This window comes from Polaribacter gangjinensis, assembly GCF_038024125.1.
Classification (GTDB): Bacteria; Bacteroidota; Bacteroidia; order Flavobacteriales; family Flavobacteriaceae; genus Polaribacter; species Polaribacter gangjinensis.
The window spans coordinates 2,035,839-2,093,509 of record NZ_CP150662.1 but is presented as its reverse complement, the minus strand read 5'-3'; the positions used below and the strand labels follow the sequence as shown (position 1 = coordinate 2,093,509).

At 32.1% G+C, this 57,671-nt stretch carries 43 protein-coding genes and 1 tRNA gene (2 of these 44 cut by a window edge); 17 read left to right on the top strand and 27 right to left on the bottom strand.

Going from position 1 to position 57,671, the window contains the following annotated elements; all coding sequences use genetic code 11:
• On the bottom strand, positions 1 to 1,501 hold the beginning of the coding sequence (locus WHA43_RS09410; RefSeq protein ID WP_105046801.1) for a TAT-variant-translocated molybdopterin oxidoreductase. It extends 1,556 nt beyond the left edge of the window; only the first 1,501 of its 3,057 coding nucleotides appear in the window; the start codon lies at positions 1,499 to 1,501; the stop codon falls past the left edge of the window.
• 72 nt (positions 1,502 to 1,573) lie between these two features.
• Entirely contained in the window at positions 1,574 to 2,881 is a 1,308-nt protein-coding gene (locus tag WHA43_RS09405; protein WP_105046800.1) for a cytochrome c3 family protein, read from the bottom strand.
• A gap of 198 nt (positions 2,882 to 3,079) precedes the next feature.
• Here WHA43_RS09405 and WHA43_RS09400 point away from each other — a divergent pair, with 198 nt between their 5' ends.
• On the top strand, positions 3,080 to 3,448 hold the full coding sequence (locus WHA43_RS09400) for an SPOR domain-containing protein (protein ID WP_105046799.1): 369 nt from the start codon (positions 3,080 to 3,082) through the stop codon (positions 3,446 to 3,448).
• Between the two features lie 77 nt (positions 3,449 to 3,525).
• On the opposite strand, the gene infB is transcribed toward WHA43_RS09400, so the two are convergent.
• The 3 genes from infB to rimP form a co-directional block, all read right to left on the bottom strand.
• The gene (gene infB / locus WHA43_RS09395; protein WP_105046798.1) at positions 3,526 to 6,339 is read right to left on the bottom strand and encodes a translation initiation factor IF-2; all 2,814 of its coding nucleotides are present in this window, start codon (positions 6,337 to 6,339) and stop codon (positions 3,526 to 3,528) included.
• 63 nt (positions 6,340 to 6,402) lie between these two features.
• Positions 6,403 to 7,656: a transcription termination factor NusA gene (gene nusA, locus WHA43_RS09390; RefSeq protein ID WP_105046797.1), complete on the bottom strand. Its 1,254-nt coding sequence runs from the start codon at positions 7,654 to 7,656 to the stop codon at positions 6,403 to 6,405.
• Positions 7,657 to 7,668: 12 nt separating this feature from the next.
• A complete protein-coding gene (gene rimP / locus WHA43_RS09385) occupies positions 7,669 to 8,133 on the bottom strand; it encodes a ribosome assembly cofactor RimP (protein WP_105046796.1) in 465 nt (154 codons plus the stop codon).
• 197 nt (positions 8,134 to 8,330) lie between these two features.
• Here rimP and WHA43_RS09380 point away from each other — a divergent pair, with 197 nt between their 5' ends.
• Positions 8,331 to 9,161, top strand: coding sequence for a universal stress protein (locus WHA43_RS09380; protein ID WP_105046795.1), 831 nt, complete (start codon positions 8,331 to 8,333; stop codon positions 9,159 to 9,161).
• A 2-nt stretch (positions 9,162 to 9,163) separates the two neighbouring features.
• Here WHA43_RS09380 and WHA43_RS09375 read toward each other — a convergent pair whose 3' ends face one another.
• The 8 genes from WHA43_RS09375 to WHA43_RS09340 form a co-directional block, all read right to left on the bottom strand.
• Complete coding sequence (locus tag WHA43_RS09375) at positions 9,164 to 9,769, bottom strand: MCP four helix bundle domain-containing protein (protein ID WP_105046794.1); 606 nt, start codon at positions 9,767 to 9,769, stop codon at positions 9,164 to 9,166.
• Between the two features lie 94 nt (positions 9,770 to 9,863).
• A complete protein-coding gene (locus tag WHA43_RS09370; RefSeq protein WP_105047362.1) occupies positions 9,864 to 11,456 on the bottom strand; it encodes an NADP-dependent glyceraldehyde-3-phosphate dehydrogenase in 1,593 nt (530 codons plus the stop codon).
• A 169-nt stretch (positions 11,457 to 11,625) separates the two neighbouring features.
• Complete coding sequence (gene ilvC / locus WHA43_RS09365) at positions 11,626 to 13,101, bottom strand: ketol-acid reductoisomerase (RefSeq protein ID WP_105046793.1); 1,476 nt, start codon at positions 13,099 to 13,101, stop codon at positions 11,626 to 11,628.
• Between the two features lie 11 nt (positions 13,102 to 13,112).
• Positions 13,113 to 13,646 (bottom strand): acetolactate synthase small subunit, encoded by a 534-nt coding sequence (gene ilvN, locus WHA43_RS09360; RefSeq protein WP_105046792.1) that lies wholly within the window; start codon positions 13,644 to 13,646, stop codon positions 13,113 to 13,115.
• Positions 13,647 to 13,727: 81 nt separating this feature from the next.
• Entirely contained in the window at positions 13,728 to 15,461 is a 1,734-nt protein-coding gene (ilvB, locus tag WHA43_RS09355) for a biosynthetic-type acetolactate synthase large subunit (protein ID WP_105046791.1), read from the bottom strand.
• A gap of 94 nt (positions 15,462 to 15,555) precedes the next feature.
• A complete protein-coding gene (ilvD, locus tag WHA43_RS09350) occupies positions 15,556 to 17,232 on the bottom strand; it encodes a dihydroxy-acid dehydratase (RefSeq protein ID WP_105046790.1) in 1,677 nt (558 codons plus the stop codon).
• A 229-nt stretch (positions 17,233 to 17,461) separates the two neighbouring features.
• Positions 17,462 to 18,583 carry a 3-isopropylmalate dehydrogenase gene (gene leuB, locus WHA43_RS09345; protein WP_105046789.1) on the bottom strand — a complete coding sequence of 374 codons (1,122 nt, stop codon included), beginning with the start codon at positions 18,581 to 18,583 and terminating at the stop codon, positions 17,462 to 17,464.
• A 115-nt stretch (positions 18,584 to 18,698) separates the two neighbouring features.
• The gene (locus tag WHA43_RS09340) at positions 18,699 to 19,874 is read right to left on the bottom strand and encodes a 2-isopropylmalate synthase (protein ID WP_105046788.1); all 1,176 of its coding nucleotides are present in this window, start codon (positions 19,872 to 19,874) and stop codon (positions 18,699 to 18,701) included.
• A 133-nt stretch (positions 19,875 to 20,007) separates the two neighbouring features.
• Here WHA43_RS09340 and WHA43_RS09335 point away from each other — a divergent pair, with 133 nt between their 5' ends.
• From WHA43_RS09335 to thrC, 4 genes are all read left to right on the top strand, one after another.
• Positions 20,008 to 21,573 (top strand): hypothetical protein, encoded by a 1,566-nt coding sequence (locus tag WHA43_RS09335; protein WP_105046787.1) that lies wholly within the window; start codon positions 20,008 to 20,010, stop codon positions 21,571 to 21,573.
• A gap of 316 nt (positions 21,574 to 21,889) precedes the next feature.
• Positions 21,890 to 24,328: a bifunctional aspartate kinase/homoserine dehydrogenase I gene (thrA, locus tag WHA43_RS09330; protein WP_105046786.1), complete on the top strand. Its 2,439-nt coding sequence runs from the start codon at positions 21,890 to 21,892 to the stop codon at positions 24,326 to 24,328.
• Between the two features lie 91 nt (positions 24,329 to 24,419).
• Positions 24,420 to 25,349 carry a homoserine kinase gene (locus WHA43_RS09325; RefSeq protein WP_105046785.1) on the top strand — a complete coding sequence of 310 codons (930 nt, stop codon included), beginning with the start codon at positions 24,420 to 24,422 and terminating at the stop codon, positions 25,347 to 25,349.
• Position 25,350: 1 nt separating this feature from the next.
• Entirely contained in the window at positions 25,351 to 26,634 is a 1,284-nt protein-coding gene (thrC, locus tag WHA43_RS09320) for a threonine synthase (protein WP_105047361.1), read from the top strand.
• Between the two features lie 30 nt (positions 26,635 to 26,664).
• Here the strand turns inward: thrC and WHA43_RS09315 are convergent, their stop codons facing one another.
• Both WHA43_RS09315 and WHA43_RS09310 read right to left on the bottom strand, forming a co-directional pair.
• On the bottom strand, positions 26,665 to 29,331 hold the full coding sequence (locus WHA43_RS09315; protein ID WP_226742880.1) for an outer membrane beta-barrel protein: 2,667 nt from the start codon (positions 29,329 to 29,331) through the stop codon (positions 26,665 to 26,667).
• A 393-nt stretch (positions 29,332 to 29,724) separates the two neighbouring features.
• A tRNA-Gln gene (locus WHA43_RS09310) sits at positions 29,725 to 29,795 on the bottom strand.
• Between the two features lie 171 nt (positions 29,796 to 29,966).
• Here WHA43_RS09310 and WHA43_RS09305 point away from each other — a divergent pair.
• A complete protein-coding gene (locus WHA43_RS09305; RefSeq protein WP_105046783.1) occupies positions 29,967 to 33,089 on the top strand; it encodes a DUF2723 domain-containing protein in 3,123 nt (1,040 codons plus the stop codon).
• Positions 33,090 to 33,205: 116 nt separating this feature from the next.
• On the opposite strand, the gene WHA43_RS09300 is transcribed toward WHA43_RS09305, so the two are convergent.
• Positions 33,206 to 33,499: a thioredoxin family protein gene (locus tag WHA43_RS09300; RefSeq protein ID WP_105046782.1), complete on the bottom strand. Its 294-nt coding sequence runs from the start codon at positions 33,497 to 33,499 to the stop codon at positions 33,206 to 33,208.
• Positions 33,500 to 33,584: 85 nt separating this feature from the next.
• On the bottom strand, positions 33,585 to 34,805 hold the full coding sequence (locus WHA43_RS09295) for a metallophosphoesterase (protein ID WP_105046781.1): 1,221 nt from the start codon (positions 34,803 to 34,805) through the stop codon (positions 33,585 to 33,587).
• Positions 34,806 to 34,915: 110 nt separating this feature from the next.
• On the opposite strand from WHA43_RS09295, the gene polA reads away from it, so the two are divergent.
• Genes polA through WHA43_RS09280 form a run of 3 tightly spaced genes read left to right on the top strand, consistent with a single transcriptional unit; the run spans position 34,916 to position 40,454 of the window.
• Positions 34,916 to 37,756 (top strand): DNA polymerase I, encoded by a 2,841-nt coding sequence (gene polA / locus WHA43_RS09290; RefSeq protein ID WP_105046780.1) that lies wholly within the window; start codon positions 34,916 to 34,918, stop codon positions 37,754 to 37,756.
• A gap of 38 nt (positions 37,757 to 37,794) precedes the next feature.
• Entirely contained in the window at positions 37,795 to 39,465 is a 1,671-nt protein-coding gene (locus tag WHA43_RS09285; protein ID WP_105046779.1) for an RluA family pseudouridine synthase, read from the top strand.
• 26 nt (positions 39,466 to 39,491) lie between these two features.
• On the top strand, positions 39,492 to 40,454 hold the full coding sequence (locus WHA43_RS09280) for an L-threonylcarbamoyladenylate synthase (RefSeq protein ID WP_105046778.1): 963 nt from the start codon (positions 39,492 to 39,494) through the stop codon (positions 40,452 to 40,454).
• An 11-nt stretch (positions 40,455 to 40,465) separates the two neighbouring features.
• Here the strand turns inward: WHA43_RS09280 and WHA43_RS09275 are convergent, their stop codons facing one another.
• The 8 genes from WHA43_RS09275 to WHA43_RS09240 form a co-directional block, all read right to left on the bottom strand.
• A complete protein-coding gene (locus WHA43_RS09275) occupies positions 40,466 to 40,876 on the bottom strand; it encodes a response regulator (protein ID WP_105046777.1) in 411 nt (136 codons plus the stop codon).
• 177 nt (positions 40,877 to 41,053) lie between these two features.
• A complete protein-coding gene (locus WHA43_RS09270) occupies positions 41,054 to 41,431 on the bottom strand; it encodes an Hpt domain-containing protein (protein WP_105046775.1) in 378 nt (125 codons plus the stop codon).
• Positions 41,432 to 41,503: 72 nt separating this feature from the next.
• Complete coding sequence (locus WHA43_RS09265; protein ID WP_105046774.1) at positions 41,504 to 41,854, bottom strand: phage holin family protein; 351 nt, start codon at positions 41,852 to 41,854, stop codon at positions 41,504 to 41,506.
• A gap of 93 nt (positions 41,855 to 41,947) precedes the next feature.
• Entirely contained in the window at positions 41,948 to 44,296 is a 2,349-nt protein-coding gene (locus WHA43_RS09260) for a DUF2309 domain-containing protein (RefSeq protein ID WP_105046773.1), read from the bottom strand.
• Positions 44,296 to 45,783, bottom strand: a complete 1,488-nt coding sequence (locus WHA43_RS09255; RefSeq protein WP_105046772.1) for a proton-conducting transporter membrane subunit — start codon at positions 45,781 to 45,783, stop codon at positions 44,296 to 44,298. Before WHA43_RS09255 ends, WHA43_RS09260 begins: the two co-directional genes overlap by 1 nt.
• Positions 45,784 to 45,993: 210 nt before the next feature.
• Positions 45,994 to 47,799 carry a GNAT family N-acyltransferase gene (locus WHA43_RS09250; protein ID WP_105046771.1) on the bottom strand — a complete coding sequence of 602 codons (1,806 nt, stop codon included), beginning with the start codon at positions 47,797 to 47,799 and terminating at the stop codon, positions 45,994 to 45,996.
• A gap of 54 nt (positions 47,800 to 47,853) precedes the next feature.
• Entirely contained in the window at positions 47,854 to 49,107 is a 1,254-nt protein-coding gene (locus WHA43_RS09245; protein ID WP_105046770.1) for an aspartate kinase, read from the bottom strand.
• A gap of 6 nt (positions 49,108 to 49,113) precedes the next feature.
• Positions 49,114 to 49,590, bottom strand: a complete 477-nt coding sequence (locus WHA43_RS09240; protein ID WP_105046769.1) for a GNAT family N-acetyltransferase — start codon at positions 49,588 to 49,590, stop codon at positions 49,114 to 49,116.
• A gap of 195 nt (positions 49,591 to 49,785) precedes the next feature.
• On the opposite strand from WHA43_RS09240, the gene fbp reads away from it, so the two are divergent.
• Positions 49,786 to 50,796, top strand: coding sequence for a class 1 fructose-bisphosphatase (gene fbp, locus WHA43_RS09235; protein ID WP_105046768.1), 1,011 nt, complete (start codon positions 49,786 to 49,788; stop codon positions 50,794 to 50,796).
• Positions 50,797 to 50,906: 110 nt separating this feature from the next.
• On the top strand, positions 50,907 to 51,515 hold the full coding sequence (locus tag WHA43_RS09230; RefSeq protein WP_105046767.1) for a superoxide dismutase: 609 nt from the start codon (positions 50,907 to 50,909) through the stop codon (positions 51,513 to 51,515).
• Positions 51,516 to 51,623: 108 nt separating this feature from the next.
• Here the strand turns inward: WHA43_RS09230 and WHA43_RS09225 are convergent, their stop codons facing one another.
• Positions 51,624 to 53,522: an amidophosphoribosyltransferase gene (locus tag WHA43_RS09225; protein WP_105046766.1), complete on the bottom strand. Its 1,899-nt coding sequence runs from the start codon at positions 53,520 to 53,522 to the stop codon at positions 51,624 to 51,626.
• Positions 53,523 to 53,588: 66 nt separating this feature from the next.
• Positions 53,589 to 54,515: a PfkB family carbohydrate kinase gene (locus WHA43_RS09220; RefSeq protein ID WP_105046765.1), complete on the bottom strand. Its 927-nt coding sequence runs from the start codon at positions 54,513 to 54,515 to the stop codon at positions 53,589 to 53,591.
• Between the two features lie 159 nt (positions 54,516 to 54,674).
• Between WHA43_RS09220 and WHA43_RS09215 the strand changes: the two genes are divergently transcribed.
• The 5 genes from WHA43_RS09215 to WHA43_RS09195 form a co-directional block, all read left to right on the top strand.
• Complete coding sequence (locus WHA43_RS09215; RefSeq protein ID WP_105046764.1) at positions 54,675 to 55,100, top strand: SufE family protein; 426 nt, start codon at positions 54,675 to 54,677, stop codon at positions 55,098 to 55,100.
• Positions 55,101 to 55,111: 11 nt separating this feature from the next.
• Positions 55,112 to 55,432: a DUF59 domain-containing protein gene (locus WHA43_RS09210; protein WP_105046763.1), complete on the top strand. Its 321-nt coding sequence runs from the start codon at positions 55,112 to 55,114 to the stop codon at positions 55,430 to 55,432.
• Between the two features lie 78 nt (positions 55,433 to 55,510).
• Positions 55,511 to 56,020, top strand: a complete 510-nt coding sequence (locus tag WHA43_RS09205) for a DUF2480 family protein (RefSeq protein WP_105046762.1) — start codon at positions 55,511 to 55,513, stop codon at positions 56,018 to 56,020.
• Between the two features lie 70 nt (positions 56,021 to 56,090).
• On the top strand, positions 56,091 to 56,945 hold the full coding sequence (locus tag WHA43_RS09200) for a DUF3078 domain-containing protein (protein ID WP_105046761.1): 855 nt from the start codon (positions 56,091 to 56,093) through the stop codon (positions 56,943 to 56,945).
• A 33-nt stretch (positions 56,946 to 56,978) separates the two neighbouring features.
• Positions 56,979 to 57,671 carry the 5' portion of a DUF3078 domain-containing protein gene (locus WHA43_RS09195; protein ID WP_340828256.1) on the top strand. The gene runs 231 nt beyond the window's last position, so only the first 693 of its 924 coding nucleotides appear in the window; it begins with the start codon at positions 56,979 to 56,981; the stop codon falls past the right edge of the window.

Below are 57,671 nucleotides of genomic sequence, written 5' to 3'. Positions count from 1 at the left end.
CTTTTAAATAGTCATAATATTTTGTAGTATTTCCAGACCAACCTAACAACGTATCTTGTAATTGACGTGTGCTAAATAATGGCTGAATTGTTGGTTGCATTAAACCGTACGTCACTTCATCAAACTGAGTATCTCCCCAAGATTCTAAGAAATGTGAAGTTGGCAACACATAATTTGATGCATTTACTGTTTCATTATTTTCAGTTGATAATGCAACTGTTAACGAAACTTTTTTCAATCCGTTTGCAAACTCTGTAGCATTTGGTAATGAATACATTGGATTTACATTATAAGAAAGTAAGCCTCCTATTTTTCCAGCATTCATGTCTTTTATCAACTGATTTACATCAGCTTCATTTCCTTGACGAATGTTTAATGTATTGTTTACATCAACAATTTCGCTATTCAAAGCTTTATTGATTGCCAACGCAACTAATTGTGCGTTTTTATCATTGATGCCTGTCATTACAACACCTTTAGAACCTGCTTTTTTCAATTCAGATGCCATTTGTTTCACTTGTGCATCAACTGGAGTTGCTTTCGATGGAACATTAGAACCTGTTATAGCATTGAATAAATTTATCAATGCAAATAATTGGTCTGATGGTTTTGTAACAATTCTTTTATCAGCATTTGCACCTGTCAAAGACATGTTGCTTTCAAACTGCACGTGATAAGACATTGAGCCTGTTTCAGGTTTTCTACCTGCAACATATTGTTTTTCAAAACCTCCATGGAAATCACCTAAAAAGTCAGCACCAAATGAAACAATTGTTGCTGCTTTGTCTAAATGATATTTTGGTAATGCACGCTTTCCATACATTGCTAACATGGCATCAGCAGCTGCAGATTCAGAAACTGCATCATAAATAACATGTGTAACATTTGGATAAGCAACTATAAACTCTTGAATAATTCTTTCAGTTGAAGGACTTGCCAAAGTTCCTGTTAATAAAACAACAGGCGTATTTGCGTCTTTTAATTTATTTAAAACAGCACCTATTTCTTTATCAGCATCTGCCCAAGAAATTTTTTCTCCTGCTTTTGTAGGATTTTTTAAACGAAGTTTTTCGTCATATAAAGACAAAACAGCTGCTTGAACTCTAGCACTTGTTGTTCCGTTTGCATCTTTATTTGGCATGATTTGGATTGGACGACCTTCGCGAGTTTTTACCAAAATATTAGCAAAATCATATCCATCAGCCATAGAAGTTGCATACCAATCTGCAACACCAGCTATGATATCATTTGGTTTTACAACATAAGGAATTGATTTTTTTACAGGCCCTTCACAAGCAGCCAATGTTGCAGCTGCAGTAGTAAAACCAACATATTTCAAGAAATCTCTTCTTGAAGTTGATGAATTTGCCAATGTTTCTTTATCTCCTAAAAATGTATCCGTAGGAATTTCCTGAACGAATTCATTTTTACTTAACGTCTCAACAAAAGAACTATTTGTAAGTTCTTCAACACTTTTCCAGTATTTTTTGTCTGAAGCCATTTATTTTTAGTTATTAGTTCTTAGTTTTAGTCGATAATTAAATTATTTTGACTAAAGGCTATTTTTGCTTTATTAATAATGACATTTACCACACTCTAAACCTCCCAATTGCGCAACTGTAACTTGCCCAACATTGTATTTTTTAGCTAATTCTTTGTGTATTTTGTCATAGTATTCTGTACCCTTTAAATCAACTTTTGTTTCTCTGTGACAATTGATACACCATCCCATAGTTAAAGGAGAAAATTGATACATTTCGTCCATTTCTTCTACAGGACCATGACAAGTTTGGCATTCTAATCCTCCCACTGTTACGTGTTGTGAGTGATTGAAATACGCAAAATCAGGTAAGTTATGAATACGAATCCACTTGATTGGTTTAGTTTCTCCTGTATATTCTAGCGCTTCTGGATCCCAACCAGCAGCAGTGTAGATTTTTGCAATTTCTTTGTCAAGTTCTGCTTTTCCATACGTTACTCCATCCCATTCTACAACAGTTCCTTCAGCAACCTCAGCAATGTTTTTATGACAGTTCATACACACATTTACGGACGGAATCCCTGAATGCTTACTGTGCTTTGCTGATGAATGACAATATTGACAATCTATTTTATTATCTCCAGCATGAATTTTGTGCGAGAAGGCAATTGGCTGTAAAGGAGAATATCCTTGATCAACACCTACTTTAAAAAGCGTTCCAAAACCTACATAAGCTCCCATTAATAATAAAAATATTGTTGTAACAACTTTTAAGAAAGTGTTTTGTTTAACTCCTTCCCAAAGTTCTTGCAAATCTCTTTTTAAGTCTGATTTAATTTCAGGAGTTTTATTTCCTTTCAACTCGGCAACTTGTTTTAACAAGCTTGCAATCATTAAAAATGCTACTACAATAGCAGCAGCTAAAATGTAAATTAGCCATCCTGGCGCAGTTGAACCACCTCCACCAGTTGCAACAACTTCAGCAGCAGCAGGATCAACTTTTGGTTTTGGATCACCAACAGTAGTGTAGTATAAAATATCATCAATATTTTGGTCTGTCAATTGAGGAAAAGCAGACATTGCGGAACCATTATATTCTTCGAAAATAGCGATAGCATCTCTATCACCTGAAGCTCTTAATTCGGCATTATTTCTAATCCATTTAATTAACCACTCACGCTCTCTTCTTGCCTCAACACCTCCAAGAGCAGGCCCAACCAACTTTTTGTCTAATTTGTGGCAAGATGCACACAAAGATTTGAACAATTTTTTACCTTCTTGTTGACGTGCTTCATCTACTTCTTGTGAATAAGAAGAAAGACTAAATGCAAAAAACAGGATAATTGTAAAACTCTTTAGAAGAATTAGGGTTCGTTTACTGTGTAATGCTACACTTTTCATATTTACAAACTATTTTTAGTGTCTTGTATAAAATGGTTCAAAAAAACGCTTTTTGAACAGTTGCACAAAAGTAGTACTTATTAGCAAATTTTTAAAAAGGAATAGAATGTTAAACATTAATTTATAATAATTCTAAATAATGATTTTTTAAGATTATATTAAAAAGGATGTTATTACTTTTGCAAAAATTACTTTATTATGAAATATTCTTACTCTTATTGGTTTTTTGGATTTTTTTTAATACTTGGTATAGAAAGTATTAGTGCTCAAAACAGCACCAATATGAGTCCACAGATTAAAACGTTGATTGCTAAAAAAAGAGCTTTTAATAAAGATGTTGGCTTTGGATATCGTGTTCAAATTTTTTATGGTGATGAATCGAATGCAAAAAATGCACAAGCTAAGTTTGCTTCTTCCTATCCTGATGTATATACAAAACTGACATATGATCAGCCGTATTGGAAAGTTCAAGTTGGAAATTACAAGACAAAATTAGAGGCTGATAAAGCATTGCTAAATTTTTCAGAAAAGTTTTCTGGATTGATTGTTATTTCTCTTTTAAGGTAAGTTTAAAAAATCCAACGAAAATTAAAAAAGCCAAAATCAAAATTGATTTTGGCTTTTTTTATGAAATAGAAATCCTGCTATAATTTCTTTTTAACAGCAAATTCTTTATACGCTTCAATTAAATCACCCTCTTGGATATCGTTGTAATTTTTAATTTGCAATCCACAATCATATCCTTTTGCAACCTCTTTCACATCGTCTTTGAAACGTTTCAATGATGCTAAAGAACCATCATGAACAACAATTCCGTCTCTGATAATTCGGATTTGAGAGTCTCTAAATATTTTTCCAGACATTACCATACATCCTGCAATGTTTCCAACTTTAGATATTTTATAAACTTCTCTAATCTCCACATTTCCAGTAACTTCCTCTTTCATTTCTGGAGAAAGCATTCCTTCCATAGCATCTTTTAAGTCGTTGATAGCATCGTAAATGATAGAATATGTTCTGATATCCACTTCTTCTTTATCAGCAATCGCTCTTGCATTTCCTTGAGGACGAACATTAAATCCTACAATAATTGCATCAGATGCTGTTGCTAATAATACATCACTTTCCGTAATAGCTCCAACTCCTTTATGTAATATATTGATTTGAATTTCTTCGGTTGATAGTTTTTGGAACGAATCTGCTAATGCTTCTACTGAACCATCCACATCTCCTTTTAAAATGATGTTTAATTCTTTGAAATCTCCTAAAGCAATTCTTCTTCCAATCTCTGCAAGTGTCAATGTTTTTTGAGTTCTTACAGATTGTTCTCTTTGCAATTGTGATCTTTTTGCAGCAATTTGTTTTGCTTCACGTTCATCATCAAATACAACAAACTTATCTCCTGCTTGTGGTGCTCCATCCAATCCTAAAACGGAAACTGGAGTTGAAGGTCCTGCTGATTTTAATTTTACACCTTTATCATCAAACATGGCTTTAACCTTACCACTATTTTTTCCGGCTAAAATATAATCTCCCACTTTTAAAGTTCCTGCTTGAACTAAAATGGTTGTTACATATCCTCTACCTTTATCTAACTGAGCTTCAACAACAGTACCAGATGCATTTTTATTAGGATTTGCTTTCAATTCTAAAACCTCAGCTTCTAGCAAAACTTTTTCTAATAATTCTTCAATTCCTTGACCTGTTTTTGCTGAAATATCTTGAGATTGAATATTTCCTCCCCATTCTTCGATAAGTAAATTCATAGCAGATAATTGCGTTTTTACATTATCTGGGTTGGCATTCGGTTTATCAATCTTATTGATGGCAAAAATTATAGGAACTCCAGCTGCTTGAGCATGGGAAATTGCTTCTTTGGTTTGCGGCATTACATCATCGTCTGCAGCAACCACAATAATTACTAAGTCTGTAACTTGCGCTCCACGAGCACGCATTGCTGTAAATGCTTCGTGACCAGGTGTATCTAAAAATGCAATTTTTTGGTCTCCTACTTTTACCGCATATGCACCAATATGTTGCGTAATTCCTCCACTTTCACCTTCGGTAACATTTGCATTTCTGATGTAATCTAACAATGAAGTTTTTCCATGATCTACGTGACCCATTACAGTAATGATTGGCGCACGAGTAATTAAATCTTCTGGATTATCTTCAACCGATTCAATAGCTTCTTCAACTTCAGCACCCACAAACTCTACTTTGTGATCAAATTCTTCTGCAACAATAACCAATGTTTCAGCATCTAAACGCTGATTCATGGTTACCATCATTCCTAAAGACATACATGCAGAGATGATTTGTGTTACAGGAACATCCATCATGGTTGCAACCTCGCTAACTGTTACAAATTCAGTAACTTTTAGAATTTTGCTATCTAATGCTTTTGCTTCTAATTCTGCCTCAGATTGTTCTCTGTGAGCATCTCTTTTATTTCTTCTGTATTTTGCTCCTTTTCCTTTAGATGATTTTCCTTGAAGTTTCTCTAAAGTTTCTCTTACTTGTTTTTGGATGTCAGCCTCAGATGGGTCTTCTTTTTTGATAGGAGCTTGACTTCCTCTAGGTCTAAAACCTCCTTGTCTGTTATTGCCTTGTCCACCTTGATTTGGTTGATTTGGTCTGTTTCTATTGTCTTGAGGTGGTCTTGAATTAGCTCCAGGTCCTATAGCAGTTCCTGGCGCAGCACCTGGTTTGCTAATACGCTTACGTTTTTTTCTTGGGTCTGCAGCAGCGTCTTTTTTAACTTCTGGTTTTTTCTTTTTAGGTCTTTCAAACTGTTTCAAATCAATGGTTTGTCCAGTTATTTTTGGCCCATCCAATTTTTTGTATTGAGTAACAATCGACTCTGCATTTTCTGGAGTAATCTCAGTTGGCTTTTCGTCTTTTTGAACTTGCTGAACTGGTTTACTTTCTACTTTTGGAGTTTCAACTTTAGGTTCTTCAGCTTTTTTAGATTCAGCTACAACTTCAGGTTTTTTCTCTTCTTTTATTGGAGCTACTTCTTCTTTAGTAACTGGAACTTCAACTATTTCTTTTACTGGTTTTTCAACTTCTTTCTCAACTTCGGGCTTTTTTCCTAAGTTATCTATGTCGATTTTCCCAACAGTCTTAAACTCAATTTTATCTGCTTTCGCTCTTAAAATTTCTTCCTCTTTTTTAGCCTCTTCTGCTTTTTTCTTTTCAAGCTTGGCCTCAATTTCAAGACGAATTGCTTCTTTTTCTTTTCTTTTTTCCTCTCCAACTTCTTTAGATGCTGCTTTTTTATTAGCATCTGTTTCAAAGCCATCAAGAAGGACTTGATAGGTTTCTTGAGAAATTTTAGTAGTTGGTCTTGCTTCTACTTCATGACCATGCTTTCCTAAATATTCCACAGCTCTGTCAAGAGAAATATTTAATTCTCTTAACACACTACTAAGTCTCATTGTTTTGTCTACAGACATATATAATTTTTTATTCTTTAATTTTTGTAAAAATAATCTTTTTACTTTTAATGATTTTTGAAATTACTCTTCGAATTCTTCTCTTAAAATTCGTTGAACATCCAAAATAGTTTCTTCTTCTAAATCGGTTCTTTTTACCAATTCTTCTACTGATGTTTCTAAAACACTTCTTGCAGTATCTAATCCAATGTTTTTGAACTCTTGGATAATCCATCCTTCAATTTCGTCAACAAACTCTGTTAATTCTACATCTTCTTCAGCGCCTTCTCTTTGAACATCGATTTCATAACCTGTTAACTCACTTGCTAAACGAATGTTTACACCACTTTTTCCAATTGCTTTTGAAACTTCTTCCGGTTTTAAAACGACTTTTACACGTCCTTTTTTACCATTTTTTTCAGATTCATACAATTCGATTTCCATAGATGTTACTTTTGCAGGACTCAAAGCTCTAGCAATATACAATTGTTCGTTTTTTGTATAATTGATAACGTCGATGTTTTCGTTTCCTAATTCACGTACAATTCCGTGAATTCTTGATCCTTTTACACCAACACAAGCACCAACTGGATCAATTCTGTCATCATAAGAATCTACTGCTACTTTTGCTTTTTCACCTGGAATTCTCGCAACGCCTTCTACAGTAATTAAACCGTCGAAAACTTCAGGAATTTCTTGTTCAAATAATTTTGTTAAAAATAAGGGTGATGTTCTTGACAAAATAATCGCAGGTTTGTTTCCTCTTAATTCAACAGATTTTACAACACCTCTTACAGAATCGCCTTTTCTAAAAAAGTCTGAACGAATTTGCTCGCTTTTTGGCAATACAATTTCGTTTCCATCATCATCTAATAAAATGATAGCATTGTGACGAATGTGATGCACTTCAGCAGTATATAATTCGCCTTCTAAATCTTTAAATTGTTTAAAAATATTGGTACTATCGTGTTCATAAATTTTTGAAATCAAATTTTGACGCAAAGCCAAAATAGCTCTTCTACCTAATTGAACTAACTTTACCTCTTCAGAAACGTCTTCGCCAATTTCAAAATCGGGCTCAATTTTACGAGCTTCACTCAATTCTATTTCTTCATTATCATCTTCAGACATTCCGTCTGCAACCACCACACGATTTCTCCAAATTTCTAAATCTCCTTTATCAGGATTGATGATGATATCAAAGTTATCATCAGAGCCAAACTTTCTTTTTAAAGCTGCTCTAAAAACTTCTTCTAAAATAGACATCAATGTTACTCTGTCTATACTTTTGTTATCTTTAAATTCAGAAAACGATTCAATTAACGCTAAATTTTCCATTACCTTATTTTCTTAAAATACAATCTTCACTTTTGCTTCTTTGATATTTTTATACTCTATTGTTGCTGTTTTTTCAACAGTCATTTTTCCTTTTCCTTCTAATTTTGGGACTCTTGCTTCCCAAACTAACACAATATTTTCTTCGTTTACAGCAACTAAGGTTCCTTCTATTTCTTCTTCGTTTGCCGTTTTTACATTCAATATTCTATTGATGTTTTTTATATATTGTCTTTGTAATTTTATGGGTTTTGAAATATCTGGAGTTGAAACTTCTAATGCAAAATCTTCAGTTTCTCTATCCAAATTATGTTCAACATTTCTACTAATTCTTATACATTCGCTTAATGACACCCCTTCATCACCATCAACAATTACTTTGATTTTATTAGCTTCAGAAATTGAAAGATCTACTAAAAATAGTTTTTCATTTTCTGCTAACGCCTCATCAACTAAATATCTTACTTTGGCTTGATCCATTATTATTTTTTACTAAATCTTAAAAAAACAATTCTTTTAGATATAAAAAGAGGGGACTCTAAGTCCCCTTCATTTTCATTTTTCCTTATTTTTTCGGTGCAAATATACTAAATGTTTGTGATTTACCAAAAGGATTGTAATTCAAATCTTTTTTGTAAATTTAAAAACGCAATTTCGTTTTACTTAAACCATCAATTATGAAAACAATTTTAGTTCCTATTGATTTTTCAAAATCGTCAGAATTTGCTTGTAAAATGGCTGCGAAAATTGCCAAAAAATCTGAAAGTTCAGTGTATCTTTTACACATCATAGAATTGCCATCTGGCATGGCAGATATGGGTTCAAGAAGCAATTTTAGCATTCCTGAAAGCATGTTGTACTTGCGTAAAATTAAAGAACGTATTATTGATTTTAAGGAACGATTTTTCTCAGAAAACCAAGAAGTACATCATTTGATTCGCTTTCAAAATCCGTTTGAGGGAATTTTAGCTTGTGCTGATAAAATAAATGCCGATTTGATTATTATGGGTTCTAAAGGGCATTCTGATTTTGAGGAAATTTTGATTGGTTCTAATACTGAAAAAGTAGTTCGAAAATCCACAATACCTGTGCTAGTTGTAAAAAAAGACAATGATAATATTGAATTTAAGAACGTTGTTTTTGCATCGAGTTTTAAAAACGAAGACAAAAAAGATGTGCTAAGAAAACTATTAGAAATCGCCTTAATTTTTGAAAGTACCATTCATTTATTGAAAGTTACTACTCCTTCTAATTTTGAAAGCACTTTTGAAGCAACTCAAAAAATTAAGGAATTTGTTACCGAATTTGAGTTACCAAAACACAGTATTTCTATTTACAATGATGTTTCTGTTGAAAAAGGAATCCTAAATTTTTCGCGCGAAATCAATGCTGATTTAATTGCATTGAGTACACATGGCAGAAGTGGATTATCACATTTGTTTTCGGCAAGTGTTACTAAAAATTTATCAAAAAGTGGTTTAAAACCGATGTTAACGATTCGTGTTTAAGCTCATTTTGATTTCTCTTTTTTAGGATTATACATCACAATTACTTGAACAACAATTGCTAAAAACACCAATAAATAAATTTCAATTTGTGTAAATAATTCGACAGTATCAATGGCTTTTTGGCTAATAGACATTTGTCTTCTTCCTTCATTTAACTGGATTTTATTTAAATCGTGTAAATTTTCATCAATTTCAAAAAGTAATTTTAACAAATTGCTTTTATCCTCCATTCCATTCTGAACGAATTGACTTTCTTTAGTTTTAAGTTTATCGAAATTTGCTTTAAATTGGTCAAAAACAGTTCGCTCTTCTGGAGTCAGTTTGGTTTTTTCATATCTTTCAATTGAAAATTCGATATTATTATTTTCTGATTCGTTTGCTACCTTAAAAAAATCAGCATTTGAAGTAACAATTGCAATTTCTTTCTGTTTAATGGAGTTTGAAATCTCAAAAATCAAATCATTGGCAATCAATCTATCTTCATAAATTGAAACTACAGAATCTTTAACTCTAACAAAATTATTTCTATCTAAAAGATTGGTGGTGATAATAAGAACAAAAACCATCAAAATTCCTAAAACCCATTTTATTTTATCGTAAAAATTCATAATTATTTGATTTATACATTTTCTACAAATATAAAAAAAAGCCACTATTTTCGATTTTGAAAAAGCGGCTTTTAACTTTTAAATAATTGATTTTTTACAAAATATAATCAGTATTGATAAAATTCGATGATTTTGTATCTAATAATTGTTGTAAAATAGCATTATTATATGCAGAATCTTTAGATGCAACAAAGGTTCTGATTGAAAAAGAACGCAATGCATCATACACACTTAAGGTTGCCACAGCTGAATCTTTTCGTCCTGTAAATGGATAAACGTCTGGACCTCTTTGACAAGAACTGTTTAAATTTACTCTACAAACTAAATTCACTAAGGTATCAATTAATGGTGCTAAAGTTTTTACATCACTACCAAAAACACTTACTTGCTGACCGTAATTAGATTCAGCCATATCGTTCAAAGGTTCCTGAATATCACTGAAAGAAAGCACAGGAATTACAGGTCCAAATTGCTCTTCTTCAAAAACGCGCATGTTTTTAGAAACAGGATATAAAACCGCTGGAAAAATATAATTTTCGGTAGTTTTTCCACCATTTTCATTGATTATTTTTGCACCTTTTTTGGTAGCGTCATCAATCAATTCTTGAATATAAGCTGGTTTTTCTGGTTCAGGTAAAGGCGTTAATTGTACTCCATTTTCCCAAGGATTTCCAAATTTTAAAGCATCAACTTTAGCCGCAAAACGCTTGTTGAATTCAGCCACAATATCTTCATGAACGTACACCACTTTTAAAGCCGTACAACGTTGACCGTTGAAAGAAGTTGTGCCAACAATACATTCGCTAATTGCCAAATCTAAATCAGCATCTGGTAAAACTATAGCAGGATTTTTTGCTTCTAAACCCAACACCAAACGCAACCTATTTTTATTGGGATGATTTCCTTGAATTGCATTTGCAGATTTGCTATTTCCAATCAAAGCCAACACATCTACTTTTCCAGTTTCCATAATTGGTGTTGCTAGCGTTCTTCCTCGACCATAAATGATGTTTACAACACCAGCAGGAAAACTATTTCGAAATGCTTCTAACAAAGGTGACAATAATAAAACTCCGTGTTTTGCAGGTTTAAAAATGGCTGTATTTCCCATGATTAAAGCGGGAATTAACAACGCAAAAGTCTCATTTAATGGATAATTATAAGGCCCTAAACACAATACAACTCCTAAAGGTCCACGTCTGATGTGTGCATACACTCCTGCATTTTTTTCAAACTTGGCAGAAGTTCTGTCCATTTTTTTATAATCTTCAATGGTATCGTAAATGTATTCTACAGTTCTGTCAAACTCTTTTTGCGAATCTGGTAAAGTTTTTCCAATTTCCCACATCAATAGTTTTACTATTTCCTCACGTTTGGTTTTCATTTGCGAAACGAACTTTTCCATAGCTGCAATTCTGTCAGCAACTTTCATTGTTGGCCACAAACCTTGTCCACGATCATAGGCTTTTTCAGCTGCATGCAAAGCTTCTAAAGCTTCATTTTCACCCAAATCAGGAACCGTTCCTAACAATGTTGGTTGATATTCTTTTGTAGAAGATATTGTTGAAAAAACATTGGCTGTTTTCCCTTTCCATTCTTTTAAAATGCCATCAACTAAATAGGTATTTTGATGCAATAAAGCATCAATTTTAAACTCATTAGGAATTTCTTTAAATGTAATTTCCATAAAAAAATTGTGTAATTTAGAAATCAAAGTAACAAAAAATAAGTTCACTTTTGATAGTTTGTTTGATAAAATCATTGAAAAAATCACGAAAAGCATTTCGAGTTTTTCTATAAAAAAAGCACCTTTTCTTGTAAAAAGATGCTTTTTTAGTTTTAAAAAACATAATTGATTAGGCTGTTTTTACTACTTTCATTGCAGTCATTGACGCTCTTAAAGTTGCCCCAATTTTTTCTACTGGATGATTTCTAATCGCTTTATTTACTGCAATTAATTGCTGATTATCAACACCATTATCATTGGTGAATTTTTTTCCAATCACATCTGTTGAAACTTTTTTCATGAAATCTGCTAACAAAGGTTTGCAAGCGTGATCAAATAAATAACAACCATATTCTGCAGTATCAGAAATTACGCGATTCATTTCGTATAATTTTTTACGTGCAATTGTATTGGCAATTAACGGAGTTTCATGCAAGGATTCGTAATATGCAGAAGCATCAATAATTCCAGATTCTGTCATAGATTCAAATGCCAATTCAACTCCTGCTCTCACAAATGCAACCAACAAAGTTCCGTGATCAAAATATTCTTGTTCTGGAATTTCTCGTGTGGTGATGGTTTGTTTTTCAAACGCAGTTTCGCCAGTTGCAGCTCTCCAAGTTAATAAGTTTTTATCATCATTTGCCCAATCTTCCATCATGGTTTTTGAAAAATGACCTGTCATGATATCATCCATGTGTTTTTGAAATAACGGACGCATGATGGTTTTTAATTCTTCCGAAAGTTCGAATGCTTTTATTTTTGCAGGATTTGACAATCTGTCCATCATATTGGTTATTCCTCCATGTTTTAAAGCTTCAGTTACAGTTTCCCAACCATATTGAATTAGTTTTGCTGCGTAACTTGCGTCAATTCCTTCAGCCACCATTTTGTCAAAAGATAAGATTGCGCCAGTTTGTAATAATCCACATAAAATGGTTTGTTCGCCCATTAAATCAGATTTTACTTCTGCCACAAAAGATGATGCTAAAACGCCAGCTTTATGGCCTCCAGTTGCTACTGCATAGGCTTTTGCTTGCGCCCAACCTTTTTGTTCTGGATCATTTTCAGGATGTACAGCAATCAATGTTGGCACACCAAAACCACGCTTGTATTCTTCACGAACTTCAGATCCTGGAGATTTTGGAGCAACCATAATTACGGTTAAATCCTTTCTGATTTGCATACCTTCTTCAACAATATTAAAGCCATGAGAATAGCTTAACGTAGCTCCTTTTTTCATCAAAGGCATGACTGCATTTACTACGCTAGTATGTTGTTTATCAGGCGTTAAATTAATTACTAAATCAGCTGTTGGCAATAATTCTTCATACGTTCCTACTTTAAATCCATTTGAAGAAGCGTTTACGAAAGAATCTCTTTTTTGGTCAATGGCAACTTGTCTTAGTGCGTATGAAATATCCAAGCCAGAATCTCTCATATTCAAACCTTGATTTAACCCTTGTGCGCCACAACCTACAATGACTATTTTTTTTCCAAGCAATGCGTTTACACCATCTTCAAATTCTGAAGCATCCATAAAACGGCATTTTCCTAGTTGTTCTAATTTTTGTCTTAAAGTTAATGTGTTAAAATAATTTGACATTTTTTTTGGTTTTAATTGTTGTTGAATGCTTGTAGCATTTTTGATATTTTCATTTCGTCTTTAGTCACTGCAATTCGTCCAGAACGTGTGTATTGCATGATGCCAAAAACACTTAGTTTTTCGTATAAATCTTTTAATTCTTCTCTTTTTCCTGATTTTTCAAGTACAAAAAACACTTTGTTTACGGTAACAATTCGTGCATTGCTTTCTTTGATGATATTTTGAATTTGGCGTTCTTCAAACAATAAATCGGATTTGATTTTAAACAACCCCGAAACTTGATAAATCGTTTCTTCTTCTGTATGATAAAACGCTTTGATTACCTCAACCTGTTTGTCTATTTGACCGATGATTTTTTTCATCCCAACTTCATCCATATAAACAACAATGGTAAATCTTGAAACGCCATCAATTTCAGATGGAGACGTATTTAAACTCTCAATATTGATATGTCTTCGTTGGAAAATTGCTGAAATTCGGTTCAACAATCCAATGTTATTTTCCGTGTAAATGGAAACTGTATATAGTTGTTTTTCTGTGTTCATTCTTGTAGGTTCAAGGTGTAAAGATTAAAGTTTCAGAGTTTTTACTCATCTTTTTATTCTTTGTTCTTTTTTCATTTTTATTTACTCCAAACGTATATCAGAAACACTTGCTCCAGAAGGAATCATAGGAAAAACATTGTCTTCTTTTTCCACACAAACTTCTAGAAAATATGCATCTTTACTTGCCATCATTTCTGCAACTGCAGGTGCTAATTCTTCGCGTTTGGTAACTTTTTTTCCTTTGATGTAATAGCCTTCAGCAATTGCTACAAAATTTGGATTCACCATTTCTGTAGATGCATATCTTTTGTCAAAAAATAATTGTTGCCATTGACGCACCATTCCTAAAAAATCGTTGTTCAAAACCACAATTTTCACAGCCGCTTTTTGCTGAAAAATAGTTCCCAATTCTTGAATCGTCATTTGATATCCTCCATCACCAGAAATAGAAACAACTTCACGATCTGGAGCTGCCATTTTTGCGCCAATGGCTGCTGGCAATCCAAAACCCATAGTTCCTAATCCGCCAGAAGTAATGTTGCTTTTTGTGATGTTAAAATCAGCATATCTGCAAGCAATCATTTGATGTTGACCAACATCAGTAACAATGGCGGCATTTCCATTACTTTGGATATTGATTTCTTTCAACACTTCTCCCATTGTTAAGCCTTCTTTTGTTGGATACAAATCATTTTTGATGACTTTTTCATATTCAATGGCATATAAATCTTTGAATTTTTGATGCCAATCTTCATGAGAATTTACATGAATCAAAGGCAATAATAATTCTAAACTCTCCTTGGCATCTCCCAAAACAGCAATATCCGTTTTTACATTTTTATCCACCTCAGCAGGATCAATTTCAAAATGAATCACTTTAGCTTGCTTTGCATAGGTTGCTAAATTTCCAGTAACTCTGTCGTCGAAACGCATTCCAATAGCAATCAAAACATCACATTCGTTTGTTAACATATTTGGCGCATAATTTCCATGCATGCCAACCATACCAACGTTTAATGGATGAGAAGTTGGAATTGCAGAAGCTCCTAAAATTGTCCAAGCTGCAGGAATTCCTGCTTTTTCAACCAAAGCTTTTAATTGATTTTCTGCCTTACTCAAAATAACTCCTTGTCCCCAAACAATCAATGGTTTTTTAGCAGCATTGATTAATTTTGCTGCTGCTTCAACTGTTTGAAAATCTGTTTTTGGTAAAGGATTGTAACTGCGAACTTTGGTACATTTTTTATACAAAAAATCGAATTCACTAAACTGAGCATCTTTTGTAATATCTACCAAAACTGGTCCTGGTCTGCCACTTTTGGCGATGTAAAATGCTTTTGCCAAAACACTTGGAATATCTTCAGCTTTAGTTACTTGGCAATTCCATTTGGTAATTGGAGTTGAAATTCCGACAATATCCGTTTCTTGAAAAGCATCACTACCTAACAAATGCGAAGCAACTTGACCTGTAATACAAACCATAGGTGTAGAATCGATTTGCGCATCTGCAATTCCTGTGATTAAATTGGTTGCACCTGGACCAGAAGTTGCAATAGCAACTCCAACTTTTCCAGAAATTCGTGCATAGCCTTGAGCAGCATGAGTAGCTCCTTGCTCATGACGCGTTAACACATGATGGATTTTATCTTGATATTTGTACAATTCGTCATACACTGGCATGATTGCTCCTCCTGGATATCCATAAATAATGTCAACTCCTTCTTCAATTAAACAACGAACAATTGCCTCTGAACCTGAAATACGCTCAGTGGTTTGTATTGTTTCTTGAATTTTTGTTATGGTTTGTATTTCCATATTTTTATTTTTGATTAGAGAAGAAAGAAAAGAGATCAAAGACTTTTAACTCGTTTAATTTCTATTTTCTTTACTCTTATTTCTTTATTCTTAATTATAAATCAGTTACACATCCTTTAGATGCTGATGCAACATACTTAGCATATTTGTATAAGATTCCCTTGGTGTGTTTTGGAGCTGGAGCTACCCAAGTTGCTTTTCTTTTAGCAATTTCTTCCTCAGAAAGTAATACGTTTATGGTATTGTTTTCTGCACTAATTCTGATGATATCTCCTGTTTTTACCAAAGCAATTGTTCCTCCTGATTGTGCTTCAGGCGTTATGTGACCAACCACAAATCCGTGAGTTCCTCCTGAAAAACGACCATCTGTAATCAAAGCAACTGATTTTCCTAAACCTGCTCCCATAATTAAGGAAGTTGGTTTTAACATTTCTGGCATTCCTGGACCTCCTTTTGGACCTACATATCTGATTACTACAACATCGCCTTTGGCAACTTCGCCATTTGAAATTCCTTTATTAGCGGCTTGTTCTCCATCATAGACCACAGCTTTTCCTTCGAAAAGCAATCCTTCATTTCCTGAAATTTTGGCAACTGCGCCTTCTTCAGCCAAATTGCCATACAAAATTTGAATGTTCCCTGAAGATTTCAGTGCTTTGTCTTTTGGGAAAATAACATCTTGCGACTCAAATTCAATTGCTTTTACATCCGCTAAATTTTCAGCCAAGGTTTTTCCTGTTACTGTCATGCAATCCCCATGCAAATAGCCATTATCCAACAAATATTTCATGATTGCTGGAGTTCCTCCAATTCCGTGAACATCTTCCATCAAGTATTTTCCTGAAGGTTTTAAATCGGCAATTAAAGGAGTTCTATCACTTACTCGTTGAAAATCTTCCAAGGTAAATTCGATATCTGCTGCGTGTGCAATTGCCAAGAAATGCAACACTGCATTTGTAGACCCACCCAAAGCGTTTACAATTGCAATCGCATTTTCAATGGATTTTTTTGTGATGATATCTAAAGGTTTTAAATCTAGTTCTAACAAATTTTTAATCGCTAAAGCAGTTCTTTCTGCTTCTGATAATTTATTCGGATTTTCTGCAGGAATTGAAGAATTGTAAGGCAAAGAAAAACCCATACATTCTATTGCAGAAGCCATTGTATTTGCAGTGTACATACCACCACAAGCGCCTGCTCCAGGAATGGCTCTTTTAATGATTTCTTTGTATTCGTTTTCATCAATTTCACCAGCAACTTTTTGACCTAATGCTTCAAAAGCTGAAACAATATTCAATTTTTTTCCTTTGTAATTTCCAGATGCAATAGTTCCTCCATACATCATAATTGCTGGACGATTTAAACGCAACATTGAAATAATAGCTCCAGGCATATTTTTATCACAACCAACAATGGCAACCAAAGCATCATAACTTTGTGCATTCATCACAGTTTCAATAGAATCTGCAATGATATCTCTAGAAACTAACGAATAATTCATCCCTGAAGTTCCCATAGAAATTCCGTCAGAAACACCAATAGTATTGAAACCTAAACCCACCAAACCAGCAATATTGCATTCTATTTTTACCTCATCTTTCAATTTATTTAAGTGCATATTGCAAGGATTTCCATCATAACCTGTACTTGCAATTCCCACTTGTGCTTTTTGCATGTCTTCATCTGTCAAACCAACTGCATATAACATTGCTTGCGATGCTGGTTGAGATTCATCTTGTGTTAATCTTTTGCTGTGTTTATTTAATTTCATGTACTAAAAACTTTATTTTGTTAACAAAAATAGATTGATTCTAAAATTTGATTGCGTATTTGTTAGTATTGTAAGTTACATTCATGCATTCGAAAAAAATAGTAACTTTTTGTTTATCAATTATTTATATATATTTTATTATGAAATTCAATCTGAAATAATTTGATAAAAAAACTCTCTTATTTTTTGAGAGAGTTGAATTTCATATAATATTGATTGAGCCTTTTATTTAAATAATGGTACTTTGTCCCATGTGAATATTTTGGAAATTCAAATTACTATCTTCTTGATTGGCAATATAATCTGCAATAAAATCACCTACTTTTGAAGTACTTGCGACATAATTATTTTTTCCTTTAATATCTTCTGTAGTAATGCCTAAAAGAATTGATTTTTCAACAGCTCTTTCAATAGCAAAAGCTTCTTCGTGCAAACCAACATGTTGTAAAAGCAATGCAGCTGACAATATTGATGCTAAAGGATTTGCGTAATCTTTTCCTTTGAATTGAGAAAGATGACCGTGAATGGGTTTGAACAATCCATTTTTTTTGCCAATAGATGCTGAGGCTAACAATCCTACTGAGCCTGCAATAACACTTGCTTCATCAGCAATGATGTCACCAAATAAATTTTCGGTCAAAATTACATCAAACTGTTTTGGATTTACAATTAATTGAATTGCTGCATTGTCTACAAACAAATATTCTAACGAAACATCAGCATATTCTTTAGCAATTTCTGTGACTGTTTTTCTCCATAAACGAGATGTTTCTAAGACATTTGCCTTATCAACTAATGTTAGTTTTTTTCTTCTTTTTTGGGCAGATTTAAACGCTAAATGGGTAACTCTTGCGATTTCTTCTACAGAATAAGCACATCCATCAAATGCATTTTGACCGTCATCACTCAATTCTTTGATTCCAAAATAAGCACCTCCAGTCAACTCTCTGTACATTAAAATGTCAGTTCCTGAAATAAATTCTCTTTTTAAAGGAGAATTATGAATCAACCCTTCATAGGTTTTTATAGGGCGAATGTTACAAAACAAACCCAATTCTTTTCGTAAACGCAGCAATCCTTGCACAGGTGTAATTTTTGCAGTTGAATTGTTATCAAAAGTTGTATCGCCAATGGCACCAACTAAAATAGCATCTGCTTTTCTACAAATTTCAAGGGTTTTGTCTGGTAATGGATTGCCTGTATTTTCAATGGCACAAGCACCCATTTGAGCTTCTTTGTAAAGAAAAACATGATTGTATGTATCTGCAATGGCATCTAATGCTTTTTTCGCTTGATTGATAACTTCAGGACCAATTCCATCTCCAGGAATCACTGCAATTGTAATTTTCATTGTAATTTTATATTGAAATTTGCTTTAAAAAAGGTAGTTGAACGATTTTTTGGTTGATTGATCTGTCAAAAATTATGGTATTCAACTACCTTCGAAGACAAAAGTTTGATTCCTTTTATACCATTTCAATTTTTGAAACTTTATTTACTTCTTTCATGATTCCATAAATATCTTGGTCTTTTACTTCTTTTTGAGTATCTGCTATTGCCAAAAAAGCATCATAAGCAACATCTAATTGAACTTTGGTTAATTCATATCCGATTTTTTTTGCTCTATAAGCCAATGCTGCTCTTCCACTTCTGGCTGTTAATACAATCGCACTTTCTGTAACTCCAACATCCTCTGGATTCATAATTTCATAGGTTTCTCTATTTTTAATAACTCCATCTTGATGAATTCCTGAACTATGAGCAAATGCATTTGCACCCACAATAGCTTTGTTTGGTTGTACTGGCATTCCCATACTTTCACGCACCAAAATACTAGTATCGTATAACAATTTTGTATTGATACTTGTTTCTAAATTCAAATATGGATGTTGTTTTAAAATCATCACCACTTCTTCTAAAGCTGTGTTTCCTGCACGTTCTCCGATTCCATTGATGGTACATTCTATTTGACGAGCACCATTGATAACACCTGCTATTGAATTGGCAGTTGCCATTCCTAAATCATTATGACAATGACAAGAAAGAATTACATTTTCAATTCCTTTGACATTTTCTCGCAAATATTTCATTTTTGCACCATATTCTTCTGGCAAACAATAGCCTGTTGTATCAGGAATATTCAATACAGTTGCACCAGCTTTAATGACTTCTTCACACACTTTTGCTAAGAATTCATTGTCTGTTCTTCCTGCATCTTCAGCATAAAATTCTACATCTTCAACAAACGATTTTGCAAATGAAACTGCTTTAATAGCTCTTTCAATAACTTCTTCTCTGGTTGAATTAAACTTAAATTTGATATGAGAATCACTCGTTCCAATTCCTGTATGAATTCTTGGAAACTTTGCATATTTCAATGCCTCTGCAGCTACTTTAATATCATTTTCTACAGCTCTTGTCAAACCACAAACAGTAGCATTTTTTACAATTTTTGCAATTTCTGAAACGGATAAAAAATCACCTGGACTTGACACAGGAAAACCTGCTTCAATTATGTTTACGCCCAGTAAATCCAATCTTTCAGCAATGATTAATTTTTGTTTTGTGTCTAGTTTACATCCTGGAACCTGTTCTCCATCTCTAAGCGTTGTATCAAAAATTTGTACTTTATTATCTTGCATAATTTCTGTAAAGATTATCTTTGTGAACCACCAAATGTATATATTGCATGTTGATTTCATAATAATTTATTGCGCTTTAAACGATTTCTAAACCTTTCAATCTGTAACTTAAAATTCTGTTTTTTAGATAGTTATGAGTAAAAACATTACATTAGCCAATCAACAAAATGACGCACTTTTTGTGCTCATTAAGTCATTAACAAAGTCCGAAAAAAGACAATTTAACTTGTATGTTGGAAGATTGGGTGGCAATATTGATGCAAAGTTTTTTTCACTTTTTAAGTTTTTAGAAAAATTAAAAGTTTACAATGAGAAAGAAATCATAAAAAGTGGTATTGTTTCTAAACAGCAATTATCTAATTTAAAAGCACATTTATACAAGCAAATTCTCATCAGTTTACGTTTAAATCCTGCTCATAAAAATATCCGAATTCAAATTAGAGAACAACTCGATTTTGCTACTGTTTTATATCAAAAAGGATTGTACAAACAGAGTTTAAAATTGTTGGATAAAGCCAAAACTTTCGCACTTGAAAACGAAGAAAAAAACATTGCCTACGAAATTGTAGAACTCGAAAAAGTAATTGAAACACAGTTTATTACACGCAGTTTAAGCAATAGAGCTGACCAACTTTCTGAGCAAGCAAAAACCTTAAGTCAACAAAATGTAATTGCCAGTAAATTGTCTAATTTATCATTGCAATTGTACAGTCATTTATTGCAAAATGGATATGTAAAAAACAATGAAGAATTAGAATTTATCAACTCGTATTTTTACAGCAAATTGCCAAAATACGATTTCAATACCTTTGGATTTAGAGAAAAATTATGGTTGTACAAATCGCATTTATGGTTTAGTTTTTTAACCCAAGATTTTTTACAAAGTTATAAGTATGCCAAAAAATGGGTTGGGCTTTTTCAGGAAAATAAAAAACTGATTGCTTTACATCCTGTGTTTTATTTAAAAGGAAAAAACTACTTGTTAGAAGCGTCTTTTTTTGTCAAAAAAATCAGCACTTTTAAAGAGGAATTACAATCTTTTGAAGAGGATATTGCACAAGATTACATTCCGTTAAACACCAACACTGAAGTACTTCTTTTTCAATATATCTATGCCAACAAATTGCACTTGCATTTCTTAGAAGCCACTTTTTCAGAAGGCGAATATTTAGTGGCGATCATCAATAAAAAAATTGAGCAATATCAAAGCAGATTGGATTCGCATCATATTGTAATGTTATATTATAAAATTGCCTGTTTGTATTTTGGAATGGGTAAAAATGAATTGTGTATCAAGTACTTAAAAAAGATTATAAACTCTAAAAATTTAAATGCTGCTGAAGATTTACAATGTTTTGCAAGAGTTTTAAATTTGATTGCTCATTACGAATGTGGGTTGGACTATGACTTAGAAAGACAGTTTTTAGACACTTACAAATTTTTGATTAAAATGGAAAATTTGCAAGAAGTTCAAAAAGAATTTATCACTTCTATCAAAGATTTGAGTGATGTTTTTCCGCACGAAATCAAACATGAATTTAAGAAAATTCACGCGCGATTGAAAAAATACGAAGATCATCCTTATGAAAAAAGAGCCTTTTTATACCTAGATATTTTGTCTTGGTTAGAAAGTAAAATCGAAAACAAACCAATTGCAACAATTATTAAGGAAAAATCAAATTTTCATCTAAAAAAATAGATTTTCGTAATTTTTTTATTATATTTTTATTGTATTCATATTAATTTAATGATTTTATAAAATAATACGCATTTAAAGTTGCAAAAATAATTTTAACTATTACTTTTGCTGCATGAGTTTTTCATATTCACATAGCAACTTATTCAGTTTGACTGCCGTTTTTTGCAACTTCGCAAACAAAACTGCTTTCACAACAACTACAACTACATTTACCCTTTAGGGGTTTTAGCTATTTATATCAACCTATCTATTATTTTCGATGAACATCGAAAAGAAAATCAATTAAAAATTAATCAAACTATTTATCCTTTTCGTGATGAAAGTATTAAAATTCGGAGGCTCATCAGTAGCCAATTCAGAAAATATCAAAAAAGTATTAGCCATTGTTTCAGCAGCATCAAAAGAAACAAAAATTGCAGTAATTGTTTCAGCTTTTGGAAAAACAACAGATAATTTATTGGCTGGCGCAAACAACGCTTTGCAAGATATTGATATCGCAAAACAGCAAATAGAAACTATTAAAAAACTGCATTTTGAAATTATAAATGAATTAATTCAAACAAATACTTTAGAGGTTTATGAAAAAGTAAACTCCTTGTTTAACAGATTGTTATCAATTTACGAAGGCATTTTTTTATTGCAAGAATTGTCTGATAAAACCTTGGCAAAAGTTTCGAGTTTTGGCGAAAAATTGTCTTCATTTATCATTGCAAATGCCGCAAAAGAATTGTTTGATACTACACATCAAGAAAGCAACAAACTGATCATTACAGATTCCAATTACCTAAATGCGCAAGTAGATTTTGGAAAAACAAATCGAAATATAACTGATTTTTTCAACACAAATTCGCACCAAGTTATCGTTTTAGGAGGATTTATTTCATCCAACGAAAAAGACGAAATCACAACTTTAGGAAGAGGAGGCTCAGATTATTCTGCTGCTATTTTTGCAGCTGCTTTGAATGCTGATGAATTGCAAATTTGGACAGATGTAAGTGGCATGTTTACAGCAAATCCAACCATCGTAAAACAGGCTTTTGCCATCAAAGAAATTTCGTATGAAGAAGCCATGGAATTATCGCATTTTGGTGCAAAAGTGTTGTATCCACCAACAATTCAACCTGCTTTGCGAAAAGAAATTCCTATCAGAATTAAAAATACTTTTGAGCCTGAAAACTCAGGAACTTTAATTTCTAACAATCCTCAAAAAAACGGAGCTGTCAAAGGAATTTCGCATATTGAAAATATCAGTTTGATAACTCTTGAAGGTGGGGGAATGGTTGGCATTCCAGGGTTTTCGAAACGTTTATTTGAAACACTTTCTCAACAAAAAATCAATGTGATTTTTATCACACAAGCCTCTTCAGAATATTCTATTTGTGTAGGAATTTATGAAAATGATGCTGCAAAAGCGAAACAATTTTTGGATGAAACGTTCAGTATAGAAATTGAACGAAAAAAAATCAAACCAATTCATGTTGAAAACGACTTGGCAATCATTGCTGTTGTTGGAGAAAGCATGAAAAATCACCAAGGTTTAAGTGGACAAATGTTCAGTGCTCTAGGAAAAAATAATGTGAATATTAGAGCCATTGCACAAGGTTCATCCGAAAAAAATATTTCGGCAGTTATCAATAAAAAGGACGCAAAAAAAGCGTTAAATACCTTACATGAGCAATTTTTTGAAGAAAAAATAAAGCAATTAAACCTTTTTGTAACTGGTGTTGGAAATGTTGGCGAACGTTTTTTAGCCCAGTTACATCAACAAAAAAATCATTTGAAAGAGCATTTAAAACTCAATATTCGTATAATTGGAATTTCAAACTCCAAAAAAATGATTTTTGATAAAAACGGAATTTCTTTATCCAACTGGAAAAATGAGTTGGAAAATGGCGAACCAACAAGCTTACAAATGTTCTTTGAAAAAGTAAAAGAAATCAATTTTCGAAACTCCGTTTTTATAGATAATACCGCAAATGAACAGGTTGCAGCAATGTATGCAGCTTATTTAAGAGAAAGTATTGGCGTGGTTACATGCAATAAAATAGCATGCGCATCTAGTTTAGAAAATTATAAAAATTTAAAGTCAATTTCAAGAAAATACAATGCGCCATTTTTGTTTGAAACCAATGTGGGTGCAGGTTTACCAATTATTGATACTTTAAAAAACTTGGTAAATTCAGGAGATAAAATTCATAAAATTCAGGCTGTTTTATCAGGAAGTTTGAATTTTGTTTTCAATAATTTTGATGAAAAAACCACCTTTCAAAGTGTGGTTAAGCAAGCGCAAAAAGAAGGATATACAGAGCCTGATCCAAAAATTGATTTAAGTGGCGTAGATGTTGCCAGAAAAATATTGATTTTAGCACGCGAAAGTGGCTATTCTTTAGAATTAGAAGACATTGAAAATCAATCGTTTTTACCAAAAGAAAGCTTAGAAACCACTGATAATCAAAGCTTTTTTGATTCGTTGTTGAAATTTGAAAATCAGTTTCAAGAAATCTATCAAAAAGCTACTTCAAAAAACTGTCGATTAAAATATGTTGCTGAATTTGTTGATGAAAAAGCGAATGTTGGTTTGCAAGAAATTCCTGCAAATCATCCATTTTACAACTTAGAAGGAAGTGATAATATTGTGTTGTTTTTCACTGACAGATATGCAAAAAATCCATTGTTGATAAAAGGTGCAGGAGCTGGAGCTGATGTAACAGCCTCAGGAATTTTTGCAGATGTCATCAGAATTGGGAATAATTAAGTAAGAATTATAAATTGAGAATTAAGAATTATCTATTTTTGAGTTCTAAACTTTTAAACTTGAAACTTTTCAAATATTTAAACTGAAAAAATTGAATTATTTAAAAATATTTTCACCTGCAACAGTAGCCAATGTTTCTTGCGGATTTGATTCCTTAGGATTTGCAGTTGATGCAGTTGGTGACGAAATGACCTTTACAAAAACTGCTGAAAAAGGTGTAAAAATTACCGAAATTACAGGAGCAAATTTACCTTACGAAATTGACAAAAATGCTGCAGGTGCTGTTGTTCAAAAAATGTTGTTAGAGGCCAATGCTGATTTCGGAATTTCAATGACTATTCACAAAGGATTTTCGCCAGGAAGTGGTTTAGGAAGTAGTGCTGCAAGTGCTGCTGGTGCTGCATTTGGCGCAAATCAGTTTTTAGAAAATCGATTTTCTGAACTCGAATTGACAAAGTTTGCCATGTTTGGTGAAGAAGTAGCTTGTGGTTCGCAAATTGCTGATAATGTAGCTGCTGCAACTTATGGCGGATTTATTTTAGTGAGAAGTTATCATCCTTTGGAAATTATCAAATTGCCTGTTCCAAATGAGTTGCGTTTAGTGGCAATTCATCCACAAATAGAAATCAAAACGAAAGATGCAAGAGAAGTTTTGCCAACAAAAATTCCGCTGAAAGATGCCGTAACTCAATGGGCAAATGTGGGTGGTTTGATTGCTGGTTTGTACTCAGAAAACTACGAATTGATTGGGCATTCTTTGGTAGATATTATTGTTGAGCCAGCTCGCAAAAACTTGATTCCGTATTTTGATGTTGTAAAACAAAACGCGATAAACGCAGGTGCTTTAGGAGCAGGAATTAGTGGTTCAGGCCCTACTATTTTTGCGCTTTGCAAAGGAGATGAAACAGCTCAAAAAGTGTTTGATGCCATCAAAAATAATTATAAAAATACCGGAATTGAAGCCACTGCTTTTATTTCGAAAGTAAATAATGAAGGAATAAAAATTCTTGAAAAAAAGTAACATGAACTACTACAGTCTAAACCATAATTCGCCAAAAACAAGTTTTAAAAATGCTGTAATTAGTGGAATTGCGCCTGACAGAGGTTTGTATTTTCCAGAAAAAATTACGCCACTTTCAAGTGATTTTTTTAAAAATATCGAAAGCTATACTCACCATGAAATTGCTTTTGAAGTCATCAAACAATTTGTGGGTGATGAAATTCCTGAAGAAAAATTGAAAGAAATCATTTCAGAAACGATTTTTTTCGATTTTCCTTTGGTAAAAATTGATGAAAATAGTGCTTCTTTAGAATTATTTCATGGACCAACTATGGCTTTTAAAGATGTTGGAGCAAAATTCATGGCAAAATGTTTGGAATTTTTCAATCAACACAATGAAGAAGAATTGACGGTTTTAGTTGCCACTTCTGGTGATACAGGAGGTGCAGTTGCCAATGGTTTTTTGGGAACAAAAGGCGTAAATGTTGTGATTTTATATCCGTCAGGAAAAGTAAGTGATATTCAAGAAAAACAATTGACAACTTTAGGTCAAAACATTACTGCGCTTGAAGTTGATGGAGTTTTTGACGATTGCCAAGAAATGGTAAAAACGGCGTTTTTAGATTCGGAAATTACCAGAAAATTGACCTCTGCAAATTCCATCAATATTGCACGTTGGCTGCCACAAATGTTCTACTTTTTTTACGCTTATAAAGAATTGAAAAGGCTCAAAAAAGACTTGATTTTTTCTGTTCCAAGTGGCAATTTTGGAAATATTTGCGCAGGAATTGTTGCTCAAAAATTAGGATTACCCATCAAACATTTTATTGCAGCAACAAACATAAATGACACTGTTCCTAATTATTTGATTGATGGAACTTATCAACCAAAACCTTCTAAAGCAACAATTTCTAATGCGATGGATGTTGGAAATCCGAGTAATTTTATCAGAATTCAAGAATTGTATCAAAATGATTTTGAAACACTGAAAAGTAACTTTTCATCTTACAGTTTTACTGATGATGAAACTCGTGAAACTCTTAAAAAAATCTACTCAAATTCGGGTTATATTGCTGATCCTCATGGTGCAGTTGGTTATTTAGGATTGAAAAAAAGAGGATTGAATTCATCTGAATTTGGAGTGTTTTTAGAAACTGCACATCCTGTAAAATTTTTAGATGTTGTAGAGGAAACTTTATCTGTAAAAGTTGAAATTCCTGCACAAATTCAGCAAATTATGGACAAAGAAAAAGTAGCTACAAAAATAAAATCGTATCAAGAATTGAAAGACTATTTATCAAAATAAAAAATATTTCAACTCTAAACAATGTCCTTTTTATGAACTTTTATTGCTGGCACTTAATTTAAAAGTGTAGCTTAAAATAATATATCTTCCTAAACTTTGAGAAGTGGTTTCTTCGAAAAAGTTGATGGTACTTCTTCTAAAAATATCAACATTTTTATTGAGCAAATCAATTAAAACAAGCTTTAAAATATGGTTTTTATTTGCTAATGGATAAGACATGGCTGCATTCCAAATAGGTAATTCTTGACGAATACCAAAGTTCTCATCATCATAAATTATGTAATCTAATTGAGTATTGAAATTCAACTTTTTTATCAAATCAACATCTATCATTCCGAAATATTTTTGGGTAGTAAATTTTCGATTGAGGTTATTTTCGATTGAAAAACTGGTATTATTTTCACTGTAAAAAACACCTGCTTTTACATCTACATTTCGCTTTTTATTATTTTGGATGATAAAATTTGTGCTAAAATCTTGAGAAACTACGTTGTTTAAATTAAAATTAATGATTGAATTTACGGCATTAAAACCATATTTATTTTGTAAAGTTATTCTAAAACCCAATTTGTTAAAACGTTTAGAAAAATTGGAATCTCCTTTAAAAATTTCTCTTTCCCCATTATTCTGATAACTTATAGTTCTTATAAAATCATCATCAATAGAAACATTTCTAATGATTGCATGTCTGGCAATAGCATAATTTAGGGTTAGGTTATATCCAATAGAAGCGTCGTAACTATTTACATTTACCAAAGCCTGAAAAGTGTTTGTTTTTTCTGGCTCTAAAGCAACATTTCCTGTAATAATTGCAAAAGGATTCAAATCGTTTACAAAAGGATTGGTTTCTGCTGGTCTTGGAGGTTTGATTGATTTTCTATACGAAAATTGATATTTTTTGCCTGTTTTCGGTTTGTATTGAAACGAAAAATTGGGGTTTATAAACAGTTGTTCTGTGCTATATTGTGGCTCATTTACTTGTCCAAATTGTCTCAATAAATTCTGCAATTCTAACCCCGAAGAAATGTTTAATTTAGAAGTATTGTAACTATGAAAAAGATTACTTTTTGTAATGATTTGTTGATGATTGTATTGAAATTTGATGAAATCTTCTACAGATGTAGTTCTTGTAATTTTTCTTGATTGATCTGTAATTTCTTTTCCTGATAAGAAATTAGTATTGAAATCTAAATTCAGATAATGTTTCCCAACCAGAGGCTCACGAAATTTAAATCTGAAATTAAACGTATTAGTCTGAATGTCTTCATCTCTAAATGTATTAATTTCCTGATTTGTTGGATTGTTCGTATTTACATTTCTGTTAATGTAAGTGTCTTGGGTATTTTGTTTGTCTGTATTATTGATATTTGCTACAAATCCCACAGTAAAACTTCTCCCCTTTTTTCGCAAACTATGAAAATAGTTAAAGTTTACATTTCCTAAAACAAGGTTATTGCTATTATTAGAAACAATATCATTTTGCGTAACCAATTCATCTTCAGTATTTAAAAATGCTCCTTTTCTATCTGTAAAAAAGTTTCTGTCATCAGAAAAAAACCTTCCTTTGAGTGTTATGGTATTTTTTTTACTGGTTTTATTAGTATAATTAAAATTAAAATTATGGTTTTGAGTGGTATTTAAAAAATTGTCTTTGGATTTAAAATTAAAATTATTTGTATTTGTAAATGAAATTCTGTTGGTTTCTGAAAATCCATAATTTTCGGAAGCATTGTAAAAATAATCAGCATTTAGAGATTCTTTTTTTTGAAAATCTCGTCCATAATTAGCTCCAATTACAGTAGTTTCTAAAAAGCCACTCAAACTTTTTGGAGGACTATTTGTGCTTTTAGATTCATCATCTGAATCATCTGCAACACCATCTGCATTTTCTAAAAAATCTTGAATATTAGATCCTGTTATGTTGATATTATTGAATTTACTAATGACAGAAAGTTGTGTTTTTGCATTGAATTGACTGTAGTTAGCATTCCCAAAATAACGATTATCTAAACCTAAACCAGCAGCAGCTTTTCCAAATCCACGGTTTTTATTTGCATCTTTTAGGGTAAAATTAATTACAATTTCTTTGTTGCCATCGCTAACACCTGTAAGTTCTTCTTCATCACTTTTTTTATCGATAATTTCTACTTTTTTTATTACATCCGCAGAAAGGTTTTTTAAAACAATTGATGGGTCTCCACCAAAAAACTCTTTTCCATCAATCATAATTTTAGTGACTACAGTTCCTTGCGAAACTACTTTACCTTCACTATTTATCTCAATTCCTGGAAGTTTTTTTAGTAAACTTTCTATATTGTCATCAAAATTTACTTTGAAAGAACTTGCATTAAAACTAACGGTATCTTTTTTAATTTGGATGGGAATCAGTGCTGCAATTACAATTTCGTTTAGCGTGTTTACATCGTCATTTAAAACAATAGTTTGCAAGTCTATGAGATTATTTTGATACGTTATTTGTTTACTAAAAGCTTTATAACCCAATAGATTTATTTGTAGTAAAAAAGAACCCGAAGGCACATCAGTAATGAAAAAATTTCCGGTTTTATCTGTAGATGCAAAACTTACCAAAGTGCTATCTTTAGGATTTAAAAGAGCTACAGAAACCATTTCTAAAGGCTGTTTAGTTGTATCAGTAATGATGCCTTTGATGCCCGTTTTTTGGGAGTAAAAGTTCACAGAAAAAAAGAGCATACTAAAAGTAAGTATCCATAGTTTATTATTAGTGCGCACTTTGTTCATAGCCATTTAGACCAAAAAATATTGTAAGGGTTTAAAGTTAAATAGTAGTTTAATAATTAGATATAAAATTTAATTTTTTTTCTACTCAGTAAAATTTTATTGATTTACAAATTGGTTTTACTTAATTGTAAAATGAGTTCAAATAACAGGTAATTTTTGAGTTTAAATTGAAGTAACAACTCTTTAATTTAATCTAAAAATTTTTGAAGTTGTATACTAAGTATAAATTTTCAGCTAAAAATTCAATAAAAAAAAAGTATCAAAACAAAAATTTGATACAGTTTAAAAATAAAAAAACCCTCAAAATCAAATGATTTTGAGGGTTTAAAGTTGGCCTACAAGGACTCGAACCTTGAAAAACGGTACCAAAAACCGGTGTGTTACCATTACACCATAGGCCAATGCTCTTTAAGCGGTTGCAAATTTAAAGCAAAGTTTTTATTTGACAAACAAATTTACGTAATTTTTGAGTTTAACAAAGTTTTATGATGAACTCTTTTACTAGAAAACTAGCAATATCCTCATTTTATTGATATTTATTGCTAAATTCGCCTCTAGTTTAATCCTATTTTATGACCTCAGAAAATTTTAAAAAATGGAATCTAATTTTAGGTTGGGTTACATTTGGAATCGCCTTAATCACTTACACATTAACCATTGAACCTACTGTAAGTGCTTGGGATGTAGGAGAATATATTTCAACAGCTGTAAAACTAGAAGTTGGTCATCCACCAGGAGCGCCTTTGTTTCAAATGTTGGGAGCATTTTTCGCAATGTTCACTTCTGATGTTACTGAAATTGCTAAAATGGTGAATTTTATGTCGGCTTTGTCTAGTGCATTTACCATTTTGTTTCTATTTTGGACTGTTACAAATTTGGCTCAAAAAATTGCTCAAAAATCTGGCGAAATTACAGAAGGAACAAATATTGCCATTCTAGGTAGTAGTTTGGTTGGGTCGTTAGCTTATACATTTTCTGATAGTTTTTGGTTTAGTGCCGTTGAAGGAGAAGTATATGCCATGTCATCTTTTTTAATGGCAATTTTATTTTGGTTAGGATTAAAATGGGAAAGTGAAATCAATACGCCAAGAGGTAACAAATGGTTGATATTGATTAGCTTTATTGTGGGTTTATCATTCGGAGTTCACATCCTTTCATTGTTGGTAATTCCTGCAATTGTAATGTTATATTTCTTTAAAACCTATAAAAACGTCAACTTAAAAACTACGGCAATTGCTACTGTTTTTTCGGTTTTTGTATTGTTATTGGTTTTTAAATTTATTTTTCCATTCACCTTAAAATTCTTTAGTGCGGCTGAATTATTTTTCATCAATACGGTTGGTTTGCCCTACAATTCAGGAACAATCATAGCTGGAATCATACTCATTGTTCTATTTTATGTTGGATTAAAATCAACCAGAAAACATCAAAAAGTAACTGCAAATACGCTTATTTTATCGTTACTTTTTATCATGATTGGTTTTTCATCTTGGATGATGTTGCCTATTAGAGCAAACGCAAACACAACCATCAACGAAAATAATCCTTCAAGTGCGCGCGAATTATTGGCGTATTATGAGCGTGAACAATATGGTGATGCCAATGTTTTTTATGATACTTACTATTCTAATTCTTACGAAAGAGAGCAAGACCCTAGTAATCCAACTAAAGATGACAAACCTAAATACGAAAAGAAAGACGGGAAATATGTCATCGTAAATAATTACAAAGGTGTTTTGCCAAATTATTCTGACAAACACAAAGGTTTTATCCCAAGAATGGTTGATCCATCCAAAGAAAAAATGTACAAACAAATTGCGGGTATTCCTGAAAACAGCAAAAGAAGACCCACATTTGTTGAGAATTTGAAATTCATGTTTAGCTATCAATTTGGCTATATGTATGGCAGATATTTGATGTGGAATTTTGTGGGTCGTCAAAATGATACGCAAGGTCAAATGGATATTTTTAATGGAAATTGGCTGAGTGGCATTGACTTTATTGATGAAACACGTTTGGGTTCACAACAACAATTACCAAGTGATGTATTAGAAAACAAAGGACGAAATACTTACTATTTTCTGCCTCTAATTCTGGGTATTTTAGGATTGTTGTATCAAATAAAATGGGATAAAGAAAACTTTTTTACGCTTTTATTATTTTTCTTATTTACAGGAGCAGCCATTATTTTTTACACAAATCCAAAACCATTTGAACCTAGAGAACGTGACTATGCAGTTGTTGGAAGTTTCTATATTTTTGCCATTTGGATTGGCTTTGGAGTATTGGCTTTGTACGAATATTTCAAAAATTTCATCAACAAAAAAGCATTAGCAATTGGTGTAAGTGTTTTGTCTTTATTGGCAGTTCCAACATTAATGGCAACTGAAAATTGGGATGATCACGATCGTTCCAACAGATACACAACTCACTTAAATGCGCAAGCATATTTAGAAAGTTGCGACCCAAATGCCATTCTATTTACCATTGGTGATAATGACACTTTTCCATTGTGGTATATGCAAGAAGTTGAAGGTGTTAGAACTGATATCAAATTGGTAAACACGAGCCTTTTTCAAACAGATTGGTATATTGATCAAATGAAACGTGCCACTTATGATGCACCTCCAATTCCGTCGCAATTAACACATGATGAATACAAATATGGTACTTTGGATGTTGCATACTATTTCCCAGAGATATTTCCTCAATTACAAGATTCAGTATTGGATTTAAACAATTTTATGAAATGGATTCGCAGCAATGACAAGCGTACTTTTTATGATTTGGATGATGATGGAAATCCTGAAAAAATATTACCAGCGAATAAAATTAGAATTCCAGTAAACAAGGAAAATGCACTGAAATATGGTATTGTAGCTGCAAAAGATGCTGACAAAATAGTGCCTTATATTGATATTAAAATTGACAGAGCTATTGCAAAAAACACGATTTTAATGTTGGATATTTTAAACAATTTCGATTGGAAACGTCCTATTTATTTTACTGGTGGCTCAAATGCTGATAGTGAATATATTTGGTTAAAAGACTATTTACAGTTAGATGGAGTTTCATTTAAATTTGTTCCTATAAAAACACCTACCAAATATTATGATGAAAATGGACAGGTTATTAGAGAAGTCAGTTTGTTTGATATTGGAAGAATTGACTCTGAAAAAATGTATAAAAACATCCAAAAATGGAATTGGAGAAACATCAATGATGGCAAAATTTATTTGGATGAACAAACCAAACGCAATGCCATTTCTATGCGCAATAGTTTAATGCGCTTATCAAACCAATTTGCTATAGAAGGTGACACTGCAAAAGCCATTGAAGTGTTGGATTTGTCAATAGAAAAAATGCCAATTAAAGATTTTGATCACTATAGCTTGTCTGTTGAATATCCAAATATGTACTACAAATTGGGCGAAGTTGAAAAAGCACGAGCTGCCGCAAAAACGTTGGTAAAATTATTTAGAGAAAAATTAGTTTGGTTCAGCACCTTTTCTGCAGAAGAATTTGACATCATTTTTGAAGAATTTGATGTAACCTTCAGGTACATGTACAGAGGTGTAATTGATCAAGTAATTGAAAATGACGAAGACCCAGAATTTGTGAAAAAATTACAAGAAGAGTTTAACAAAACACTTTTATTATTTGAGCACATTATGCCTCAAGATGAAGGAAAATAAAAGATACATTCCTACAAGATTTACTGTAATTTTGTGGGAATTAAAATCTCTCAACAAAAAAAAGACCTCAAAAGTTACATAACTTTTGAGGTCTTTTTTAATTAATTTTTTTCTTACTAAACGTACTGTTGTACCAAGCCAATCAACGTATTTGCATCTTGAAATCCTGTTTGACGCCACTTCATTTCTCCATTTTTATAAATCATAAATGTAGGATTTCCTTTAACGCGAAGTGCATCTGCTAAAACTTCATTTTTATTAATGTCGATTTTAATCACTTTTGCTTTATCTCCTAGAGCTGCAGCAACATCTCTTAGTGTATCAATACTGCTTTCAACATCATCCCAATCTGAATAAAAATCAATCAAAACAGGCTTGTCAATACTAATTAATTCTCCAAATTTTGTCATAACCTACTGTTTTTAAGGGTAAAAACTGATAACTTTTTGTATCTCACAACACAAATATAATAAATCTTCTGAAATATACTGAAAATCAGGCTTTTTTCAGCTCAATAGTAGTGATTTCTGGCCAAATACCAACTCTTCCAGGAAAAGCATGATATCCAAAACCTCTATTCACATTGATGTATCTGCCAAATTCTTCATACAAACCTGCCCATTGTTTATACACATATTGTGATGGACTCCATTTGAACCAACCAGGAATTTCAATGCCCATTTGCAAACCATGTGTATGACCACTCAACGTTAAATGATAATGAAAATCGTCATTTTTCACCTTATATTCCCAATGACTTGGATCGTGACTCATCAAAATTTTAAAATCTTCTTTGGATATTCCTGAGGATGCTTTTTCCAAATCTCCTTTTTGATTGAATCCTTTTCCCCAATTTTCGACTCCTAAAAGGGCGATTTTTTGACCGTTTTTTTCCAAATATCGATGTTCATCCAACAACAAATCAAATCCAATTTTTTTATGAACATCTTTCACTGCTTGAAAATTATTGATTTTTTCTTGCGGATTTTTCCAATCCATATAATCGCCATAATCATGATTTCCAAGGATAGAATATTTGCCGTCTTTTGCTTTTAGTTTGGCAAACATATCAATCCAATTGTCCATTTCATCTGCTTTGTTATTTACAATATCGCCTGTAAACAAAATTACATCCGCATTTTGTTCGTTAATCAAATCAATGCCATATTGAATTTTTTCAGCGTTTGTAAAACTTCCTGAATGAATATCTGAAATTTGAGTGATGGTAAAACCGTCAAAAGCATCAGGCAAATCTTTAAAAGACAATTGATATTTTAGAACTTTGTAGTTGTATTTTCCTTGGATAATTCCATAAATAAATGAAGCAAAAGGAATGGCTGCAATGCCCAAAGCCAATTGCGAAATAAACTTTCTTCTGCCAGCCAAAGGTTGAGTTTCTGAAGCTGAAATAGCCGAAATTCCTTTTGCAATCACTCTAAAAATATCTTCGCCAAAAAGCATGATTACAATTACCAATTTCGGAATTAAAAAAGTCAACAACAATCCTGCAGCTAACTGAAATTGAGGAGTTTGACCATCACTTCTTGAATAGGTTAAAATGGTAAATAGAAAATAAACATATACCCCAATGTTTACAAACATTGAAATGAAACGTGCATATTTATTTCTAAAAGCAGTTTTAAATGCCTGAAAAGCATAAAAATCAAGGAGAATGATTAAAAAAATCAATACGATTAGAAAAATCCAACGACCCATAATTCCCTTTTATTTTTAAAAAAATTTATCAAAGATACCTATTAAAACAAGAATGAATTTTAACATCCTGTTAAAGTTTTGTAGTTTTAGCATTCGTAAGAAAAAATACCATGTCAACACAAAAACGACTTTTTTTAGTAGATGCATATGCATTGATTTTCAGAGGCTATTATGCTTTTATTAAAAATCCACGAATCAACTCAAAAGGGCTTGATACCTCAGCAATTATGGGATTTATGAATTCTTTGTTGGATGTTATCAAACGTGAAAAACCCGATCATTTAGCAGTTTGTTTTGACAAAGGAGGAAGTGCGGAAAGAACAGAACTTTACGAGGCGTACAAAGCAAACAGAGATGCCACTCCTGAAGCCATTAAAATTGCAGTGCCTTATATCGAAGAAATTTTGCGTGCCATGCACATTCCAATCATGGTAAAAGAAGGTTTTGAGGCTGATGATGTGATTGGAACACTTTCCAAACAAGCTGAAAAAGAAGGTTATAAAACCTACATGGTTACGCCTGATAAAGATTTTGCTCAACTTGTATCTGAAAATATATTTATGTACAAACCTCGTTTTGGGGGTGGTTATGACATTTGGGGAGTTGAAGAAGTGAAACAAAATTTTGAAGTAGAAAATCCGTTACAAGTCATTGATTTTTTGGGAATGATGGGTGATGCTTCTGATAATATTCCTGGATTGCCAGGAGTTGGCGAAAAAACGGCAAAAAAGTTTATTGCTGATTTTGGTTCGATGGAAAATTTGTTGGCAAATACACATCAATTAACAGGAAAAATGAGAGAAAAAGTAGAAGCTGCTAAAGATTTAGGCATGCTTTCTAAAAAATTGGCAACCATTATGTTGGATGTTCCTGTGCAATTTAATGCGGATGATTTTACCTTGGATCAACCTGATTTAGAAAAAGTTACTGAAATTTTTACTGATTTGGAATTCCGAAATTTATTGACAAATTTCACGAATACATTTTCATCTGAAAACGTTTCAAAATCGAGTGAAAATTCTCCAGAAAAAGTGGTTGTTTCTCAAAAACAACCTACTGATAACAATTCAACGCAATTTGATTTATTTGCGACTCCCGGAAGTGGAAATATCTCAGAAAATGAAATCGCTTCTGGATATAAAACCATTGAAAATACTTCTCATTTTTATCAACATATCAATTCTCCGTTTTCAAGAAAACTACTGATTGACAAATTATTACAACAAAAATCCGTTTGTTTTGATACGGAAACTACGGGTTTAAAAGCATTGGAAGTTGAATTGATTGGCATCTCATTTTCTTATGAAATTGGCAAAGGATATTATGTTTCTTTTCCTGAAAATCAAGAGGAAACCAAAGCCATTTTAGAAGAATTTAGAGGTTTTTTTGAATCAGAAAACATTGAAAAAATTGGGCATAATTTAAAATATGATTTGAAAGTATTATCAAATTATAATATGGTTGTAAAAGGCCCTTTATTTGATACCATGATTGCGCATTATCTTATCAATCCTGATATGCGTCACAATATGGATGTTTTGGCAGAAACTTATTTGAATTATCAACCAGTTTCTATTACAGAATTGATTGGGAAAAAAGGAAAAAATCAGCTTTCCATGCGTGAAATCGACCTCAAAGAGCAAACAGAATATGCTGTAGAAGATGCTGATATTACACTACAATTGAAAAATCATTTTACCAAAGAATTGGAAACTGGCAACGTTACCAAATTGTTTAATGAGGTAGAATTGCCTTTGGTTTCTGTGCTAACTTCTATGGAAATTGAGGGAATTAACATCAATATTGAATATCTAAAAGAGCTTTCTGTAAAACTTACTGAAGATATTGATAGACTAGAAAAAGCGATTTATACGCAAGCAGGAGAAGAATTCAACATTGCATCACCCAAACAATTGGGTGTGGTTTTGTTTGAAAATTTAAAATTGATTGACAAACCCAAAAAAACCAAAACTGGTCAATATGCAACTGGCGAGGACATTCTTTCATATCTCGCAAAAGACCATCAAATCATAAGAGATATTCAAGATTATCGTCAATATAAAAAATTACAAAGCACATATGTTGATGCTTTGCCCAATGAAATCAATCCAAAAACAGGAAGAATTCATACAGAATATGCACAAGCTGTTGCTGCCACAGGAAGATTGAGTTCTAACAATCCGAACTTGCAAAACATTCCAATTAGAACAGAACGTGGACGTGAAGTGCGCAAAGCTTTCATCCCAAGAAATGAAAATTATGTATTGTTAGCAGCAGATTATAGTCAAATTGAATTACGAATTATTGCGGCTTTGAGCCAAGAAGAAACCATGATCAATGCTTTTAAAAATGGCGAAGATATCCACGCTTCTACAGCTGCAAAAGTGTTTAACATTCCCATAAATGAAGTAACTCGTGAGCAGAGAAGCAATGCAAAAACAGTGAATTTCGGAATTATTTACGGAGTTTCTGCCTTTGGATTGAGCAACCAAACCAACCTAACAAGAAGCGAAGCCAAGGAATTGATTGATACGTATTATGAAACTTATCCAAAATTAAAAGCGTACATGTCCTCGCAAGTTGATTTTGCTCGTGAAAATGGCTATGTAGAAACTATTTTAAATAGAAGACGTTATTTAAAAGACATCAATTCTAGAAACGCAGTGGTAAGAGGAGCTGCTGAACGAAATGCTGTAAATGCGCCCATTCAAGGTTCTGCTGCTGATATTATAAAATTGGCAATGATCAATATTCACAAATGTTTTGAGAAAGAAAATTTCAAATCAAAAATGATTTTACAAGTGCATGATGAGTTGGTTTTTGATGCGCATAAAGACGAATTAGATATCATAAAACCCATCATAAAACACGAAATGGAAAACGCTTTTGTAATGACAGTTCCTTTGGATGTTGAAATTGGCATGGGAGAAAATTGGTTGGAAGCGCATTAAAACATTACTGTTATTTTTAAAAATAATTCAATAGTTAATTGAAACATTTTCAGCAATTTAAAACGGATATTTCAAATATCAATTTACCCGAAAAATTCACATTTCCTTTTTATTATGAGCCTCATGATTTGGCAATAATTGCGGCAAATGAGTTGCAAGAATATTTAGAAAATCAGACAGATTTTCAGCATGATTTTGGGCTACAAAGTGATATAAAAACAGTAAGTATTGGCAAAATGTTTGGTGTTTTAGTAGTTAAAAACAAGCTTCAAGAAATTGGTTATTTAGCCGCGTTTTCAGGAAAATTTGCAGATCATAGTTTGCCCGAAAAATTTGTTCCACCTGTTTTTAATATGAGAACTGAAGGTAGTTTTTATGTGAAAGGTGAAGCTGAATTGGAAGAGATAAATCAAGAAATTTCAGCATTAAAAAAGGATGAAACGTATATTTCTTTAAAAAAATCAGTCAAAAAAAGAATTCAACATATTGAAGAAGACTTGGCTTTTCAGAGAAAAAAAATGAAAATTGCCAAAAAAGAACGAAAAATTCGGAAGAAAAATTCGGGTTCAATTCTTACTGAATCTGATTTTTCAATTCTCATTAAAAAATTGGAACAAGAGAGTTTTAACGATCAATTTTTTTACAAAGAATTGAAGGCCTATTATGAAAATGACCTTCAAAAAAAACAGGCTGAATTGGCATTTTTTGAGAACAAAATAGCTAGTCTAAAAAAAGAACGCATCCAAAAATCAAATTATTTACAAAAAACCTTATTTGAAAGATATGCGTTTTTAAATGCAAAAAAAGAATGGAAAAGTTTGCTGGATATTTTTAGCGATCCAATGATAAAACCTCCTGCAGGTTCAGGAGAATGTGCTGTTCCAAAATTATTGCAATACGCTTTTCTAAACGATTTAGAACCCATTTGTATGGCAGAATTTTGGTGGGGAATTTCACCAAACTCAGAAATCAGAAAACATAAAAATTTTTATCCTGCGTGTCAAAGTCGTTGTAAACCCATTTTAACACACATGTTGCAAGACCTAAAAATGGACGAAAATTTGTTGATAGAAAGTTTAACAGAACATCAAGAAATTCCCATTATTTTTGAAGATGATGACCTTATTGTTGTAAACAAACCTGCTGAATTTTTGTCTGTTCCTGGCAAAGAAATTTCAGATTCAGTTTATTCTCGAATGAAAGAAAAATATCCAGAAGCAACAGGGCCTTTAATTGTGCATCGTTTAGACATGTCCACATCTGGAATTTTAGTGTTGACAAAAACCAAAGAAGCCAATAAAATTTTACAAAGTCAGTTTATCAAAAGAACTGTAAAAAAGCGATATGTTGCTTTATTAGAAGGAAATTTAACTGAACAAAAAGGAACTGTAAAACTGCCTATTCGTTTGGATTTGGATGACAGACCCAAACAATTAGTGGATTTTGAAAACGGAAAAAATGCGGAAACTTATTGGGAAATCATCCAAATTGAAGACGATATAACGCGTGTATATTTTTATCCAATTACAGGAAGAACACACCAATTAAGAGTTCATGCAGCCCATAAAAACGGATTAAATGCACCTATTGTTGGCGATGATTTGTATGGAAAAAAAGGAAAAAGATTGCATTTGCATGCAGAATTTATAGAGTTTTTACATCCAAAAACCATGGAAAAAATGAGTTTTTCTGTGGCTCCTGAATTTTAGATTTTATATGTAATTTTGCATTCGTTATGAGTTTGATTTCAAAAGACATCCAAAAAGCCATTACCATTTTAACAAATGAAGATTTGGTTGCAATTCCCACAGAAACTGTGTATGGTTTGGCTGGAAATATTTTTAGTGAAAAAGCGGTAAAAAAGATTTTTTCTACTAAAAAAAGACCGCATTTCAATCCATTAATTGTTCATATTGCATCTATTGATGCTTTAAAAAAGGTGGTTTCTTATATTCCTGAAAAAGCACAACTTTTAGCAGAAACTTTTTGGCCTGGTTCATTGACTTTGGTGTTGAAAAAAAATCCAACAATTCCTGATTTGATTACAGCTGGCAAAGATACTGTGGCAGTTCGTGTACCAAATCATCCTTTAACTTTGGAATTATTACAACAATTGTCTTTCCCTTTAGCTGCACCAAGCGCCAATCCTTTTAACAGCATAAGCCCAACAAAACCTGAACATGTTGCTCAGTATTTCGAAAATGAAATTGAATTAATTTTAGATGGTGGACCTTGTAAAAACGGTATAGAATCTACCATTATTGGCTTTGAAAATGACGAACCAATTTTGTATAGATTGGGAGCAATATCCATAGAAACTATTGAAAAAGTGATTGGAAAAGTGCACATAAAAAACAACAAAGAAGAAAATCCTGAGGCTCCAGGAATGCTTTTAAAGCATTATGCCCCAAAAACGTTAACCGTTTTAACTTCGGATATTGAAAAAGAAATTAAAAAATTTGAAGGAAAAAAAATAGGAATTTTATCTTTCAATTCTACTCATAAATCAGACACAATTTTCCATGAAATTATACTTTCACCTTCAGGAAATTTAGAAGCTGCAGCAACAAATTTGTATGATGCTTTGCACGAGTTAGATGCTTTGCAACTAGATGTAATTATTGCAGAAAAATTACCCGAAATTGGTTTGGGAGTTTCTGTAAATGATCGTTTACAAAGAGCTGCTTTTATAAATTAAAATTATAAAAATTATTTCAAAAGATTGAACGATTCTAAAACTTGATGAATTTTTTCGGGAGTTAATGGCTTTGACAAAAACTCATTGATTTCTTTAATACTTTCAGCTTTTTCACGATCCTTAGTATCTAAAGAAGTTGTTAGCATTACAACAATCTTACTTATCTTATTTTGTTTTGAAATTTTGTTGTATTCCTCAATAAATTCCCAACCATTCATTCTTGGCATATTGATGTCTAAAAAAATCAATTCGGGGAAATGAAAACCATTTTTTATAGTGTCTTTAATGTATTCTAGTGCTTCTTCTGCACTTTGAAAAGAGACAATGTTTTCTGCACAACTCTCTTTTTGTAATACATATTTGTGCAAAAAATTGGTTGCTGGATCATCATCAATCAGTAAAATTGTGTCTAATTTTTTCATTACTATTATTTTTTAGGGGGGTTAAAATAACACGTGATTTTTTGGTGCAATTTAAAATATATCTTGTTTTTACAGCTAGTGAACTTTTGTTTGGTCTAAAAAGTTATTATTTATTTTTTTGTTTTTACAAAAAATTAAAAACAAATTTGAATTTACAAATCGGTCTTATCTCATTATTTATTTAGGTGCTGTAACAATTGATAATATTCTTTTGTATTCAACAACACTTTCATCAAAATCGATAACAACTTCTTTTAAAAGCTCCGAAATTTTTTCAATGTTTGATTGTTGAATACTTAAATGTTCCATTTCAATTAATGATTGAGTAGATTTTAAACCCATAACATTGAAAGAAGATTTTAAAAAATGTGCGGCAGCTTTAATATTAATAAAATCGGATGTTTGTACGCTTTCTTTTAATTGTTGAACTTTTTCATCTGATTGTTCTAAAAAATAGACAATCATTTGGCTGTAAGAATCATAATCCTGACCAAAATTTTCATTTAAAAATGTTAAATCGACAATATTACTTTTGATTTGGTTATTAGGGGTCATTTAATAGAAATTTTTTGTGAGGTATTTTTTTACAATATAATTGAATTTTGCTAAATTAATGAAAAACAATGCTTACTGTGTTTTCTCTTCTTTTATAAGCGATACTAAAAAAGAGCGTAAAATTGATAATAAAACACTGAAAATGAGCGCATCAAAAAAACCTACAACCATAAATCCATCAACAAATTTATCTGCCAACAAAATAATTCCTGCATTTATAACAAACAAAAACAGACCTAATGAAAAAATTGTGGCTGGTAAAGTAAACAGAACAATAATTGGTCTTACAAAAATGTTCAATAATCCAATTACCAAAGCAACTGTAATTGCGGAGATATAATTTTCAACGGCAACACCTGGTAAAACAGCAGCTAAGAAAAAAACAGCTAATGCAGTCAATAGAATTTTGAGAAGCGTATTCATTTTTTTCTTTTAAAAGTACTTTATTTTTTTGTAAAAAACAAAGAGGAGATAAATTCTCCTCTTTGTTAACGAAATAGACTTACTAGATTTCTGTCAATTCTGGCTTTTTGTCAAATTTTTTAATCTTGATTTTTTTTTGTTATTATCCTCAAAATAAGACCAATTTAGGTCTTTTTCATATTTTCTGATTTTTGAATTATCAGTTGGATCCATAACTAGTAAGTAAATCCATTCGTTATCTAGTAACGATTTTAAATTTTCGTTTCTAGATAAAATATCGATGATTCTTGGCAAAGGAGCATTTATCAAAACAGACAATCTTAAAGGTTGATGATACATTTTTGAATCAGTTTCGCAAAGCGATTGTAATGGTAATCCCATTTTTAAATCTCCTCCATTTCCTTGAACAACTCCGAATTTACCAGTAATGTTGTGCGTTATTTTTGTTCCTCCACCAAAGGTTTTATTATCAACTGTGGCAAAATAATAATGGTTGTTGATCCATTGTGTAACTACCATTGGTCCTTGCATGATTCCTTCTAACGCTTTTCCAGTAATGTCTTTTTCCCAATCATAAGAGTGTAAAAAACATCTGCTATGAAGATTGCTAGATTTTGTAATTGCTCTTGGTGCCACAATAAATCCTGCATTTTTTGCAAGTCCCCATTCTGGTCTTGTTTCTCCCCAATCATTGGCTTTTTTCTCAGCTAAAGAAACACTATTTTCAACTCCTAATCTGTCTTTTGTAGCAGTTTCTTGTGCTATTTTCAAGCTATTTTTTAACTCTTGCAATTTTTGTTGATGAGAATCTGGGACAGCAGTATCAAAAATTTCGATTTCATCTGTAGTTGTATTGTGCTCAGCACCAATGAAAACAGTGTGACTTGGAATTGTAAGATGATGCTCTTTTGATAAAACTTCTCTTACTTCATTCAAATTAGCCAATTTCGCTAACATTCTTGCATTGTGTCTTCCAGGACTTGCTGCACAGGCACCACAATCTAAACTTGACCCAAAAGGATTATTGGCAGTATGACTTCCATGGCCAGCGAAAATTACTAAAGGTGCAAAATTTTTCCAACCTGTTAAATCAAAAGCACTTTTTACAATGGCAACTTTATCTGCAAGTGGAATATCTTCAGTATGATTTCCTGTACATTGAATTTTTGGGGCAGCAATTTTTTCAAAAGAATTCTTGTTTTTTTGTTTTGAGCGATATAAAAATCCTGATGATAATGTGCGTCCAATTAAGGAGAACCCATAGAATAATCCAGAAATTTCGACAAAACCAAATGTAGATGGCAACATATTTTTCATTCTTTTTAAGAAATACTCCTTAAATCTTGAAACTTCATTTTTCTTTTTATAGGCTGTCATTTTTTCTTGTTGACCAACCTCAGCAATTTCTGAAACTTGATATGCTGAACCAACAATTGGCGGACAAGATTTTCTGGTAATATCATCCTCTAAGTTGGTGTAATCCATTGCGATTCCGAAAAAACCTGCATATCCATAAGTTTCATAATTTCCTTGAGCTTCTATATGCCTTCTAATCAACTCTGATCTTGTATCGATACAAAAAACCAACTGCGCATTAGGTCTTGAAGATTTGTTTTCTGAAATTGGAGTTGCATTAATGGTTTGAACCATCTTTTTTTGCCAAGATTTTTCCCAAGCTTTTAACCAAACATATTTAATTTGAGCATCTTGATCTGATTTTTCTAATGCTTTATTTTCAAGTAAAGGAATATTTTTGCTTTTAGCTATCCACAAACGAACTGCTAAATATTGTTCAAGATCAATAGGATATTCTTTTTGCCAATTTGATGCTACCTCAGTTCTATAATTGATATATCCTGTCCAACCTGGCAAAGCTGCCAAATGTTGCGTAAATACTTCTTCATATTGTTCTGCCGAGAAATCTTTTAAAACTTCCGTTAAAGCTTCAGTACTTGTTTTTGGAATATCATTTGTGTTTTTAATTTTTAAAGACGAATCAAACGCAGCTAATTTTCTCCAAGCTGTATAAAATCCTTTTTTCTTTCCTGGCATTTGCCATTCAGCCAAACCTTCATCCATAAACGCAGCAAGCCATTTTGCCATAATACTGTCTAATTCGTGATTAGCATTTAACTTTTCTGAAGACTCATTTTTCATTTGATTAAGATAAAATGCTGGAGTTTCGTGAAGTTGATTTTCTACTAATAAATCACTTAGAATTTTTATTTCAATTTCTCCTGATTGTATAGCTTCTCTAAAAACAGCTGGCTTTGGAAAAACAGTAGCTTGTAAGTATTTGTTTGCTTTTAAAACAGCTTCATTAAAGTGCGATTTTTCATATCCAGAAAGTGGATTAGAAGTTACGAAAGAATACAATGGCCAAGTTTTTCCAATAACTTTTGCCGATTGTTGAATTGCGGTTGAAATTACTGACTGTTGCATTATGAGTTTGATTTATACATTAATACTGTTTTTTTATACGGCTGTGAAACGTTAATTAGTTTTACATATAACCAAGGAATTTGTCTGTAAATGCCCAATTTCATAATGAAAAATCCTACTAAAAAGATGATTCCGAAAACAATTTGAAACGTTGAAAGAGCTATTGGCTGTGCAACCATTGGCATTGCTCCCATCAAGGTTGTCACTAAAGAATACACCAAACCATAAGCACTGATTCCTACTAAAAATAATGCTGGTGGCAAGAACAATTTTTGTGCTCCAGAAAGGCTTTTCTCTTTCACTATATTATACGTTACTTGTCCAATAGTGATTGCAACGATTAGAATTAGAAAAACACTGCTATCTAATTGAGTTCCTTTTCCTGTAATGAAAGAGAAGAAAACAGCTGCCAAAGCACCAAAAATAAGTACTGCTAAAGCCTGTATTGGCTTGATGCGCAATTGCTCAAATTTTTTAGGTGATGAGTGTTTAATTTCTTCTCCTGATGATAAAAACAAATACGCTTTATAAAATCCGTGTAAAATTAAATGGGTTACTGCTGCGTTAAAAAATCCTAATCCACATTGCATAATCATAAAACCCATTTGTGCAATCGTTGAACATGCTAATTTTTGTTTCACATTCACTTGAATTAGTTTGGTAAACTGAGCCAAGATTGCTGTCAAACCACCAATGATTAAAAGAATATCGAGTGTATTTGAAGCAAATAATACCGTTGAAAAAATCGCTAATAATATTCCTGATCCATTTACAAATCCTGCATGCATTAATGCTGATGCAGGTGTTGGAGAAGTCATAGCTGATAGCAACCAACGATGAAAAGGATAAATTGCAGATTGAATAATCGCTGCAATAATTAAACAAATGGCAGCAATTAAAATGGTGCTACTTGACACTAAATTGATTTGTGTGGTGATTTCGTTGATTAAAAAAGTGTCAAGTTCAAATGCTAAAAGCAATAAACCAACTACTAAGAAAAATGTTCCTGCAACAAAATAGCGCAAAGTAAATTTTGATGCTTCTCGAGCTTCTCCCCAATCTGCATCAACTCCAATCAATCTTGACATGAAAAAACCCATCAACAACCAACTTGCTGATAAAATCAAGATGTGATTTGACATTACAAAAAGCATCACAGAAAATGTAAATGCTACACACAACAACATAAATTTAGTTTGGAATTTAAATCCATTCAAATAGTTGTGTGAATAACTGCTAATAAGCGCACTAAAAAAAGTTACTGTCGCCCAAATTAAAAGTGTAAATCCGTTTATTTTTAACAAACTCCCAAAAGTCCATTCTGGGATTGTTGGATAATAAACAGCAAGAGTTGCAATAGTGCCCAAAAACATCATCCAGAATAAAGTTCGAACGATTTTTGAAAGTACTTGAGAAGAATCTAACTCAGATTTTTTTTTGGTTTCGGTTTTAAAACCATTTCCTTGATTGTTTTTTAAAGCCATCATTTAATTTCAGTTGATTATTTTATATCAATTTTAAATTCTCGGCAAAGATTACACAAATTATACATATATTTTTATTTATATTTTTTATAATAAACATATAATATATTTATGAATTAAAAATACAATACTCAGAAAGTTTGAAATAGCAAAAGATATAAATAAAGCGATTGGAGTACAATCGCTGTATCATTTATAAAGGAATAAGGAAATTTATGAGTTGGATAATTCTGAAGCTTTTCGCTCTAACTCAGCTTGGAATTCTTCCATCACAGGTTTTACAGTACTTTCAGGAATATCTGCCACTTTAATATACATCAATCCATCAACTGCATTGTTGAATTTTGGATCAACATTAAAGGCTACCAAACGTGCATTTTGCTTTACGTATTTTTTTATCAAAACCGGAATTCGCAATGCACCAGGTTCAATTTCATCAATTACTTTGTCAAATTTTTGCATATCTGCTTGTGTAGCATCAAAAACGAAATCTTTATCAGCATCTTTTAATTTGACTTTATATTCTTTTTTAGGCTGTATGTATTGAGCGATATATGGGTCGTAATAATGTGATTTCATAAACTCAATCATCAATGATTTTGAAAAATCAGAAAATTGATTGCTTATTGAAACGCCACCTAATAAATACTTATGCTCAGGATAACGCAGTGTTACGTGCACAATTCCTTTCCATAATAAAAATAAAGGCATGGGTTTTTGTTGGTATTCTTTAATGATGAAAGCACGTCCCATTTCAATGGTATTTTCCATCATTTGGTATAATTCTGGCTCAATTCTAAATAGCGTTTGCACATAAAAACCATTGATACCATACTTTTTAAAAATCTCACTTCCTAAACCCATTCTGTATGCTCCAGCCAAACAATTTGCCTCTCTATCCCATAAAAACAGGTGATAATAATATTTATCATATTTGTCTAAATCTAGCGAATTATTTGTACCTTCTCCTACATCTCTAAACGTAATTTCGCGCAAACGACCAATTTCATGCAATAAATTAGGAATGTCTTTTGCATTGGCAAAAAAAACTTCATAGTTTTTACTTTCTAGTAATCTACCTTCTTTTTCGCGTAAATCATCAACCTCTTTAACAAATAAATCAACATTTTTTTGAGAGGCTATTTTTTTTGCTGGTTTTTTTAGCTTGATATTTTGTGTTGAAATTAGCTTTTGCGCTTTCTCAAAAGGATTTGCTAGCATGTAAGTTTTCTTTCTGATAAATTCAGAAAAGGCCGGAATTTCAGTAAACTCTTTTTGATCTTCAAGTGAAATTGGTTTTCCAATTCGAACTCTAATTACTTTTCCGTTCTGAGAAATTACTTCCGAAGGCAATTTTGCTGTTCGTAAAGTGTCACTAATTTTTGATAAAAGGTAAAAAAGACGACTATTTTTTGCGTGAAAATAAATCGGAATCACCGGGACTTCAGCTTTTTTGATAAGTCTAACTGCTGATTCTTCCCAAGGTTTATCAACCTTTAATTTTCCGTCTTTATAGGTAGAAACTTCTCCTGCAGGAAAAATTCCCAATGGTTTTCCTTCTTGCAAATGCAACAATGCATTTTTAATTCCTGTAACACTCGATTTTGCATCCTTTCTGTTTTCAAAAGGATTTACGGGCATTACATAAGGCTTTAATGGTTCTATTCTATGCAACAAAAAATTAGCGATAATCTTATAATCGGCTCTTTTTTCTATCAATAATTTTAATAATAAAACACCGTCAATTCCTCCTAAAGGATGATTAGAAACGGTTATAAAAGCACCCTCTTTTGGAATCCTTTTTAAATCTTCTTCCGGAATTTGGAATACAATATTGCAGTCGTCTAAAACACCGTTTAAAAAATCGAGTCCTTCTTTGGTTTTGTTTTTTTTGTAAATTTTGTTGATAGAAGAAATTCGTAAAATTCTTATTAAAAGCCAACCAACAAAAGTGCCTATAAAACCAAATTTATCAAGACCAATTACAGTTGCAATTTCTTTAGATGTTACTAATGCCATACGTTTTGATGAGACTAGCTACAAACATACAAAAAAATACAAAACAAGCGATTTTTAAATCGCTTTTACCACCATTTGAAGCGTCTCTTTATTTACTTGTGTTAATAACGAAACCCCTTTTTCTTCAATAGTCTTGATGGCTTTGTCATCAAAATGACGCACTGTAAAAAGGTCAACTTCTTTTTGAACTTCCATCTTAAATTCGTTTTTCAAATCTTGAAAAAAGTCATCAAACTTATTGAATTTGTTATCTACACAAACTGAAAAACTGATGGCTGAATTTTGAATCAAATTTACTTTCAATTGATATTCGTGCAATTTTTGGAAAATAAAACTGATGTTATTTTCAACCATAAATGAAAAATCTAAAGCAGAAATGGAAACCAAAATCTGATTTCTCTTTACAATAAAACACGGAGTATAAGGTTCTAAAAGTGCCCCTTTTGACACTCTAGTTCCTGGCTCTTTTGGATTGATAAAAGAACGAACCAACAATGGGATTTCCTTTTTTTGTAATGGTTGCAACGTTTTTGGGTGAATTACAGAAGCTCCATAAAAAGCCATTTCAATTGCTTCCTCATACGATATTTGACGTAATAAAGTGGTATCAGAAAATACTCTTGGATCTGCGTTTAAAACCCCTTCAACATCTTTCCAAATGGTAACACTTTCTGCGTTTAAGCAATAAGCAAAAATTCCTGCTGTGTAGTCAGAACCTTCTCTTCCTAAAGTTGTGGTATTTTCTGTGTCATTTCCAGCTAAAAATCCTTGAGTAATGTTGAGTTGAGAAGTATCTACTTTTTTGGTGATGATATCTTCTGTCAGCTTCCAATCTACTTTTGCATCTCTGTAATTACTGTCTGTTTTTACATAATTTCGCACATCAAACCAGGTATTTTTGATGCCTATTTTTGTAATGTAAGCACTTACAATTTTGGTTGACAACAACTCTCCAAAACAAATAATTTGGTCATACACATAATTATACCTTTGAGAGGTATTTCTTGCCAAAAACCAACCCAATTCACCAAAAAGAATGTCAATTTCTTGATAAACTGCATCGTTTTTATCAAAAAGAGCATTCATGATGTTTTTATGATATTCCTCAATAAAATTCAATTTTAGTGCCAACTCTTCTGATTTGTTATAGTAAGCATCTACAACTTCTTCAAAAGCATTGGTTATTTTTCCCATGGCAGAAATCACAACAAGGGTATCTGAATTTCCTTCAGATTGAATAATTTTTGCTACATTTTTTACGCCTTCAGCATCTTTTACTGATGCTCCTCCAAACTTAAATATTTTCATTATCCGTTATTTTTGAATAAATTTTGCTAGATTTTCTTTGTTCATTTGTACTACATGCCAACCACTTAAATACGTAGCTCCTGTGCTTTTATAAAATTCAATAGCATTGGTATTCCAATCCAATACTTCCCAAGCAACTCTGTTATAATTATGGTCAAATGCATATTTTAAAACTGCTGTGTACAATGCTTTTCCAACACCTAAATTTCTTTTTTGATGTGTTACAATCAAGTCTTCTAAATGAATTGTTTTTCCTTTCCAAGTAGAATAGCGTTCGTAAAAAAGCGCCATTCCAATGATGATTTCATTTTCTTCTGCCACAAAAAGTTTGAATTTTGGGTTGTCAGAAAATCCGTCATTCAACAAATCTTCTTTGGTGATTTCAACAGCATTGGGTTCTTTTTCAAAAACAGCCAATTCAATAATCAAGTCTAAAATAGCCTGAGCATCTTTTGGTTGTCCTTTTCTGATTATAAAACTCATTTATATAAATTTTTAGCAAATGTAAATCATTTTCAATCGGAGCAAAATTTTCAGAAATTTTTTGACAAAATAACCTATAATGTTGAATTTTTACAGCATGAATTTTCACTAAAAAAAGATGTAAAAACAGCACTAAATCGTTGTAGTTTTTCTAAAAAGATGTCATCTTTGTAGCATCAATCAAAAAAATACTGCATGTCAACAAAACACCAAACTTTAGGAGAATTTATTATTGAAAATCAATCTTCATTCAGATACACTTCTGGCGAACTTTCTAGATTGTTAAACTCACTCAGATTGGCCGCAAAAGTAGTCAATCACGAAGTAAATAAAGCTGGTTTGGTTGATATTTTGGGAGCTGCAGGAGATGTAAATATTCAAGGAGAAAATCAACAAAAATTAGATGTTTATGCCAATGAAATATTTATTCAAACCTTAACAAAAAGAAACATTGTTTGTGGAATTGCAAGTGAAGAAGAAGACGATTTTATTTCAATCAACAGTCAAGATGAAAAACATCAAAATAAATATGTGGTTTTGATTGATCCTTTAGATGGTTCATCAAATATTGATGTAAATGTTTCTGTAGGAACGATTTTTTCTATTTACAGACGCGTAACTCCTGTTGGAACACCTGTAACTATGGAAGATTTTCTGCAAAAAGGAAGTGAACAAGTAGCTGCTGGATATATTGTGTATGGAACTTCAACTATGTTGGTTTACACAACTGGTCATGGCGTAAATGGATTTACCTTAAATCCTGCAATTGGCTCTTTTTACTTATCACATCCAAATATGACTTTTCCAGAATCAGGAACAATCTATTCTGTAAATGAAGGGAATTATTTAGATTTTCCATTGGGAATTAAAAAATACATCAAATATTGTCAAGAAGAAGCTGAAGACAGACCTTATACAAGTAGATATATTGGTTCGTTAGTATCTGATTTTCACAGAAATATGATCAAAGGTGGCATTTATATGTATCCAAAAGGTTCTAGAAATCCTGATGGAAAATTGCGTTTGTTATACGAATGTAATCCTATGGCTTTTTTGGCTGAACAAGCAGGAGGAAAATCGTCTGATGGATATACAAGAACTTTAGATGTGCAACCAACTTCATTGCATCAAAGAGTTCCGTTTATTTGCGGAAGTAAAAAAATGGTTGAAAAAGCAGAACAGTTTATGCGCGAATTTGGGGAATAAACACTTTCTATACAGTTATCAGATATCAAAACAGAAACTTCTTGGAAAACCTTTATATAATAGCTAAATTTACATTTTCAAATATATATTAACTTTTAAAACATATAAAAATGGCTTTTCAATTACCAGAATTAGGATATGCTTATGACGCATTAGAACCAAATATTGATGCAAGAACAATGGAAATTCACCATACAAAACATCACCAAGCATACACAAACAACTTAAATAACGCAATTGCAGGAACTGATTTAGAAGGAAAATCAATTGAAGATATTTTGACAAATTTAGATATGAAAAATGGCGCTGTTCGTAATAATGGTGGTGGTTTTTACAATCATAATTTGTTTTGGACAGTGATGAATCCTGAAGATAGAGGCTATTTATCTGGCGAATTAAAAGATGCTATTGAGGCTGAATTTGGTTCAAAAGATGCATTTATTGAAGCATTTAGCAAAGCTGCTGCAACTCAATTTGGTTCAGGTTGGGCTTGGTTATGTGTTCACAAAGGAGGAAAAGTTGAGGTTTGTTCAACACCAAATCAAGACAATCCTTTAATGCCAGGAGTATCATGTGGTGGAACACCAATTTTAGGATTGGATGTTTGGGAACATGCATACTATTTAAATTATCAAAACAGAAGACCAGATTATATCAATGCTTTCTTTAAAGTGATTAACTGGAATGAAGTTGAAAGACGTTATGCTGCTGCAAAATAAAGGCGTTGCCTTTTTTAGTATCTCACTCAGATGTGAAATTTGAGTTCATAAAAACAAAAAAAGCATCCAAAATTTGGATGCTTTTTTATCGTTAAATCAATAATTGTTTTAATAAGCGCGTTTGTCATTTCCTTCATAAAAATTGATAAATGCCTGATTTACAACCCTATGACCTCCAGGAGTTGGATAATTCCCTGTAAAATACCAATCGCCTAAATGATTTGGACACGCTTTGTGCAAGCCTTCAATTGTTTGATAAATTACTTCTACTTCAGCATTGATATCGTCCGTTTTTAGCATTTCTGCAATTTTAGCTGAAATTTGCTCTGCTGTAAAAGGTTTGTAAATTTCTTTGACATAATTGATAATTTCTACATCTTTTTTTGATTGCTGCTCTTTGCATTTTTTATAAACTTCGTCAACAATATGATACTTATTTTGATCTTTCAGCAATTCTAAAGCTGCTTTAAATGCAATAAATGCATCAATTCTTGCCATGTCAATTCCGTAACAATCAGGATAACGAATTTGTGGTGCTGAAGAAACAATTACTATTTTTTTAGGTTGCAACCTGTCTAAAATTCGAATAATACTTTTCTTTAAAGTGGTTCCTCTTACAATACTATCATCAATAATTACCAAATTATCAGTTGGTTTTACAACTCCGTATGTTACATCATAAACATGTTCAACCAAATCATCTCTTGAACTATCGTCCGCAATAAAGGTTCTTAATTTTGCATCTTTAATGGCTATTTTTTCAAAACGAGGTCTTTCTGATAAAATTTCAGTAACCATTGCTGCTGATAAATTTTTGCCACCTGCTAAAATTTTGGCTGTTTTTTGTTCATTCAATAAATCTTCTGCAGCTTCTGTCATTCCATAAAACGAAGTCTCTGCTGTATTAGGAATGTATGAAAAAACGGTGTTTGAAACATCGCTTTTAATCGATTTTAAAACTTGTGGAAAAACATATTTTCCAAGGTTTTTTCTCTCTTGATAAATGCTTGCATCACTTCCTCTGGAAAAGTAAATTCGTTCAAAAGAACAAGATTTTTTTTGCCCAGGTTCATTCACTTTTTTGATAGAAGTTTTACCACTTTTTTTGATAATCAGTGCATGTCCAGGTTCTAATTCTTGAACATCTTCAATTTTTACATTAAAAACAGTTTGTATTACAGGTCTTTCTGATGCAACAGCTACAATTTCATCATTTTCAAAGAAAAAAGTAGGTCTTATTCCATTTGGATCTCTCAACACAAATGCATCTCCATGACCAACCAAACCAGCCATTGCATAACCTCCATCCCAACTTTTTGATGATCTTTTGAGTACTTTTTTCAAACTCAAATTTTCTTCTATATACGGAGAAGCTTCTCTTTTATTGAATCCTTCTTTTTTAGCTTCTTGATACAATTTCGCCACTTCATCTTCCAAAAAGTGTCCGATTTTTTCCATCACAGTTACAGTATCTGTAAATTCTTTTGGATGTTGGCCCAACTCAATCAATTCCTCTAAAATTTGATTGGAATTTGTCATGTTAAAGTTTCCTGCAACAATTAAATTTTTATGTTTCCAGTTGCTTTGACGCAAAAAAGGATGCACACTTTCTATACTATTTTTGCCAAAAGTTCCATAACGAACGTGACCTAAAAATAAGTTTCCAATGTAAGGCATGTTTTCTTCTTGCCATTTTACATCATCTTTCTTTTCCGGAAATTCCTCAAAAACACTATTAATGCGTTCGTTAATTTGTGCAAAAATATCTTGAATTGGTTGTGCTTGATTAGAACGAACTCTACTTATATATCTCGTTCCTGGCTCAACATTGAATTTGATGCTTGCAAAACCTGCACCATCTTGACCACGATTGTGCTGTTTTTCCATCAACAAATACATTTTATTGATTCCGTAAAAAGCCGAACCGTATTTGTCTTTATAAAATTGTAGCGGTTTTTTTAATCGAACCAATGCAATTCCACATTCATGTTTGATAGCATCACTCATTTTTTTACTAAATTATTTTAATTGTGTTAATAAAAAAATCCGCAGCGAAAAAACTGCGGATTAAAATTACGATATTTTTATGTCAAATTGTGTCAATTCCTTAAACGCTTGTAAACGATTGGTAACTTCGGATGTTGTTAAATCCTGCATTCGTTCTGTGCCGAATTTTTCCACGCAAAACGAGGCTAAATTCGAACCGTAAATAATGGCATTTTTCATGTTTTCAAATGAAATATCTTCGGTTTTTGCTAGATATCCACAAAAACCTCCTGCAAAAGTATCTCCTGCTCCAGTTGGATCAAAAACTTCTGCCAATGGCAAAGCTGGTGCAAAAAACATATTTCCTTCATTGAATAACAAAGCTCCATGTTCTCCTTTTTTAATCACCACATATTTCGGACCCATTTCATGGATTTTTTTTGCAGCATTTACCAAAGAATATTCACCAGAAAGTTGACGTGCTTCTTCATCGTTAATAGTTATCACATCAACTCTTTTTAAAACTGCATGCAATTCTTCTAAAGCAATATTCATCCAAAAATTCATGGTGTCTAAAACAATCAACGTTGGTTTTACCGTCATTTGATCAAGAACAGAAGCTTGTACTAAAGGATGTAAGTTTCCCAACATCACAATTTTTGCATCTTTAAACCTTTCAGGAACTACAGGTTTAAAATCTTCTAAAACATTCAATTCAGTAATCAAAGTATCTCTAGAATTCATGTCATTATGATAACGTCCACTCCAGAAAAAAGTTTTTCCAGTTTTGATGATTTCAATGCCATCAGTATTAATTCCTTTATCATTCATCATGGTTAAATAGGCTTCAGGAAAATCTCCTCCAACCACAGAAACAATGCCTGTTTGAATGCCAAACTGACTTGCAGCCAAACCCACAAATGTACCTGAACCACCTAAAATTTTAGCTGTTTTTCCAAAAGGCGTTTCAATTGCATCAAAAGCAACAGTGCCAACTGCCAATAGTTTACTCATTTTTATTAATTTTTGTATGCTGAATAAAAATCTTTGTTAAAACTTTTGTAAACAGCTTCATTGAAAGTTGCTGTTATTTAGATTAATTTAATTTTTATCAGTAATTTTGCACATCCAAGATGCAAATCAATTTTAAGGCGCAAAAATAAGTTTAAAAAAATGACTATTAAAGAAATACAAGAAGAAATTATTGATGAGTTTTCGATGTTTGATGATTGGATGCAACGTTATGAATATATTATTGAATTAGGAAAATCCTTGCCATTAATTGATTCAAAATACAAGTTGGATGAAAATTTAATAAAAGGTTGCCAATCAAAAGTGTGGCTTTTTTCTGAATTAGAAAACGATACTGTAAATTTTACTGCAGATAGTGATGCTATTTTAACAAAAGGAATTGTTGCTTTGTTATTACGTGTGTATTCAGGGCAAAAACCTGCTGATATTTTAGCTGCTGATACTGATTTTATTGACCAAATTGGGTTAAAAGAACACCTTTCCCCAACAAGAGCAAATGGGTTGGTTTCTATGATCAAACAAATTAAAATGTATGCCATTGCGCAACAATCAAAATTAACCAATTAAGATTTTTAAAGATGACAGATAAAGAATTAGACGAAATTGGTGATAAAATCATCCGTGTTTTAAAAACCATTTACGACCCAGAAATCCCTGTTGATATTTATGAATTAGGATTGATTTACGATGTGTTTGTCTCTGATGAACATGACGCAAAAATTTTAATGACCTTAACTTCACCCAATTGTCCTGTAGCAGAAACATTGCCTGTAGAGGTTGAAGAAAAAATAAAAACCCTGAAAGAAATCAACAATTGTGAGGTAGAAATTACTTTCGATCCAACTTGGACATCAGAAATGATGAGTGAAGAAGCCAAATTAGAGTTGGGAATGCTATAGTTAGTAGGCAGTAATCAGTTGACAGTAGACAGTAGATATAAGACTTTAAATTTTGAATTTTAAACCTTGAACTGAAATATGGAAAACGAAATCATCAATAAAGTAGCCAATAGCGCTTTAAAAACTATTGATTTAGAGCGTTTGTACCCTTCAGGAAAAAGAGTTTTGTTTGATATTAAAAATTGGCTTTTTGAAGAGCTCATATTAAAAGAAAAAGATTTTAGAGCTGCTGTTGAAGCACATGATTGGACTCAATATCAAGATAATTTTGTGGCAGTAACTTGTACTGCTGATGCCATTATTCCTTCTTGGGCATTGATGTTAGTTACTTCTAAATTGGTTCCTTTTGCCAAAAAAGTAGTTATTGGCGATATAACTATTTTAGAAACTACTATTTTTCAAGAAATTATAGCAAAATTACCTGTTGAAGAATTTAAAGATAAGCCCGTAATTGTAAAAGGATGCTCAGAAAAACCAGTTCCTGATGCTGCTTTTTCATTTTTAATTGAAAAATTGCAACCGATTGTAAAAAGTATTCTTTTTGGAGAAGCTTGCTCTTCTGTACCAATTTACAAATTGAAAAAATAGCGCAATTTTTAAAAAAAGCAATCGTTATTTCTATTAATATTTTACTTTTGTTTTTTTCAATAAAAAATGAATGAAAAACATCATTTTTCTACTTTTCTCATTACTTACTATAAACTCATTTTCTCAAAAGAAAACAGATAGCATTCCAAAGTGGAAAATGCATGGAAGATTTGCTTTTATCTTTAATCAATCTTCATTTTCTAATTGGGCTTCAGGAGGTGAAAATACGGTTGCAGGAAATATCAATATCAATTATGATTTGAATTACAAAAAAGACAATCTCAATTGGGATACGAGGCTTATTACCAGTTACGGTTTAAGCCACATAAGCAATAAAGGATATAGAAAAACAGACGATCGTTTTGAGCTTAATACATTATTAGGCTTAAAAACAGGAAAATATTGGTTTTTGTCTTTCATCGGAAATTTTAGAACTCAATATACCAAAGGTTTTGATTACAAAAAAGACCCAAAAGTATTGGTTTCAGAATTTTTATCTCCTGCCTATTTAACGTATGGTCCTGGAATGTTGTGGAAAAAATCGAATGATTTAAACTTTAATATTGCTCCTGCAACTGCAAGATATACGTTTGTAAGTGATTTTTTCTCAGGGAAATTTGGTGTTGAAGAAGGAAAAAACACGGCATTCAGTTTGGGTTTTAACTTTTCATCCTATTATAAATTCGGAATTATGGAAAATGTTGAAATGGAAAATATTTTAACATTATATACTGATTACTTAGCAAACATTGGCAATGTTGATGTTGACTATCAAACAAATGTTCGTTTTATTGTAAATAGGCATCTCAAAATGCATATGACATTTCATACAATTATGGATGATGATGCCTCAAGTAGAGTGCAGTTTAGACAATTATTTGGATTAGGTGTTAATTATAGTTTTCATCAAAAAACCAAATATTAAAAATAGTATTTTCACAACTTAAAAAATTTCGAAATGAAAAAAACAAAATTCCTATCCGCACTAATTTTTCTTGGATTTTCAATAATTTCTTTTGGACAAACTGCTGACGAACTTAAAAAAGAATTGTCATCAAAAAAAGATTCTATTGCCAAATTACAATCAAAAGCAGATGCTATCCAAAAACAAATAAACGCACTTCATGGTTGGAGAAAAGGCGCTTTTGGTACTATTGGCGCAAGTTTTTCGGGCTTTAACAATTGGTATTCTAGAAACGCACCAAATGCGTCTGCAGGTAATATTGGTATTACTGTAAACGGATTTGCCAATTTAATTGAAGATAAATTTTTCTGGAGAAATTCTGGAGGAATCAATTTAGGATGGGTAAAATTAGATGATAAAGCAATTGTTGGTGATGAAGATTTTGAAACTGCCACAGACGTTTTTACAATCACCTCTTTATATGGTAGAAGATTGGATAAAAAATGGGCAGTATCTGCTTTAGCAGAGTATAGAACCACATTAATTGACAATTTTAACAATCCTGGATTTTTAGATTTTGGGGTCGGTTTTACATGGACACCAACTGAAAGATTAGTGGTTGTGATACATCCTGGAAACTACAACTTTGTGTTTAGCAAAGGTAATGCTGATTTCGAATCTTCTCCCGAAGCAAAATTGGTGGCAGATTATACCGCAACTTATCACAAATTAAACGTAAAATCAAAC

Bases quoted from the DNA above. Each gene is read 5' to 3' on its own strand.
- WHA43_RS09405 (WP_105046800.1), bottom strand. From the start codon at position 2,881: ATGAAAAGTGTAGCATTACACAGTAAACGAACCCTAATTCTTCTAAAG.
- WHA43_RS09400 (WP_105046799.1), top strand. From the start codon at position 3,080: ATGAAATATTCTTACTCTTATTGGTTTTTTGGATTTTTTTTAATACTT.
- infB (WP_105046798.1), bottom strand. From the start codon at position 6,339: ATGTCTGTAGACAAAACAATGAGACTTAGTAGTGTGTTAAGAGAATTA.
- nusA (WP_105046797.1), bottom strand. From the start codon at position 7,656: ATGGAAAATTTAGCGTTAATTGAATCGTTTTCTGAATTTAAAGATAAC.
- rimP (WP_105046796.1), bottom strand. From the start codon at position 8,133: ATGGATCAAGCCAAAGTAAGATATTTAGTTGATGAGGCGTTAGCAGAA.
- WHA43_RS09380 (WP_105046795.1), top strand. From the start codon at position 8,331: ATGAAAACAATTTTAGTTCCTATTGATTTTTCAAAATCGTCAGAATTT.
- WHA43_RS09375 (WP_105046794.1), bottom strand. From the start codon at position 9,769: ATGAATTTTTACGATAAAATAAAATGGGTTTTAGGAATTTTGATGGTT.
- WHA43_RS09370 (WP_105047362.1), bottom strand. From the start codon at position 11,456: ATGGAAATTACATTTAAAGAAATTCCTAATGAGTTTAAAATTGATGCT.
- ilvC (WP_105046793.1), bottom strand. From the start codon at position 13,101: ATGTCAAATTATTTTAACACATTAACTTTAAGACAAAAATTAGAACAA.
- ilvN (WP_105046792.1), bottom strand. From the start codon at position 13,646: ATGAACACAGAAAAACAACTATATACAGTTTCCATTTACACGGAAAAT.
- ilvB (WP_105046791.1), bottom strand. From the start codon at position 15,461: ATGGAAATACAAACCATAACAAAAATTCAAGAAACAATACAAACCACT.
- ilvD (WP_105046790.1), bottom strand. From the start codon at position 17,232: ATGAAATTAAATAAACACAGCAAAAGATTAACACAAGATGAATCTCAA.
- leuB (WP_105046789.1), bottom strand. From the start codon at position 18,583: ATGAAAATTACAATTGCAGTGATTCCTGGAGATGGAATTGGTCCTGAA.
- WHA43_RS09340 (WP_105046788.1), bottom strand. From the start codon at position 19,874: ATGCAAGATAATAAAGTACAAATTTTTGATACAACGCTTAGAGATGGA.
- WHA43_RS09335 (WP_105046787.1), top strand. From the start codon at position 20,008: ATGAGTAAAAACATTACATTAGCCAATCAACAAAATGACGCACTTTTT.
- thrA (WP_105046786.1), top strand. From the start codon at position 21,890: ATGAAAGTATTAAAATTCGGAGGCTCATCAGTAGCCAATTCAGAAAAT.
- thrC (WP_105047361.1), top strand. From the start codon at position 25,351: ATGAACTACTACAGTCTAAACCATAATTCGCCAAAAACAAGTTTTAAA.
- WHA43_RS09305 (WP_105046783.1), top strand. From the start codon at position 29,967: ATGACCTCAGAAAATTTTAAAAAATGGAATCTAATTTTAGGTTGGGTT.
- WHA43_RS09300 (WP_105046782.1), bottom strand. From the start codon at position 33,499: ATGACAAAATTTGGAGAATTAATTAGTATTGACAAGCCTGTTTTGATT.
- WHA43_RS09295 (WP_105046781.1), bottom strand. From the start codon at position 34,805: ATGGGTCGTTGGATTTTTCTAATCGTATTGATTTTTTTAATCATTCTC.
- polA (WP_105046780.1), top strand. From the start codon at position 34,916: ATGTCAACACAAAAACGACTTTTTTTAGTAGATGCATATGCATTGATT.
- WHA43_RS09280 (WP_105046778.1), top strand. From the start codon at position 39,492: ATGAGTTTGATTTCAAAAGACATCCAAAAAGCCATTACCATTTTAACA.
- WHA43_RS09275 (WP_105046777.1), bottom strand. From the start codon at position 40,876: ATGAAAAAATTAGACACAATTTTACTGATTGATGATGATCCAGCAACC.
- WHA43_RS09270 (WP_105046775.1), bottom strand. From the start codon at position 41,431: ATGACCCCTAATAACCAAATCAAAAGTAATATTGTCGATTTAACATTT.
- WHA43_RS09265 (WP_105046774.1), bottom strand. From the start codon at position 41,854: ATGAATACGCTTCTCAAAATTCTATTGACTGCATTAGCTGTTTTTTTC.
- WHA43_RS09260 (WP_105046773.1), bottom strand. From the start codon at position 44,296: ATGCAACAGTCAGTAATTTCAACCGCAATTCAACAATCGGCAAAAGTT.
- WHA43_RS09255 (WP_105046772.1), bottom strand. From the start codon at position 45,783: ATGATGGCTTTAAAAAACAATCAAGGAAATGGTTTTAAAACCGAAACC.
- WHA43_RS09250 (WP_105046771.1), bottom strand. From the start codon at position 47,799: ATGGCATTAGTAACATCTAAAGAAATTGCAACTGTAATTGGTCTTGAT.
- WHA43_RS09245 (WP_105046770.1), bottom strand. From the start codon at position 49,107: ATGAAAATATTTAAGTTTGGAGGAGCATCAGTAAAAGATGCTGAAGGC.
- WHA43_RS09240 (WP_105046769.1), bottom strand. From the start codon at position 49,590: ATGAGTTTTATAATCAGAAAAGGACAACCAAAAGATGCTCAGGCTATT.
- fbp (WP_105046768.1), top strand. From the start codon at position 49,786: ATGTCAACAAAACACCAAACTTTAGGAGAATTTATTATTGAAAATCAA.
- WHA43_RS09230 (WP_105046767.1), top strand. From the start codon at position 50,907: ATGGCTTTTCAATTACCAGAATTAGGATATGCTTATGACGCATTAGAA.
- WHA43_RS09225 (WP_105046766.1), bottom strand. From the start codon at position 53,522: ATGAGTGATGCTATCAAACATGAATGTGGAATTGCATTGGTTCGATTA.
- WHA43_RS09220 (WP_105046765.1), bottom strand. From the start codon at position 54,515: ATGAGTAAACTATTGGCAGTTGGCACTGTTGCTTTTGATGCAATTGAA.
- WHA43_RS09215 (WP_105046764.1), top strand. From the start codon at position 54,675: ATGACTATTAAAGAAATACAAGAAGAAATTATTGATGAGTTTTCGATG.
- WHA43_RS09210 (WP_105046763.1), top strand. From the start codon at position 55,112: ATGACAGATAAAGAATTAGACGAAATTGGTGATAAAATCATCCGTGTT.
- WHA43_RS09205 (WP_105046762.1), top strand. From the start codon at position 55,511: ATGGAAAACGAAATCATCAATAAAGTAGCCAATAGCGCTTTAAAAACT.
- WHA43_RS09200 (WP_105046761.1), top strand. From the start codon at position 56,091: ATGAAAAACATCATTTTTCTACTTTTCTCATTACTTACTATAAACTCA.